Annotated in this window: 62 protein-coding genes (2 of these 62 cut by a window edge); 38 read left to right on the top strand and 24 right to left on the bottom strand. The window is 59.5% G+C overall.

Features of this window, described 5'->3' with window-relative positions; all coding sequences use genetic code 11:
* The 7 genes from ACR1XU_RS09980 to smpB all read left to right on the top strand — a co-directional run.
* Window positions 1-393 carry the 3' portion of a queuosine precursor transporter gene (locus tag ACR1XU_RS09980; RefSeq protein WP_170679990.1) on the top strand. 252 nt of this gene lie to the left of the window's left edge, so the window shows 393 of its 645 coding nt (coding positions 253-645); its start codon lies off the left edge, out of view; its stop codon occupies window positions 391-393.
* Between the two features lie 264 nt (window positions 394-657).
* Window positions 658-1077, top strand: a complete 420-nt coding sequence (arfB, locus tag ACR1XU_RS09975) for an alternative ribosome rescue aminoacyl-tRNA hydrolase ArfB (RefSeq protein ID WP_170807060.1) — start codon at window positions 658-660, stop codon at window positions 1075-1077.
* A 60-nt stretch (window positions 1078-1137) separates the two neighbouring features.
* The gene (locus ACR1XU_RS09970; protein ID WP_170807059.1) at window positions 1138-1884 is read left to right on the top strand and encodes an SDR family oxidoreductase; all 747 of its coding nucleotides are present in this window, start codon (window positions 1138-1140) and stop codon (window positions 1882-1884) included.
* 72 nt (window positions 1885-1956) lie between these two features.
* A complete protein-coding gene (locus ACR1XU_RS09965) occupies window positions 1957-2973 on the top strand; it encodes a P1 family peptidase (protein WP_170612924.1) in 1017 nt (338 codons plus the stop codon).
* Window positions 2974-3086: 113 nt separating this feature from the next.
* Window positions 3087-3500: a c-type cytochrome gene (locus ACR1XU_RS09960; RefSeq protein WP_480906127.1), complete on the top strand. Its 414-nt coding sequence runs from the start codon at window positions 3087-3089 to the stop codon at window positions 3498-3500.
* A gap of 209 nt (window positions 3501-3709) precedes the next feature.
* Window positions 3710-4252 (top strand): isopentenyl-diphosphate Delta-isomerase, encoded by a 543-nt coding sequence (gene idi / locus ACR1XU_RS09955; protein WP_170612928.1) that lies wholly within the window; start codon window positions 3710-3712, stop codon window positions 4250-4252.
* A 47-nt stretch (window positions 4253-4299) separates the two neighbouring features.
* Window positions 4300-4776 carry an SsrA-binding protein SmpB gene (smpB, locus tag ACR1XU_RS09950; RefSeq protein ID WP_170679982.1) on the top strand — a complete coding sequence of 159 codons (477 nt, stop codon included), beginning with the start codon at window positions 4300-4302 and terminating at the stop codon, window positions 4774-4776.
* Window positions 4777-4789: 13 nt separating this feature from the next.
* On the opposite strand, the gene glpK is transcribed toward smpB, so the two are convergent.
* From glpK to panB, 3 genes are all read right to left on the bottom strand, one after another.
* Complete coding sequence (gene glpK / locus ACR1XU_RS09945; RefSeq protein ID WP_480813762.1) at window positions 4790-6268, bottom strand: glycerol kinase GlpK; 1479 nt, start codon at window positions 6266-6268, stop codon at window positions 4790-4792.
* Between the two features lie 67 nt (window positions 6269-6335).
* Window positions 6336-7178 (bottom strand): pantoate--beta-alanine ligase, encoded by an 843-nt coding sequence (panC, locus tag ACR1XU_RS09940; RefSeq protein ID WP_480906124.1) that lies wholly within the window; start codon window positions 7176-7178, stop codon window positions 6336-6338.
* A complete protein-coding gene (gene panB / locus ACR1XU_RS09935) occupies window positions 7175-8014 on the bottom strand; it encodes a 3-methyl-2-oxobutanoate hydroxymethyltransferase (RefSeq protein WP_480906121.1) in 840 nt (279 codons plus the stop codon). The genes panC and panB overlap by 4 nt, the downstream gene beginning before the upstream one ends.
* Window positions 8015-8197: 183 nt before the next feature.
* On the opposite strand from panB, the gene ACR1XU_RS09930 reads away from it, so the two are divergent.
* The 6 genes from ACR1XU_RS09930 (at window position 8198) to ACR1XU_RS09905 (ending at window position 15688) form a co-directional block, all read left to right on the top strand.
* Window positions 8198-9673 carry an ABC transporter substrate-binding protein gene (locus ACR1XU_RS09930; RefSeq protein WP_480906118.1) on the top strand — a complete coding sequence of 492 codons (1476 nt, stop codon included), beginning with the start codon at window positions 8198-8200 and terminating at the stop codon, window positions 9671-9673.
* 132 nt (window positions 9674-9805) lie between these two features.
* Window positions 9806-10804, top strand: coding sequence for a ligand-gated ion channel (locus tag ACR1XU_RS09925; protein ID WP_480906116.1), 999 nt, complete (start codon window positions 9806-9808; stop codon window positions 10802-10804).
* A gap of 40 nt (window positions 10805-10844) precedes the next feature.
* Window positions 10845-11792 (top strand): ABC transporter permease, encoded by a 948-nt coding sequence (locus tag ACR1XU_RS09920; protein WP_170612937.1) that lies wholly within the window; start codon window positions 10845-10847, stop codon window positions 11790-11792.
* Window positions 11789-12604: an ABC transporter permease gene (locus tag ACR1XU_RS09915; RefSeq protein WP_480906114.1), complete on the top strand. Its 816-nt coding sequence runs from the start codon at window positions 11789-11791 to the stop codon at window positions 12602-12604. Before ACR1XU_RS09920 ends, ACR1XU_RS09915 begins: the two co-directional genes overlap by 4 nt.
* Window positions 12601-14199: an ABC transporter ATP-binding protein gene (locus ACR1XU_RS09910; protein WP_480906110.1), complete on the top strand. Its 1599-nt coding sequence runs from the start codon at window positions 12601-12603 to the stop codon at window positions 14197-14199. Before ACR1XU_RS09915 ends, ACR1XU_RS09910 begins: the two co-directional genes overlap by 4 nt.
* Before the next feature lie 34 nt (window positions 14200-14233).
* Complete coding sequence (locus tag ACR1XU_RS09905; RefSeq protein ID WP_480906107.1) at window positions 14234-15688, top strand: aldehyde dehydrogenase family protein; 1455 nt, start codon at window positions 14234-14236, stop codon at window positions 15686-15688.
* Between the two features lies 1 nt (window position 15689).
* On the opposite strand, the gene pncB is transcribed toward ACR1XU_RS09905, so the two are convergent.
* A complete protein-coding gene (gene pncB, locus ACR1XU_RS09900; RefSeq protein WP_321249825.1) occupies window positions 15690-16982 on the bottom strand; it encodes a nicotinate phosphoribosyltransferase in 1293 nt (430 codons plus the stop codon).
* A 164-nt stretch (window positions 16983-17146) separates the two neighbouring features.
* Here pncB and ACR1XU_RS09895 point away from each other — a divergent pair, with 164 nt between their 5' ends.
* A complete protein-coding gene (locus ACR1XU_RS09895; RefSeq protein ID WP_480813768.1) occupies window positions 17147-17704 on the top strand; it encodes a hypothetical protein in 558 nt (185 codons plus the stop codon).
* Here the strand turns inward: ACR1XU_RS09895 and pncA are convergent.
* A complete protein-coding gene (gene pncA, locus ACR1XU_RS09890) occupies window positions 17701-18294 on the bottom strand; it encodes a bifunctional nicotinamidase/pyrazinamidase (protein WP_480813769.1) in 594 nt (197 codons plus the stop codon). The genes ACR1XU_RS09895 and pncA overlap by 4 nt on opposite strands.
* A gap of 96 nt (window positions 18295-18390) precedes the next feature.
* Here pncA and trhO point away from each other — a divergent pair, with 96 nt between their 5' ends.
* Window positions 18391-19296 carry an oxygen-dependent tRNA uridine(34) hydroxylase TrhO gene (trhO, locus tag ACR1XU_RS09885; RefSeq protein ID WP_480813770.1) on the top strand — a complete coding sequence of 302 codons (906 nt, stop codon included), beginning with the start codon at window positions 18391-18393 and terminating at the stop codon, window positions 19294-19296.
* Window positions 19297-19337: 41 nt separating this feature from the next.
* The gene (locus ACR1XU_RS09880; RefSeq protein ID WP_480813771.1) at window positions 19338-19880 is read left to right on the top strand and encodes an ion channel; all 543 of its coding nucleotides are present in this window, start codon (window positions 19338-19340) and stop codon (window positions 19878-19880) included.
* A gap of 25 nt (window positions 19881-19905) precedes the next feature.
* On the opposite strand, the gene ACR1XU_RS09875 is transcribed toward ACR1XU_RS09880, so the two are convergent.
* The 6 genes from ACR1XU_RS09875 to ACR1XU_RS09850 form a co-directional block, all read right to left on the bottom strand.
* Entirely contained in the window at window positions 19906-20235 is a 330-nt protein-coding gene (locus ACR1XU_RS09875; protein ID WP_170612952.1) for a hypothetical protein, read from the bottom strand.
* Between the two features lie 497 nt (window positions 20236-20732).
* Window positions 20733-22871 (bottom strand): hypothetical protein, encoded by a 2139-nt coding sequence (locus ACR1XU_RS09870; RefSeq protein WP_480906100.1) that lies wholly within the window; start codon window positions 22869-22871, stop codon window positions 20733-20735.
* Entirely contained in the window at window positions 22868-23737 is an 870-nt protein-coding gene (gene motA, locus ACR1XU_RS09865; RefSeq protein WP_480906097.1) for a flagellar motor stator protein MotA, read from the bottom strand. The genes ACR1XU_RS09870 and motA overlap by 4 nt, the downstream gene beginning before the upstream one ends.
* Window positions 23738-23783: 46 nt before the next feature.
* A complete protein-coding gene (locus ACR1XU_RS09860; protein ID WP_170679946.1) occupies window positions 23784-24368 on the bottom strand; it encodes a MotE family protein in 585 nt (194 codons plus the stop codon).
* Complete coding sequence (locus ACR1XU_RS09855; protein ID WP_480906094.1) at window positions 24365-24883, bottom strand: hypothetical protein; 519 nt, start codon at window positions 24881-24883, stop codon at window positions 24365-24367. Before ACR1XU_RS09855 ends, ACR1XU_RS09860 begins: the two co-directional genes overlap by 4 nt.
* 9 nt (window positions 24884-24892) lie before the next feature.
* A complete protein-coding gene (locus ACR1XU_RS09850) occupies window positions 24893-25384 on the bottom strand; it encodes a flagellar basal body-associated FliL family protein (protein ID WP_480906091.1) in 492 nt (163 codons plus the stop codon).
* A gap of 119 nt (window positions 25385-25503) precedes the next feature.
* Between ACR1XU_RS09850 and fliF the strand changes: the two genes are divergently transcribed.
* The 4 genes from fliF to fliP are packed head-to-tail and all read left to right on the top strand — an operon-like array spanning window position 25504 to window position 28706.
* Complete coding sequence (gene fliF, locus ACR1XU_RS09845; protein ID WP_480906088.1) at window positions 25504-27099, top strand: flagellar basal-body MS-ring/collar protein FliF; 1596 nt, start codon at window positions 25504-25506, stop codon at window positions 27097-27099.
* Window positions 27099-27695: a FliH/SctL family protein gene (locus ACR1XU_RS09840; protein WP_480813778.1), complete on the top strand. Its 597-nt coding sequence runs from the start codon at window positions 27099-27101 to the stop codon at window positions 27693-27695. The genes fliF and ACR1XU_RS09840 overlap by 1 nt, the downstream gene beginning before the upstream one ends.
* Complete coding sequence (locus tag ACR1XU_RS09835; protein WP_170807038.1) at window positions 27688-27975, top strand: FliM/FliN family flagellar motor C-terminal domain-containing protein; 288 nt, start codon at window positions 27688-27690, stop codon at window positions 27973-27975. Before ACR1XU_RS09840 ends, ACR1XU_RS09835 begins: the two co-directional genes overlap by 8 nt.
* Complete coding sequence (fliP, locus tag ACR1XU_RS09830; RefSeq protein WP_480906083.1) at window positions 27975-28706, top strand: flagellar type III secretion system pore protein FliP; 732 nt, start codon at window positions 27975-27977, stop codon at window positions 28704-28706. The genes ACR1XU_RS09835 and fliP overlap by 1 nt, the downstream gene beginning before the upstream one ends.
* Before the next feature lie 9 nt (window positions 28707-28715).
* Here fliP and ACR1XU_RS09825 read toward each other — a convergent pair whose 3' ends face one another.
* Window positions 28716-30167 (bottom strand): ATP-binding protein, encoded by a 1452-nt coding sequence (locus ACR1XU_RS09825; protein ID WP_170824951.1) that lies wholly within the window; start codon window positions 30165-30167, stop codon window positions 28716-28718.
* Complete coding sequence (locus ACR1XU_RS09820; protein WP_480906079.1) at window positions 30164-30901, bottom strand: response regulator transcription factor; 738 nt, start codon at window positions 30899-30901, stop codon at window positions 30164-30166. The genes ACR1XU_RS09825 and ACR1XU_RS09820 overlap by 4 nt, the downstream gene beginning before the upstream one ends.
* Window positions 30902-31119: 218 nt before the next feature.
* On the opposite strand from ACR1XU_RS09820, the gene ACR1XU_RS09815 reads away from it, so the two are divergent.
* From ACR1XU_RS09815 to ACR1XU_RS09800, 4 genes are read left to right on the top strand one after another with little or no spacing between them, the layout of a single operon-like run.
* A complete protein-coding gene (locus ACR1XU_RS09815; RefSeq protein WP_170619080.1) occupies window positions 31120-32364 on the top strand; it encodes an ABC transporter substrate-binding protein in 1245 nt (414 codons plus the stop codon).
* Between the two features lie 57 nt (window positions 32365-32421).
* Entirely contained in the window at window positions 32422-33294 is an 873-nt protein-coding gene (locus ACR1XU_RS09810) for a carbohydrate ABC transporter permease (protein ID WP_170807033.1), read from the top strand.
* Window positions 33287-34186 carry a carbohydrate ABC transporter permease gene (locus tag ACR1XU_RS09805; protein ID WP_480906076.1) on the top strand — a complete coding sequence of 300 codons (900 nt, stop codon included), beginning with the start codon at window positions 33287-33289 and terminating at the stop codon, window positions 34184-34186. The genes ACR1XU_RS09810 and ACR1XU_RS09805 overlap by 8 nt, the downstream gene beginning before the upstream one ends.
* A 3-nt stretch (window positions 34187-34189) precedes the next feature.
* Complete coding sequence (locus ACR1XU_RS09800; protein WP_321249806.1) at window positions 34190-35287, top strand: sn-glycerol-3-phosphate ABC transporter ATP-binding protein UgpC; 1098 nt, start codon at window positions 34190-34192, stop codon at window positions 35285-35287.
* Window positions 35288-35345: 58 nt separating this feature from the next.
* Here the strand turns inward: ACR1XU_RS09800 and ACR1XU_RS09795 are convergent, their stop codons facing one another.
* Both ACR1XU_RS09795 and ACR1XU_RS09790 read right to left on the bottom strand, forming a co-directional pair.
* Window positions 35346-35954, bottom strand: coding sequence for an MlaC/ttg2D family ABC transporter substrate-binding protein (locus ACR1XU_RS09795; protein WP_170612982.1), 609 nt, complete (start codon window positions 35952-35954; stop codon window positions 35346-35348).
* Window positions 35944-36759: an MlaA family lipoprotein gene (locus ACR1XU_RS09790; protein WP_480906073.1), complete on the bottom strand. Its 816-nt coding sequence runs from the start codon at window positions 36757-36759 to the stop codon at window positions 35944-35946. The genes ACR1XU_RS09795 and ACR1XU_RS09790 overlap by 11 nt, the downstream gene beginning before the upstream one ends.
* 294 nt (window positions 36760-37053) lie before the next feature.
* Here ACR1XU_RS09790 and ACR1XU_RS09785 point away from each other — a divergent pair, with 294 nt between their 5' ends.
* From ACR1XU_RS09785 to ACR1XU_RS09770, 4 genes are read left to right on the top strand one after another with little or no spacing between them, the layout of a single operon-like run.
* On the top strand, window positions 37054-37509 hold the full coding sequence (locus ACR1XU_RS09785) for a RidA family protein (RefSeq protein WP_480906070.1): 456 nt from the start codon (window positions 37054-37056) through the stop codon (window positions 37507-37509).
* On the top strand, window positions 37506-38273 hold the full coding sequence (locus tag ACR1XU_RS09780) for a glycerophosphodiester phosphodiesterase family protein (protein WP_480906067.1): 768 nt from the start codon (window positions 37506-37508) through the stop codon (window positions 38271-38273). Before ACR1XU_RS09785 ends, ACR1XU_RS09780 begins: the two co-directional genes overlap by 4 nt.
* Window positions 38274-38319: 46 nt before the next feature.
* On the top strand, window positions 38320-39507 hold the full coding sequence (locus ACR1XU_RS09775) for a GNAT family N-acetyltransferase (RefSeq protein WP_480906065.1): 1188 nt from the start codon (window positions 38320-38322) through the stop codon (window positions 39505-39507).
* On the top strand, window positions 39504-39797 hold the full coding sequence (locus ACR1XU_RS09770) for a 4a-hydroxytetrahydrobiopterin dehydratase (RefSeq protein WP_170612990.1): 294 nt from the start codon (window positions 39504-39506) through the stop codon (window positions 39795-39797). Before ACR1XU_RS09775 ends, ACR1XU_RS09770 begins: the two co-directional genes overlap by 4 nt.
* Here ACR1XU_RS09770 and ACR1XU_RS09765 read toward each other — a convergent pair.
* From ACR1XU_RS09765 to ACR1XU_RS09750, 4 genes are all read right to left on the bottom strand, one after another.
* A complete protein-coding gene (locus tag ACR1XU_RS09765; protein ID WP_321249802.1) occupies window positions 39794-40105 on the bottom strand; it encodes a hypothetical protein in 312 nt (103 codons plus the stop codon). The genes ACR1XU_RS09770 and ACR1XU_RS09765 overlap by 4 nt on opposite strands.
* Window positions 40106-40158: 53 nt before the next feature.
* Window positions 40159-40506, bottom strand: a complete 348-nt coding sequence (locus ACR1XU_RS09760) for a hypothetical protein (RefSeq protein ID WP_321249801.1) — start codon at window positions 40504-40506, stop codon at window positions 40159-40161.
* A gap of 11 nt (window positions 40507-40517) precedes the next feature.
* Window positions 40518-40763, bottom strand: coding sequence for a glycine zipper 2TM domain-containing protein (locus ACR1XU_RS09755; protein WP_170612996.1), 246 nt, complete (start codon window positions 40761-40763; stop codon window positions 40518-40520).
* Window positions 40764-40866: 103 nt separating this feature from the next.
* Complete coding sequence (locus ACR1XU_RS09750; RefSeq protein WP_480906062.1) at window positions 40867-41352, bottom strand: redoxin family protein; 486 nt, start codon at window positions 41350-41352, stop codon at window positions 40867-40869.
* Window positions 41353-41451: 99 nt separating this feature from the next.
* On the opposite strand from ACR1XU_RS09750, the gene ACR1XU_RS09745 reads away from it, so the two are divergent.
* The 4 genes from ACR1XU_RS09745 (at window position 41452) to ACR1XU_RS09730 (ending at window position 44146) form a co-directional block, all read left to right on the top strand.
* Window positions 41452-42663 carry an NAD(P)/FAD-dependent oxidoreductase gene (locus ACR1XU_RS09745; protein WP_170824946.1) on the top strand — a complete coding sequence of 404 codons (1212 nt, stop codon included), beginning with the start codon at window positions 41452-41454 and terminating at the stop codon, window positions 42661-42663.
* Window positions 42660-43220, top strand: a complete 561-nt coding sequence (gene rsmD / locus ACR1XU_RS09740; protein ID WP_480906058.1) for a 16S rRNA (guanine(966)-N(2))-methyltransferase RsmD — start codon at window positions 42660-42662, stop codon at window positions 43218-43220. The genes ACR1XU_RS09745 and rsmD overlap by 4 nt, the downstream gene beginning before the upstream one ends.
* A gap of 86 nt (window positions 43221-43306) precedes the next feature.
* On the top strand, window positions 43307-43942 hold the full coding sequence (locus tag ACR1XU_RS09735) for an HAD family hydrolase (RefSeq protein WP_480906055.1): 636 nt from the start codon (window positions 43307-43309) through the stop codon (window positions 43940-43942).
* 24 nt (window positions 43943-43966) lie between these two features.
* Entirely contained in the window at window positions 43967-44146 is a 180-nt protein-coding gene (locus tag ACR1XU_RS09730) for a hypothetical protein (protein WP_480906052.1), read from the top strand.
* On the opposite strand, the gene map is transcribed toward ACR1XU_RS09730, so the two are convergent.
* Complete coding sequence (map, locus tag ACR1XU_RS09725; RefSeq protein WP_170613008.1) at window positions 44134-44946, bottom strand: type I methionyl aminopeptidase; 813 nt, start codon at window positions 44944-44946, stop codon at window positions 44134-44136. The two genes, ACR1XU_RS09730 and map, sit on opposite strands and share 13 nt — an antisense overlap.
* 179 nt (window positions 44947-45125) lie before the next feature.
* Between map and ACR1XU_RS09720 the strand changes: the two genes are divergently transcribed.
* Window positions 45126-46775, top strand: a complete 1650-nt coding sequence (locus tag ACR1XU_RS09720; protein WP_480906049.1) for a tetratricopeptide repeat-containing sulfotransferase family protein — start codon at window positions 45126-45128, stop codon at window positions 46773-46775.
* A gap of 150 nt (window positions 46776-46925) precedes the next feature.
* Here ACR1XU_RS09720 and sfsA read toward each other — a convergent pair whose 3' ends face one another.
* Window positions 46926-47627, bottom strand: a complete 702-nt coding sequence (gene sfsA / locus ACR1XU_RS09715; protein WP_480906046.1) for a DNA/RNA nuclease SfsA — start codon at window positions 47625-47627, stop codon at window positions 46926-46928.
* A gap of 49 nt (window positions 47628-47676) precedes the next feature.
* On the opposite strand from sfsA, the gene ACR1XU_RS09710 reads away from it, so the two are divergent.
* From ACR1XU_RS09710 to ACR1XU_RS09695, 4 genes are read left to right on the top strand one after another with little or no spacing between them, the layout of a single operon-like run.
* On the top strand, window positions 47677-48399 hold the full coding sequence (locus ACR1XU_RS09710) for a competence/damage-inducible protein A (protein WP_480906042.1): 723 nt from the start codon (window positions 47677-47679) through the stop codon (window positions 48397-48399).
* Window positions 48396-49106, top strand: coding sequence for a GNAT family N-acetyltransferase (locus ACR1XU_RS09705; protein ID WP_480906039.1), 711 nt, complete (start codon window positions 48396-48398; stop codon window positions 49104-49106). Before ACR1XU_RS09710 ends, ACR1XU_RS09705 begins: the two co-directional genes overlap by 4 nt.
* A 14-nt stretch (window positions 49107-49120) precedes the next feature.
* Entirely contained in the window at window positions 49121-49693 is a 573-nt protein-coding gene (locus ACR1XU_RS09700) for a peroxidase-related enzyme (protein WP_480906036.1), read from the top strand.
* Entirely contained in the window at window positions 49690-50592 is a 903-nt protein-coding gene (locus ACR1XU_RS09695) for an OmpA family protein (protein ID WP_480906033.1), read from the top strand. The genes ACR1XU_RS09700 and ACR1XU_RS09695 overlap by 4 nt, the downstream gene beginning before the upstream one ends.
* Window positions 50593-50675: 83 nt before the next feature.
* On the opposite strand, the gene ACR1XU_RS09690 is transcribed toward ACR1XU_RS09695, so the two are convergent.
* Window positions 50676-51581 (bottom strand): LysR family transcriptional regulator, encoded by a 906-nt coding sequence (locus tag ACR1XU_RS09690; protein WP_170679902.1) that lies wholly within the window; start codon window positions 51579-51581, stop codon window positions 50676-50678.
* Window positions 51582-51810: 229 nt separating this feature from the next.
* On the opposite strand from ACR1XU_RS09690, the gene ACR1XU_RS09685 reads away from it, so the two are divergent.
* The gene (locus tag ACR1XU_RS09685; RefSeq protein ID WP_480906030.1) at window positions 51811-52251 is read left to right on the top strand and encodes a DUF4399 domain-containing protein; all 441 of its coding nucleotides are present in this window, start codon (window positions 51811-51813) and stop codon (window positions 52249-52251) included.
* A gap of 92 nt (window positions 52252-52343) precedes the next feature.
* On the opposite strand, the gene ACR1XU_RS09680 is transcribed toward ACR1XU_RS09685, so the two are convergent.
* Window positions 52344-52970 carry a dioxygenase family protein gene (locus ACR1XU_RS09680; protein WP_480906027.1) on the bottom strand — a complete coding sequence of 209 codons (627 nt, stop codon included), beginning with the start codon at window positions 52968-52970 and terminating at the stop codon, window positions 52344-52346.
* A 122-nt stretch (window positions 52971-53092) separates the two neighbouring features.
* A protein-coding gene (locus tag ACR1XU_RS09675; protein ID WP_480906024.1) for an FAD-dependent oxidoreductase crosses the window boundary here: on the bottom strand, window positions 53093-54281 show its 3' portion. 839 nt of this gene lie beyond the right edge of the window; 1189 of the gene's 2028 nt are visible here — the last part of the coding sequence; its start codon lies off the right edge, out of view; it ends in the stop codon at window positions 53093-53095.

Genomic DNA, 54281 nt, shown 5'->3' with positions numbered 1-54281 from the left:
GGCTTCACCTATGCCGCGGTGCCGCTGCGGATTGCTGTCGCGTCCGGAACCGCCTTCCTGATCGCGCAGCTGACGGACGTTACTGTGTTCAACGCGATGCGCGGCGGCCGCTGGTGGCGCGCGCCGCTGGTCTCGACCCTGGTCGGCTCGGCGCTGGACACCGCGTTGTTCTTCACCATCGCCTTCTCGGCGTCGGTCACGTTCTTCGGCGCCAATGCCGATGCGGCCATCAGCTGGGCATGGGAACCTGTTCCCTTCATGCTGTCCGGTCCAATGGCGCCTTTGTGGGTAACGCTGGCCTTTGCCGACTGGCTGGTGAAACTGTCGCTGGCGATGATCGCACTGATCCCGTTCAAGGTGATCGTTGCGCGACTGACCGCTCAGCCTGTGTAAAAAAAGTGCTTTGAGATTGGCACAACTTGTGTCACGCTTCTTTTCAACCGCAACAGATAGAAAAGGAGGTGATCCAGTGTCGAGAAAGAGATTGGAGAGAGGTGTCGGAACAACCGGGGGGATCGCCTGTTAAGGCAGCCCTTGGCGGAGCGCTCGCTCCGGCTGGTCGTTTGATCTAACCGACCCGACCTCCTGAACTTTCGAAGGGCCGTCCCGCCGGGGCGGCCCTTTTTGTTTCTGCGCGCCACCTGTAAGGTCGCGCGCATGTTGCGCGTTACGGACGATATCATCTTGCAGGACTGGGAAATGACCGAGAGCTTTGTGCGCTCGTCCGGTCCGGGCGGGCAAAACGTCAACAAGGTTTCCACCGCTGTCGAGCTGCGGTTTGAGGCGGCGCGCTCCCCGTCCCTGCCGGATCCGGTCAAATCCCGGCTGAAGCGGCTCGCCGGGCGACGCTGGACCAAAGAGGGCGCGATCATCATCCAGTGCGAAGAGACCCGCTCGCAGGCGCGCAACCGTGAAATCGCGCGCGCCAGACTGGCCGAGCTGATCACCCGCGCATTGGTCAAGCCCAAGCGGCGTATTGCAACCAAGCCCACCTACGGTTCGGTCAAGCGCCGGCTTGCGGCTAAAAAGGCGCGTGGCGACGTCAAAGCGCTGCGGGGCAAGGTGTCCGAAGATTAATCTGGTATCTTGCCGGGGCGTTGATAGTCTGACCCGGAACATCGGCAGAGGGGTAACGCGATGAGGCTTAAGGATAAAACCGCGATCGTGACTGGTGGCGCCTCGGGGTTTGGGGCCGGGATTGCCCAAAAGTTCCTTGACGAGGGCGCGCGCGTGATGATCGCCGATATCAACAAGGATGCGGCAAAACAAATGGCCGCGACCCTCGGCGGGGCAGCCGTGGCCCAGCACGTTGATGTCGCCGACGCGATTTCCGTTCAAACAATGGCAGACGCCGCCATCGCCCAGTTTGGGCAGGTTGATATTCTGGTGAACAACGCAGGCGTGACTCATCTGCCGACACCGCTGGAGGAAGTGAGCGAGGAGGATTTCGACCGCGTCTTCAGCGTTAACATGAAATCGGTCTTTCACACTGCGCGGGCATTTGTACCGGCAATGAAGTCGCGGGGCTCGGGCGCGATCCTGAACGTTGCTTCCACAGCGGGTCTGTCGCCGCGCCCGAACCTCAACTGGTACAACGCCTCAAAGGGTTGGATGATCACCGCAACCAAGACGATGGCCGTCGAACTGGCGCCCTTTGGCGTTCGCGTGAATGCGATCTGCCCGGTGGCCGGAGAAACCCCCTTGCTGAAATCCTTCATGGGCGAAGACACACCCGAGATTCGCGCCAAGTTCCTGTCGACCATTCCACTGGGCCGGTTTTCCACGCCTCAGGACATGGCAAACGCCGCTTGTTTCCTGTGCTCGGACGAGGCCAGCATGATCACCGGAACCGCGCTGGAGGTTGACGGTGGCCGCTGTATCTGACCTGCGCCCTCTTTTGTTGAAAAGCACCCCCACCGGGGGCAGCGCTTTGCTGAGACAAGGGAAACCCTCTCGATGAAACCCGGACCTAAGAACCTGATCACCGATATCCCCGGGCTTTTGGTCGGAAATGCTCAGGATGGCCGGTTGAAATCCGGCACAACCGTTCTAACGGCCAATCAGCCTTTCACCGCGTCCGTGCACGTGATGGGCGGCGCGCCGGGTACGCGCGAAACCGATCTTCTGGCCCCCGACAAAACGGTGACAAAGATAGATGCCATCGCCCTGTCCGGCGGATCGGCTTTTGGACTGGATGCCAGTTCCGGCGTGTCGGATGCGCTTCGGTCGCAAGGCCGGGGGTATCCGGTCGGCCATACCGTGGTCCCGATCGTGCCCGGGGCAATCCTGTTCGATCTGCTCAACGGCGGTGACAAAAGCTGGACCGAGAACCCGTACCGTGCCTTGGGGCGCGCCGCTTTTGACGCGGCCTCAAAGGACTTTGCGCTGGGCACGGCCGGTGCAGGGACCGGAGCCCTGGCCGCTATGCACAAGGGCGGGCTTGGGTCTGCATCGCTTGTTCTGGACACGGGCGTCACCGTCGGGGCTCTGGTCGCAGCCAACCCGCTGGGCAGTATCACCACGCCCGGCGACCGTCATTTCTGGGCTGCGCCTTACGAAATTGGCGACGAATTCGGCGGTTTAGGGCCTGATTTCAGAGCGGGCCTGGGGCTGCCTCAGGTCAGCCTCAAGGCGCAGGCCATGCGCCCGGCCGAGCCGGACAAGACCAACACAACCATCGCTGTCGTGGCGACGGACGCCGCTTTGACCAAACCGCAATGCCAAAGGCTGGCCGTGGCCGCGCATGATGGCATTGCACGCGCCATCCTGCCCGCCCATACGCCGGGCGACGGTGATCTGGTCTTTGGTGTCAGTACCGGGTCAATGCCTTTGGAGAACGAGGCAGTGCTGGGAATGATCGGGCACGCCGCCTCACTATGTCTGGCGCGCGCCATCGCGCGGGCGATTTATCTGGCAACACCAGCGGCTGGCGATCTTTTGCCCTGTTGGTCCGGGTCACATGACATAAGTTAAGGACGGCCACTATGCCGCAGTGGCACAGTGGCCGCGCGCGGCAATCTGCGCGTTGACTCTTTTTTGCGCCGACGATCCATTCGGTGCAGCCAATTCGTATCGGAGCAAAAGCTATGAATCGCATCCTCGCAACCGCAATCGTCGGCCTGATGGCCCTACCCGCATATGCAGAAGGCGACGCCGAGGCCGGCAAAAAGACCTTTAACAAATGCAAATCCTGCCACCAGATCGCCGATCCTGCTGGCGAAGTGATCGTCAAGGGCGGCAAGACCGGCCCGAACCTGTATGGAATCGCGGGTCGGACCGCAGGCACCGTCGAAGGGTTCAAATATGGCGACAGCATCGTGGCTGCAGGTGAAAACGGGCTGGTTTGGGATGAAGCGACCTTTGTCGAGTATTCGCAAGATCCCAAGACCTTTTTGAAATCCTATCTGGATAACACAGCTGCCAAGTCCAAGATGACCTTCAAACTGAAAAGCGGCGGCGAAGACGTCTACGCTTATATCGTCAGCGTTTCGGGCGAATAATCTCCAGCCATCAGACGACCTGTGTGAGTACAAAAGGCCGCAGCCCCTGCGGCCTTTCGTGCGGTTGATAACGGGTACGATCAGCGCCACGTTGGGAATGCGCGGCTAGTCACGCTCTGAACATGTGATGCCGCGACGCCAAGCCGATCCGGCCAAAGGTAATCCGCAACGTCCCGTCACACAGGCGGATTGGCAGCAGGAGACAACAAATGGGTATCATGATCCCGGCATGGGTCGATGGCGAACTGACCCCCGTCGACAAGCTTGAGGCGCATGAAAAGGGCCTGCGGCACAAGGCGGTGTCGGTCTTTGTCGTGCGCGGGACCGAGATTCTGCTGCAGCGCAGGGCGTTGGGAAAGTACCACACGCCGGGCCTGTGGGCGAACACCTGTTGCACGCATCCTGACTGGGGTGAAACCGCATCCAAATGCGCTGTGCGCCGTCTGCGCGAGGAACTTGGGATTACAGGGCTATACCCGGAATACCGTCATCGGCTGGAATACCACGCCGATGTCGGCAATAACATGATCGAACATGAAGTGGTCGACGTGTTTCTGGCCAGGGCTCGTGGTTCTCTGAAAATCGAGCCTAATCCGGAAGAAGTCATGGAGATCCGCTGGATCGACTATCACGATCTTCTGGCCGAGGTGCAGCGCCACCCATCCCGGTTTACGCCGTGGCTGAAGATCTATCTGCACAACCACTCTGACACGATTTTTGGCCCCGATCTGATCATCTCGGCGCCATCCTGACGTCTACGGCTTGCAAGGTCCGCCCAAGCCGCCTAAATCAACGCGTTATGGCCAAACAGAAGACAGACCCGAACTACAAAGTCATCGCCGAAAACCGGCGTGCCCGCTTCGATTACGCGATCGAGGACGATCTCGAGTGCGGCATCGTGCTGGAGGGGTCCGAGGTCAAGTCCCTGCGTGCTGGCGGATCGAACATCGCCGAAAGCTATGCTTCGGTCGATGACGGAGAATTGTGGCTGATAAACAGTTACATCGCGCCCTACGAACAGGCCAAGGTCTTCAAACACGAAGAACGCCGCCGGCGTAAGCTGCTGGTTTCGCGCAAGGAATTGTCGAACCTGTGGAACGCGACCCAGCGCAAGGGCATGACACTGGTGCCGCTGGTTCTGTATTTCAACCACAAGGGCCGCGCGAAGCTGAAGATCGGTATCGCCAAGGGCAAGAAGCTGCACGACAAGCGCGAAACCCAGGCCAAGCGCGATTGGTCACGGCAGAAGCAGCGGTTGATGAAGGATCACAGCTGATCCTTCACTGGTTTCAGAACGCCATTGCGGCGGAAACGGCACGTTTCCACCTGTCATAGGCCGCATCGCGGTCTTCGGCGGACATTTCTGGTACAAACCGGCGATCCAGCGCCCAGGTTTCCGAGAATCCCTGCTGGTCCGGATAGATGCCGGCGCGCATCCCGGCCAGCCAGGCAGCGCCCAGGGCGGTGGTTTCCTGCATCACAGGGCGGTCAACCTCGGCGCCGAGATAATCCGACAGGCCCTGCATCGCCCAATCCGATGCACTCGCCCCGCCATCGACGCGCAGGGTGACATCGGTATCCGCGCCCCAATCACCCTGCATGGCATGCCACAGGTCGCGCGTCTGGTAGGCGATGCTTTCCAGCGTAGCCTTGGCAAACTCGGCGCGGCCTGAATTGCGGGTCAGGCCAAACACCGCGCCGCGGCAATCCGGCTTCCAATAGGGTGCCCCAAGGCCGGTAAAGGCCGGAACCAGCACAACATGCTGGTTGGGATCGGCCTGCTGCGCCAGTTCTCCGCTTTCCGGCGCCGAGTCGATAATCTTGAGCGCGTCGCGCAGCCATTGAACCGCCGCCCCGGCGACAAAGATCGACCCTTCCAGCGCGTAAGTCCGCTGACCGTCCAGCTGGTAAGCGATGGTGGTCAACAGGCGATTGTTGGATTTGACCGGCGTTGGTCCGGTGTTCAGCAGCGCAAAGCAACCCGTGCCATAGGTTGACTTCATCATCCCGGGCTGGAAACAGGCTTGTCCGATGGTGGCGGCCTGCTGGTCCCCGGCCACGCCCAGGATCGGAATATTGCCCCCAAATAGATACGTATTTCCGAAGTCCGACGCACAGTCATGTACCTTCGGCAGCATATTCATCGGCACATCCAGCAGATCGCAGATCTCGGCGCTCCACTCACCCTTGTGAATGTCGAACAGCAGAGTGCGTGCGGCGTTGGTTGCGTCGGTTGCGTGGCTGCGTCCTTCCGTCAGGCGCCAGATCAGGAAGCAGTCGATAGTGCCGAACATCAACTCTCCGGCTTCGGCCCGTTCCCGCGCGCCGGGTACGGTGTCCAGCAGCCATTTTACCTTGGTGCCCGAAAAATAGGGATCAAGCAGCAGACCGGTCTGGGCGGTGACGTCATCTTCACAACCGGCTTGCTTGTAGCGGGCGCAAATCTCGGCGGTCCGGCGGTCCTGCCAGACGATGGCGTTGTGGATCGGTTTGCCGGTGGCGCGGTCCCAGACGACGGTGGTTTCGCGCTGATTGGTGATACCGATGCCAGCGATCTGATCTGCGGTTACGCCGGTGTTGTCCATCACCTCGCGGCAGACACGCAGGACGCTTTCCCAAATTTCCTCGGCATCATGCTCGACCCAGCCCTCCTGCGGGAAGTGCTGGGTAAATTCGTGCTGCGCGGTGCCGACGCGCTGCATATCCGTGTCGAACAAAATGGCCCGCGATGATGTGGTGCCCTGATCAATGGCAAGAATATAGGTCACGCCTGCGCCCTCTCCCGTTTGGTTTTGCAGGACTTTAGCGCAAACAATGACAATCGTGCCAGAGCGTTCAGACAGGAATGTTGTCGATCAGCCGAACACCTTCAAGCCAGGCCGCTGCCAGCAGACGGGCAGGCCGCTCAGCATGGCTCAAGGGTTCCAGTGTCTCGGCGCAGTGCAGTTTCAAATATTCCACCTGCGCAAAGCCAGCAGCCAGCAGGGCAGTGCGCGCCTTCGAAGCCAGCGGATCGAAAGCTACCCCGTCATCCAGCGCGTCCGCCAGTTCCTGCATGACCCTGCTCATCTTCGCGGCAGTCTTCAACCCTTCGGGAGACAGGCGCAGATTGCGCGAGGACATGGCAAGACCCGAGGGTTCACGCACCGTGGGGCAGCCGATCACCTCGATGGGGATATCCAGATCCCGTGCCATCCGACGAACGACCAACAGTTGCTGATAGTCTTTTTCCCCGAAATAGGCTCGATCTGATTGTGTTTGAAGGAACAGTTTTGCGACCACCGTGGCGACTCCGTCAAAGTGACCGGGGCGGAATTCGCCCTCAAGCACATTGGTCAGACCCATGACAGATACATTGGTGGCGAAGCCCTGCGGGTAGATTTCCTCGGGCTCGGGCACATAAATCGCGTCGACACCCAACGGGGCCAGTTTCTGCGCGTCCTCGATTTCGGTGCGCGGATAATTGGCCAGATCCTCGGGGTTGTTGAACTGTTTGGGGTTCACAAAGATCGTGACGATCACCCTGTCGGTGCCCGCCTTCGCGGCCTCGACCAGTGACAGATGCCCTTGGTGCAGCGCTCCCATGGTGGGAACAACCCCGATCACCTCGCCCTTGCGGCGCCAATCGATGGTCAGCGCGCGCAGGTCCGCCAGACGGCGAAGGATTGGAGCGGTCATTTCCTGGGTCCCTTGGACGGCGCCCGGTCGGCAAAGACATGTTCGTCCGCCGGAAAAGTCCGCGCCCGGACTTCGGCGGCGTATTCGGCAATGGCAGCCTCGGCCAGAGGGCCAAGCTCGGCATACCGTTTGACGAATTTCGGTTTGAAAGCGGTGAAAAAGCCCACCATGTCGTCTACCACTAGGATCTGTCCATCGCACCCGGCGGACGCACCGATACCAATCGTCGGGATCGCAATCTCAGCCGTAATGCGGTCGGCCAACCCTTGCGGAACTTTCTCTAACACGACGGAAAATGCGCCGGCTTCGGCGACGGCATGGGCGTCGGCCAGCACGGCGTGGGCCTGATCATCGCGGCCCTGCACCTTGTAGCCGCCCAGCGTGTTGATCGATTGCGGCGTCAGGCCGATATGAGCCATCACCGGGATGCCACGCCTGACCAGAAAGCGGATCGTCTCGGCCATATCAACGCCGCCTTCCAGCTTGACGGCGCCCGCGCCGGTCTCTGCCATCAGGCGGGCCGCGTTCTTGAACGCCTGTGCCGGGTCGTGTTCGTAGCTGGCAAAGGGCATGTCGATGACCATCAAGGCCGTCTCCAACCCGCGCGCGACGGCCTGGCCATGCAGGATCATCATCTCCATCGTCACACCAAGGGTCGATTCCAGCCCGTGCAGCACCATGCCGACGCTGTCGCCCACCAGAACAAAATCGCAATGGGCATCCATCAGCCGCGCCATCGGAGTGGTATATGCGGTCAGGCTGACCAACGGATCACCGCCTTTTCGGGCGCGAATATCCTCGGCATTTGGGGCTTTTTTGCGGGCTGTGGCGCTCATGCTCGTTCCTGCGGGGTCAATGTTGCAGTGCAGCATAGCAGATCGCGCGCTGGCGAAGAAACCCCGGTTGCGCGAACATTTCCTTGAATGACCCGAGGTTTAGAGTGACATTGTTATCAATAAAGCCGGTGACAGCATGAGCCGGTCTGTTTTCAGTGGGGAGTTAATTTCGTGACAATACAGATGTTTCGACCCTTTGTGTCAGCACTGGCCGTCAGTGCCAGCCTGTTTGCCAGCCAGACCCTGGCCAAATCAGATATCACAATAGCGATGGGGCTTGAGCCGCCGCATCTGGACCCGACAAGCGCGGCGGCACAAGCGATAGATTCGGTCGTTTACACCAATATCTTCGAGGGCCTGACCCGTTTCATGGGTGACGGATCCGTTGTCCCGGGTTTGGCGGAAAGCTGGGAGATTTCGGATGATGGCACCGAATACACCTTCACGCTGCGCGACGGGGTGACGTTCCATGACGGCACAACCATGGACGCCGAGGACGTCAAATTTAGCCTGGATCGCGCCCGCGCCGAAGACAGCGCCAATGCGCAGAAGGCGTTGTTCGCCGGAATTCAGGATGTCGAGGTTGTTGACCCGCTGATCGTCAAAGTCACCTTGTCCGAACCCAATGGCAATTTTCTGTTCAACATGGCCTGGGGCGACGCGGTGATCGTTGCGCCCGAAAGCATAGAAAACATCAAGACAAATCCGGTCGGCACCGGCGCTTATACCTTTGGCAATTGGGTTCAGGGCGACAGCATTACGCTGAACCGCAATCCTGATTACTGGGGTGACCAGCCCGCGCTGGAAACGGCCACCTTTAAGTTTATCTCGGACCCGACCGCTGCCTTTGCCGCCATGATGGCCGAGGATGTGGACGTTTTCGACATTTACCCGGCTCCCGAGAATCTGCCTCAGTTCGAGGCCGATCCGCGGTTTCAGGTTCTGGTCGGCTCGACCGAGGGCGAGACGATTCTGTCGACGAACAACAAGCTGACCCCGTTCAATGACATTCGCGTTCGCCAGGCGCTGGCTCATGCTATTGATCGTCAGGCCATCATTGACGGTGCCATGTTCGGATACGGCACGCCAATCGGCACACATTTCGCGCCGCACAACCCGGCTTATGTGGATTTGACCGGAAATTCTGCCTACGACCCTGAAAAGGCGAAGGCGCTGCTGGCCGAGGCGGGTCTGGAAAACGGGTTCGAAACCACGCTGCATCTGCCGCCGCCATCTTATGCCCGCCGCGGTGGTGAAATCATTGCCGCGCAGCTGGCCGAGGTCGGTATAACGGCCGAAATCATCAACGTGGAATGGGCGCAATGGCTTGAGACGGTGTTCAAAGGCAAAGAGTTCGGCCTGACCATCGTAAGCCACACGGAACCGATGGATATCGGTATCTATGCGCGCCCCGACTATTATTTCCAGTATGACAGCACTGATTTTCAGGCTCTGATGGATACCTTGAATTCCACGACCGATCCTGACGAACGCGCACGGCTTCTGGGCGAGGCGCAACGGCTGATTTCGAATGACTACGTCAATGGATATCTGTTCCAGCTGGCAAAGCTGGGCGTGGCCCGGGCCGGAGTGCAAGGGCTGTGGCAGAATGCGCCCACCGCCGCAATTGATCTGACCGGGATCAGCTGGTCAGAATAATATCACGCCGGGGCCGCGTCTGGCGGCCTCGGTGATCCTCAACTCAAAGCGAGCCCGAATGTGAAACTGGTCCGCGTCATATGTCTCCTGGCTGTGATGACATGCCTCTCTTTGATCGGGGGCGGGCCGGCATTGGCGCAGAACACGCTGGGCGGCGGGCTTCACGCGCTGAAGGGGACACCGGAAAACCCGCTGCAGGTCGGGATCGGTATCCGGATCGATCAGATCACAAGCGTGGATCAGAAGGCTGAAAATTATGGGGCCGTCGTCATATTGAGGGCCGAATGGACCGATCCGACGCTGGCCTTTGACCGGGATGACGTCGGACGCGAAATTCAGGTGTTCAACCCTTCGGTGCTGGCCAATCACGCCCGCGAACTGGGGGCGGTTTTGCCTGCGTTTGTGGTTCATAATCAGCAATCCAACAAGTGGGTCCATGAAGCCGCCGCCTCGGTGCGCCATGACGGGCATGTTGTCTATGCCGAGAAATCCTCGCTGACCTTGCAGGCCCCGCATTTCGATTTCCGGAAATACCCCTTCGACACGCAGCAGTTCTATTTCGAAGTCGTCTCGGTTTTTCCGACTGAATACGTGTCCTATTACCCGCTCGAGGCGTATTCAGGCCTCGGCGATCTGCTGGGCGAGGAAGAGTGGATTTTGGACAACGCCCGGGTCGAGCACTCGACCGTGATCGGACTGTCCGGCCGGGATAGTGACCAGATTGCCCTGGCCTTCGAGGGTCACCGGCACCTGACCTACTATGTGATCCGGGTATTCCTGCCGATGCTGGTGCTGATCTCTGTCGGGTGGGCGCTGTTTTTTCTGGATGAATACCGCCGCCGGATCGAGATTGCCGGGGGTAACCTGCTGGTATTCGTGGCCTTCAACTGGGCCATTTCTGCCGATCTGCCCAAGCTGGGTTACCTGACTTTCCTGGACTTCATATTGCAATGCATGTTCCTGATGACCGGGGCACTGATCGTGTTCAATGTCGCGCTGCGCAAACTGAAAGTGTCCGGTCGCGAGGACGTGGCGCGAAAGCTGGACAACTATGCAATCAAGTGGATCTACCCGCTGGGTTACGCAGCCATTGTAGGCTATGCGGTTTTTGCCTTTCTGATGACACCTTAGGTGCTGGACCCGTGCGGTATGCGCCCCTAACGTGGTCCTGATGCTGCGCTATGCCCTCAAACGTCTGATTTCTTTGCTGATCAGCCTCGCCGTCGCCTCGGTCGTCATCTTCGCGGTGATCGAAGTCGCGCCGGGTGATCCGGCCTCTTTCATGCTGGGCGTGAATGCACAGCCCGATACTTTGGCGGCGCTGCGGGCTGAACTTGGGCTGGATGGGACCAAGCTGCAACGGTATCTGAACTGGGTCGGCGGCATGTTGGTGGGGGATTTCGGCACGTCCTACACGTATCGCACACCTGTTTCCCAGATGATCGCGGATCGTCTTTGGGTGTCGCTCCCCCTCGCGCTCTATGCGTTGACGTTGTCTACCCTGATCGCCTTTCCCGCCGGGATCTACGCAGCATCCCGCCGTGGCAAGCCGGGTGATCTGGCGGTGATGGGTGCCACGCAGCTGGGCATCGCGGTGCCGAATTTCTGGTTTGCGATGATGCTGGTGCTGATCTTCGCCATCAATCTGCGCTGGTTCAATGCGGGAGGGTTTGCAGGATGGAAGGATGGCCTTTGGACCGGTCTGCATTCCTTGACCCTGCCTGCAATTGCGCTGGCCTTGCCGCAGGCGGCGATTCTGGCGCGTGTGATGCGGTCGGCCCTTCTGGACATTCTGGGCGAGGATTTCATGCGCACTGCCCGGGCCAAGGGGCTGACCCGCCGCCGGGCGCTGTGGCGGCATGGGGTTAGAAACGCGCTGATCCCGGTATTGACCATCATCGGGCTGCAGTTTTCCTTCCTTCTGGCCGGCTCGATCATCATCGAGCAAGTGTTCTATCTGCCCGGCCTAGGGCGACTGGTGTTTCAGGCCATCTCGGCGCGCGACCTGATCGTAGTGGAATCCGTGGTCATGCTGCTGGTCTTCGCCGTCATCACCGTCAATTTCCTGGTCGACCTGGCCTACGCCGCTGTTGATCCAAGGTTAAGGAGCCGGACATGAGCCGTAACCTGATCCTCGGCACTGCGCTGTCCTCGCTGGTTCTGCTGGCGGCCCTTTTGTCATTTGTCTGGACGCCCTACGACCACGCCACACTGAACATCCCCGGCAAGTTGCAGACTCCGGACTCAATGCACTGGTTCGGAACCGACCATTTCGGGCGCGACATGTTTTCGATGATCATGGTCGGTGCGCGCACGTCGATTGCGGTGGCGCTGGTGGCTGTTGGCATCGGCATGGCGCTGGGCGTGCCCTTGGGACTGGCGGCGGCCGCCCGCAAAGGATCCTGGCTGGACGAGGTGATCATGCGCGGCAACGATCTGGTCTTTGCCTTCCCTTCGCTGGTCATAGCCATCCTGATCACCGCTGTTTTCGGCGCCGGTGCGATCAACGCGATCATCGCCATCGGGATCTTCAACATCCCGGTCTTCGCCCGAATTACCCGCGGCGCAGCCCTGTCGCTGTGGGAGCGGGAGTTTATTCTCGCCGCCCGTGTATCGGGCAAGGGCGCGGCGCGGATATCGGTCGAACATATCCTGCCCAACGTCGCCAATCTGCTGATCGTGCAGGGCACGATCCAGTTCAGCCTTGGCATCCTGGCCGAGGCGGGCCTGTCCTATGTCGGACTGGGTGCGCAACCGCCCACGCCAAGCTGGGGGCGGATGCTGGCCGATGCGCAGACGATGGTCAGTTTTGCCCCGCATTTGGCTCTAATTCCGGGGGCGGCGATCATTGCCACGGTTCTGGGGCTGAACCTGTTGGGCGATGGTCTGCGCGACTTTCTGGATCCACGTATTCGGGTGGCCCGCACATGAGCCTGTTGCAAATCGAAAACCTGTCATTGTCGATTCATGGCGCGCCGATCCTCAGACAAGTCGGCCTGACAATTGATCCCGGACAGATCGTGGCCGTAACCGGTGAAAGCGGATCCGGCAAATCCATGACCGCGCTGGCCGTGATGCAGTTGTTGCCGAACGGAGCGGTGGCCAACGGCACCATTCAGCTGGGCGGACAGGATCTGATGCAGCGGTCCGAGAGCCAAATGTGCGCCCTGCGTGGCGCGGCAATCGGCATGGTGTTCCAGGAACCGATGACTGCGCTCAACCCGGTCATGACGATCGGTGATCAGGTGACGGAAACGATTCTGATCCACAAGGCGATGTCACCCGCCAAAGCCCGCGAGCAAACGCGCGAGGTTCTGACCCGCGTCGGCCTGCCGCCCGACCGGTTTCCGCTATCGCGCTATCCGCACGAACTATCTGGCGGTCAGCGTCAGCGCGTTGTGATCGCAATGGCCATCGCCTTGCGACCTCGGCTTCTGATCGCCGATGAACCGACCACCGCACTGGATGTCACCACGCAGGCACAGATTCTGGACCTTTTGAAGGGGCTGGTTCGCGAATACGGCATGGGATTGCTGATGATCACCCATGACCTGGCGGTTGTCGCCGACATGGCGGACCAGATTATTGTCATGCGCCACGGCGAAGTGGTGGAAAGGGGTGCAACGAACGATCTGCTGCGGAACATGCAGCACCCCTATACCCGTATGTTGTTCGAAGCCTCGGACCATCAGGTCACACTTCCCGATCCCGTTCGACCGGGCCCGCTGCTGGAGGTGACAAATGTCGTTCGTGACTACCGTTTGCCGCGCAGGCGGTTATTCGAAACACCTGCTCGCCACCGCGCGGTGGATGACGTCTGCTTTACCCTCAGCCGGGGTGAGCGCCTTGGTCTGGTCGGAGAGTCCGGTTGCGGAAAATCGACACTAACACGGGCAATTCTAGGGCTTGAAGATGTTCAGGGTGGACAGGTTCTGTTGAACGGGCAGCCTGTTTTTGCGGCCCACAAGCCCAATCTTGCGGTGCGCCGTAACATGCAGGTGGTTTTTCAGGACCCCTTTGGCAGCTTCAACCCACGCCATCGAGTCGGGCGGCTGATCACCGAGCCGTTTCACCTGCTGGACACCCCGCCGACGGGATCAGAGCGGCAGGACAGGATTTCCGAGATGCTGATGGCCGTTGGCCTCAGCCCTGGTGACGCCGGAAAATACATACATGAATTCTCGGGTGGGCAGCGTCAGCGGATCGCCATCGCCCGTGCGCTGATCATTCGGCCGGAACTGATCCTGTTTGACGAGGCGGTCTCGGCGCTGGATGTATCGGTTCGGGCGCAAATCCTTGACCTGCTGGCCGAGCTATGTGCGACCTATGATCTGACCTATCTGTTCATAAGCCACGATCTGAGCGTTGTTCGCACGATCACGGATCGGGTCATGGTGATGCAATCCGGACGAATTGTTGAACAGGGTGAGACTGAAGCCGTCTTCAGCAATCCGCAGCATCCTTATACGCAAAAGCTGATTTCCGCTGCGCCAAAGCTGCCGGATTACAATCGGGGTGCCGCGTGAACTGCCGTGTTAGAGCCTGAATTGGAGACATTGAATGACTGATCAGATCTGGTTTGACCCAACTCGGTGTCTGATAGCAGGCGAGTGGATAATACCGATCAGCGACGGCACCTTGCCCCTGACCAATCCCTCGGACGGAACAGAAATCTGCCGGATTGCGCGCGGCACGAAGCAGGATATCGATGCTGCTGTTGGCGCGGCCCGGTCCGCTTCGAATGGAGCGTGGGGCCGAATGACGGCGCTGGACCGAGGGCGTATTCTGACCCGCTTGGGGCAACTGGTTCTGGAAAAGGTCGAAGACCTTGCCGCTCTCGAGGCGATGGATGTCGGCAAACCACTGACCCAGGCCCGCGCAGATGCGGTTGCACTGGCGCGCTATTGCGAGTTCTACGGTGGCGCAGCGGATAAGGTCATGGGCCAGACGATTCCATATCTGGACGGCTATACCGTCTACACGCTGCGCGAGCCGCACGGGGTTACCGGCCACATCGTGCCCTGGAACTACCCGATGCAGATCATCGGCCGATCTGTTGGCGCTGCGTTGGCGATGGGCAATGCCTGTGTTCTGAAACCCGCAGAAGAGGCATGCCTGACCGCGCTGGCTTTTGCGCATCTGGCGCTTGAAGCCGGCTTGCCGCCCGGCGCGCTGAACGTCGTGCCCGGGCTTGGGGCCGAGGCCGGGGCGGCGCTGTCGGCACATCCGGATGTCGATCACATCTCATTTACCGGATCCGTTGCCACGGGCGCATTGGTGCAGCAGGCGGCGGGGCGCAACGTCGTGCCGGTGACGCTGGAACTGGGCGGAAAGTCTCCTCAACTGGTGTTTGACGATGCCGATCTGGATGCTGCGCTGCCCTTTCTGGTGAACGCAGGTATTCAGAATGCCGGCCAGACCTGCTCCGCCTCGTCTCGCATATTGGTGCAGCGCGGTATTTACGATCAGGTCCGATCGCGCATGGCCCAAGCTTATGAACAGTTGTCCGTCGGACCGGCGATGCAGGATTTGCGGGTTGGCCCACTGATTTCGGACCGGCAAAAGCAGATCGTGACCGGGTTTCTTGAAAAAGGTGCCGATCTGAAAATCGCGGCACAGGGGCGGATCGCTGAAGGTGCGCCGGAAAGCGGCGCTTATGTTCGCCCGACCCTGTTCTCGGACGTGCCGCCGGATCACGTCCTGGCTCGGGACGAGATATTTGGCCCGGTACAGGTTCTGATCCCTTTCGATACCGAGGAACAGGCTCTAAATATAGCCAACTGCACCGATTATGGTCTGGTTGCCAGCATCTGGACCCGCGACGGGGCGCGGCAGATGCGGCTGGCGAAACAACTGCGTTCGGGACAGGTGTTCATCAACAATTACGGTGCAGGTGGCGGGGTCGAATTGCCCTTTGGCGGGGTGGGGAAATCCGGTCACGGACGCGAAAAAGGGTTCGAGGCGCTGTACGGGTTTTCGCAACTAAAAACAGTGGCGGCTTTCCACGGGCGATGATCTAGACGATCACTTCGATCGCCTTTTGCGCGCCAACACCGAATACACGCTTGTAGCGCTCGATCTGATCCGCCGGACCCATAGCCTTTTCGGGATTGTCCGATAGCTTCACTGTCGGGCGGCCATTGGCAGAGACTGCTTTGCACACCAGCGAAAACGGCGCCAGCGCATCATTTGGCACGAGACCCCGGAAATCATTGGTCAACAGCGTCCCCCAACCGAAGGACACGTTGACCCGTTTCGCAAACTGGCCGTGCAATTCCTGAATTTTTGCAACATCCAGCCCATCCGAAAAAATGATACGTTTCTGGCGCGGATCCTCGCCGCGGGATTTCCACCAGTCGATGGCAATTTCGGCACCGGCGGCCGGATCGCCGCTGTCGATACGAATGCCGGTCCATCCGGCCAGCCAGTCGGGCGCGCTGTCCAGAAACCCCTTGGTGCCATAGGTATCGGGCAGAATGATCCGCAGGTTGCCGTCATGTTCCTCGTGCCAGTCGCTCAGCACGTCATAAGGCGCCTGGGCCAGGTCCGCGTCGCTATCGGCCAGTGCGGAATAAACCATGGGCAGTTCATGGGCATTGGTGCCGATGGCCTCGACCTCGCGCCGCATCGCGATCAGGCAGTTCGACGTGCCGGTGAACGAACTGCCCAGCCCTTCGATCATCGCTTGAACGCACCAGTCCTGCCACAGGAAGGAATGACGCCGGCGGGTTCCGAAGTCGGCGATCCCCAAGCCGCCAATACCGCGCAGTTGTTCGATCTTTTCCCAGACCCGTGTCATCGCACGGGCATATAGTACCTGCAGTTCGAACCGGCGCATGTCATTCAGAACCGCGCGCGACCGCAGTTCCATCAACACCGCCAGCGCCGGGATTTCCCACAGCATGACCTCGTGCCATTTGCCCTCAAAGGTCAGCTCGTACTGATCGCCTTTGCGTTCCAGGTGATAGGGCGGCAGGCGCAGGTTTTCGAACCATTCCATGAAATCCGACCGGAACATCTGCCGCTTTCCGTAGAAAGTATTGCCGCGCAGCCATGTGCTTTCGCCGCGGCTGAGGCTGAGCGAGCGGATATGATCCAGTTGCTCGCGCAGTTCGCCTTCATCGATGAGTTTCGCCAGCGGAATGTGATTCGACCGGTTGATCAGCGAGAAAACGACGTCCGTTTGGGGCTTATTTCGAAACACTGACTGGCACATCAGAAGTTTGTAGAAGTCCGTGTCGATCAAAGACCGGACAATCGGGTCGATCTTCCATTTGTGATTGTACACGCGTGTCGCAATATCGACCATGTGGAACTCCTGCGATTTCCATTGTTAGATCAATCGGAACGATGAATGGCAAGAGTCGCCCAATTGGTGACAATGACAAGGTCCAGTCACATTGCGGGCAAATTGTGTGTGCTTTTCACGGGTTAGTGAAAAGAGGGGATGGACATGTGAGTTGAGTTTAGTGAATGGGTCTCGAGTACGACTTTGATATTGTAACGATTGCACAGGACGAAGTGGAGCCAGCTCAGGCGGACACAGAAGCTTCGCAAAATGGGAAGACGCGGGCCCGAGCCTTGTTCCGCGACTTTCAGACGGCAGAAGCCCTGCGCGACACGTCACCGAATATCCGCAAGATGTTTGTGGATGCCGGGTTCGATTTTGAAACCCGGAACAGCAGTTTGCCCAATGGTATCTACCGGGCAGAAGACGAGGATTTGCGAAACCTCGTCATCCAGCGCCTTTTTGCCAATATCAAGGCCACGGGCCTGGCGGGCGAGTATTGTGGTGAATTTGATTTGTGGGCGTTTCTGAACGGCATCAAAACCGCCCGCCCACAAGGGAAACGCCGCCGAAAACCACCAATACAGTTGCTGCCCTACATTCAGCCTGAACCGGACAGCGCACCGCAACCGGTGCCGCCCAAACGGCGGACGCTGCCCTGGCGCGTTGGAATCGCGCTGGGTCTGGCTGTGCTGTTGATTGTCTTGCTCAGATTTCTGGCAGCAGCCGGCGCGACGCCTTAGATCAGGGTGACGCCGGCCTTCTGCATCGCGTTTTCCGCCGCCTTCAAGGATCCGTCCAGATCAATGGCGCGACAGGCCGCCATCCGGACAGTCACGTCAAATCCCAGACGCGCCGCGTCAAGTGCTGAAAACTGAACACAAAAATCAGTGGCCAACCCGACAAGCGTCAGTTTGGTTATGCCTCGGGTGTTCAGATACCCCTCCAGGCCGGTGGGTGTCGTCTGGTCGTTCTCAAAAAAGGCCGAATAGCTGTCGACGGCAGGGCGAAATCCTTTGCGAATGATCAAATCCGCGTCGGTTCTGAGCGCCGCATGAAACGCGCTGCCCTGGCTGCCCTGAATGCAATGATCCGGCCACAAAACCTGGGAGCCATAAGGCATTTCGACCGATTCAAATGGGTTCCGGCCGGGATGCGAACTTGCAAATGATGAATGCCCCTCCGGGTGCCAGTCCTGGGTCAGAATGACCGCGTCGAAATCGTCCATCATGTCATTTATCGGGACAACCACTTCGTCGCCGCCGGGAACAGCCAGCGCGCCGCCGGGGCAGAAATCGTTCTGAACATCGATCACGATCAGGGCATGAGTCATGCTGACCTCCTTTCGTCGATCTATCGGTAGGCGGGCAGATGGGGGGCGTCAATCCGTTCTCTTGCGACTCTGCGCGGGTGGTATTAGATCGCGCGCATGTACACAATCGCCGCTCTCTATCACTTTACCCGATTCGCCGATCACGCCGCACTGCGTGAGCCATTGCTGGAACTGTGTCAGGCGCAGTCCGTCAAAGGAATCCTGCTGCTGGCGCAAGAAGGGATCAATGGCACAATTGCAGGCCCGCGATCCGGGATCGATGCTGTTCTGGCCCATATCCGCGCCCTTCCGGGTTGCGCCGATCTGGAATGGAAAGAGGCTTCGTCGGATCACCCGCCCTTTGGCCGGATGAAAGTGCGCCTGAAGAAAGAGATCGTGACAATGGGGCAGCCGGATGTCGATCCGCAGGCCCGCGTCGGTCACTATGTCGAACCTGAAGACTGGAACGACCTGATCCGCTCGGATGACGTTGTACTGATCGATACGCGAAACGACTATGAGGTGGCGATCGGCACTTTTGAGGGCGCAATAGACCCTAAAACAGCCAGCTTTCGCGATTTTCCGGATTGGTGGGAGGCGAATAAGGACCGTTTCCACACCAAACGTGTCGCCATGTTCTGCACTGGTGGTATCCGATGCGAAAAATCCACCAACTACCTGCTGGGACAGGGGGTCGACGATGTCTATCACCTGAAAGGTGGGATTCTGCGGTATCTCGAAGAGGTTCCGGCCGAAGACAGCACCTGGCAGGGGGAATGTTTTGTGTTCGACAACCGTGTCTCAGTCGGGCACGGGTTGGTCGAAGGGCCGCATAATCTGTGTCATGGCTGCCGGCGCCCGATTCTGCCGGATGACACGAAGCGGCCAGAATACGAGCATGGCGTTTCATGCCATCATTGCATCAATGAGACCTCGGAGGCGGACAAGATGCGCTTTCGCGAACGGCAGAAACAGATTGCACTGGCCCGCGCCCGTGGGGACGCGCATTTGGGCGTGAACTGATCGCCACGCGTTAAGGGTTGTCGATTTCCGCCGGAATGCGGATGATCGCGCATACGCAACTGTCCGGAACACCCATGTCGACCGAACCAAGAACGCTAGAAGAATGGAAATCGACTTTGGCCGCCGCCTTCGGGCTGGTTCTGGTCAGCTTTCTGGCCTGGTACGCTCTTTCCCGCCTCAACGAGACCACGGCAGGGAACACAATTGGCGCGATTGCTTCGGGCGCGCTGGTGCTGTGGCTGATCTCGCAGACCTGGTACTACATGACTCAGGTCACGTCTCCCCGGCGTCAGCTGTTGTTGATGGGAATATCGTTCATTCAGGTGGTGCCGTTTCTGTTCGCTGCGGTTTACGGCGCGTTCGGCTATTATGACCTGTGTGTTGTCGGCGCAAAAGGTCCGGCCGATGTTCTGTATTTCTCATATGTGACTTTCACGACTGTTGGGTTTGGAGATCTGAAGCCCGCCGGTCTGTGCCGCGGCCTGGCAGTGGCCGAAGCGATCACCGGCTACATTCTGCTGGGCCTGTTCGTGGCCGCGGCAGTTGGGCTGTATGGGCGCGAACACAACAGGCATCCGCACTGACCCCTGAATAGCCTTGCAACAGAGTCTATTTGTTGCTGTCAATCCACTGCGACATGCGTTGCTTGTCGCGAAAGCACTCGGAAGGGATAGGCCGGCGTTTGCTGCGTGAAATACGTTCGGCAAAGGCCACCTGCTTGCCAGTCGGGTAATTTGCGAAGGGTGAAGGATCGTTAGGTTTGTGTGCCGAAATCCAGTCCGACATTGATTTTCGGTCCCGCTGCGCCTCAACTGGAATTTCCAGAGCAGACTTTTCCGCAATGGCACGGGCATAGCGCATCTGCCGGTCCGTCACCGGCAGCATGTGATAGTCGTTGCTGGGCGCATCAAACCAGCTTTGGCGGGCAGCGTTGGTCATAGCTCGAAAACCTCCGTTCCACATGAGAACAAATATAGAACATTTTAGGAACTTTTCAAGATTTCCGCTGACCGGCTTCTGATTGAGCCGATATTTGTCCAGCCTGTCCCCTCGCCATGCGAGCAATTTGGCGCGCTTTTTCGCGTCCAATGGAAATGAAGGAACGATTCGGTGTGAATTCAACCCATGTTCGGTCACGTCGCCGATAGTGGCAGGTTGAACGGCGACAATGCGCGCAAATTGTATTGTGCCCGGATCGGCCTGCTTTTGATCAGTCTGCTAAGTGAAATTAGATCGAAGCTTAACGCTTCTCGAAACCTTAGACTCTGTACATCAAGATCAATCGACCGAGAAAGCGCTGCCGAAAAGGTAAGGAGAGATTAAGCCCGGTAAGACCAAAGTTACCTTTCCCACAGCATAACAGTGCTGTTTGTGATCGAACAGCCGATGCGCCTATTCCCTTGAACTACTCATGCAATCGTGGGCAGTGGCTTTCGTTAAGGATCAAGCGCGGCAAGCAACTCGGCAATCTTTTGGCGCGTATCTTCACTATCTTTCAAAAGATATGCCGCATCTGCCAGCGGTTTGGCCGGGTTTCGTGCTGGTTGTTTTGCCAAAGCCCGCGTCGTTGCGGCAATCTTTGCGAACTGCCCGTTTTGATCTGCTGTTTGATCTGTCAGATTGGCCAGCCAGAAATATCTATCGGCTTCATTCAGCGTCCCAAGCTTCTTCGATAGTTCACCGGCTTTTACGAAGTCCCCGACAGTACGGGCCACCTCAATCCGAAGAAGGTCGGCTTGAACGCTATCATCGTCGGCAAGCTCTAGCATGGCTTGATGAGGACGCCCGCCCAGCAAGGCCGCGCGAGCCCTCAGCCTTGCACGCTCCGACCGTTTGATACTGTCTTGCGGACGGCTGGCGAAGAAATGGGCGTTTGACGCAAACCCGAGCGTCGCCAGCCGATCGGAAAGTGCGATGGCAGTTTCGGTGCTCAGATCCGACACGAAGTCATCCGCCAAGCCAAGGGTTCGGCGCAGGAATGTCACGTCATCTGAGCGTTCCGCCACCATCAACATAACCCGGTTCAGCGTTCCCGCCCTGCCTTCACCCGTAGGCAGGCTTTCAGCAAGATCCACCGCCGCATCGAACTGGTCACTCAGGCTCAGCGCCACTGCATGGGCTTGCATCATCATTGGCCCAATTTCGGATCTCCGGAACTCCAGCACATATGCTGCGGCCAGATCGACTTCCTGAGCCGTGACCGCACCCCTTTCCCCCCAGCGTTTTTCTATCAGTTGCGCCAGCGCCAGCGGGGCTTCCAGCACGGCATCCGGTGACGAGATGACTTCGTTCAGTAAAGCCTCTGTTTGCGGGTCATCCCCTTCGGCACTGGCAACCGCAGCTTTCGCGCGACTGACCTCAGGCCAGCTTTCGGGCTCAACTCTGTCTGTTGTCCGCAGGATCCGTCGCGCTGCCTCAAGTTTCTGGCCCTCCACCAGGATATTCGCCAGTGACGGGCCGAAGTGGCGCTGAAGATGGTCCGGCAGGCGCGGGAACGCTTGTTCAATGGCCTTCAGATCAGCATCGGCCCGCAATGTCTGTTCACTTAATACCGACCAGAGCGCGGCGTCACTGGCGCACCTTTGAAGGTTTTCGAACGGGTTCGGTTCAGCGACTGTCTGATCGTCAATGATCCGGGCAATGGCCGCGATCCGGTCCCTATCGGAAGATAGCGAAGTGGTCAGATCCAGCACCTGTAAAGCCTCGATTCCGAAACCGTGGAAAGCGTATAGTCTTGCCAGTTTCATGACAGTTTCCGAATCCACACGATCAAACTCTTCAAAGAGTCCGACTCGCAGATCGGCTATCTGTTCGGAAAAGGAACGCCCATCTGACCAGCGATCAAACCCGATTTCCGCGCGCGTCAGACAGGCCGGGCGCGAAGGCACCGGTGGAATGTCCGGCACCGGAAAGCCCGGCAAGTCCTCCAGCACTGACGAAACCCGGAAGTTCGGCTCCAGGTCCGGCAAATCTTCCAAATCGTGGACCTCAGGCACCCGGCGCAGTCCCTGACCGGCAAGGTTCAGGTCAAGGATGTCGCGATCCGCGCCTTGCACGAACCGCGTAGAAAGCCGTTCTTCTATTCTTTGCAATCCCTGTTCAAGAAGCGGCAGTGCAAATGGCTCTGGCGCCCGGTCAGACGCGGATTGTTCTTGCTCGGGACCTTGCGAGATGTCTGGCACGGACACCAACAATGGGCCAAGTGGTGGCAGGGCATCCACCGGGGCAATATCGATGACGATCATCGTCTCCTGATACAGAAAGGCGGACGCGGCACAGTCGCACCCGAATTCCATGTCCAATTCGGCACCAAACCGAGCCTGAGAAAGCGTGCTCAAACGGGTGCTTGAGAGTCGGGCAAAGACAGACCCTGTTTCGAACCTGACATCGTCAATGGCCACCTTCAGACGCGCACCGTTCTTTTTCTGGGTCAAAGCCCACTCGGTTCCATGAGGAACCTGCGCGACAAGCCGCGTGTGCCCGTCATGTTCGCCGGATCGAACCGTGACGGATTGTGCCGCGGCACAATTGGCGACCACGAACAGAGAAATAGCGAGAAGAGCACCCCGGATCATGCCGCCGCCTGTTTGAGTTCCTTCAGCGCATCCTCCAGTTCGGCAAAGCCGGGGCGGTTGTGCGTTGGCGTGTTTTGTCGTCCGACTTCAATACACATTGCAGCGTTATGGTTGTGCAGGTTGGCAACCAGAACCTCTTTGATCAGTTGGTAGAAATGGTTGTCCTCCTCGACTACGGCTTTCAGTTTCCCTGCGAACGGTCCGACTAGGCCATAGGCAAGAAAGACACCCAGAAACGTGCCGACCAGGGCGCCGCCGATTAGCTTTCCCAGAACTTCGGGTGGCTGGTCGATCGATCCCATCGTCTTGATCACACCCAGAACCGCCGCGACAATTCCCAGCGCCGGCAGCCCGTCCGCCACGGTCTGCAACGCGTGGCTGGAATGCATGGCGTGGTGGAAATTGGCCTCCATCCGTTTTTCCAGCACTTCTTCCACCTGATGCGGATCGTCATAATTCATGGCCGCTGATCGCATCGTGTCACAGATCAGATCCACCGCTTCCCGGTCTGCCTGAATTTTCGGATATGCGGAAAACAGAGTAGAGTTTTCGGGTTCTTCGATATGCTGTTCAACCTCGACCGGGTTGGCTTTGGCCATGCGGATCAGGGAAAACAACAGGCACAGCAGGTCGCGGTAATCCTGCGGTTTCCATTTGGGTCCCTTGAATACCTTTCCCATGTCTTTGGCGGTATGCTTGACCGCGCTCATGTCGTTGCTGATCAGAAATGCCCCAACAGCGGCTCCGCCAATCATCATCATTTCAAAAGGCAATGATTTCATAATGATAGCCATCTTGCCGCCAGCTGCGAGATAGCCGCCGAAAACCATGACGAAAATGACGATGATTCCTACAAGTCCGATCATCTGCGTTCTCCGGCAAAATGTGTTTTGGGTACGACCAATAGTTTCATCATTCTTCGGGGGCCGAAGCGTTGCGACCTGCCATCACGACGCTCACCGTGTAGGCGACCTCGGGCGGGAGCCCGGCAAGAATGCCGGCCGCAGCATCGGAAGGCATTCGGGCCAGAAAACCTGCAGAGAACACCGGGTCCATGGTTTCGAATAATGCGGCGGCGTCTTTCGGCTTCATGCTTTGGTACATGTCCGTAAGCTTGCTCAGATCGCTTTCGGCGGCCGTGTCGGCGATGGCCAAAGTGGCTCGCAGGTCCTGTTCCGCCTGCTGCAGGGCAATCAGGCGGGATTCGATGGCCTGATCTGCTATTTCCAAGGCCTTTTCCCTATTCAGAAGGGTGTTTTCACGTTGTACCAGCTGTTCTTCCCGTCGAAGCAGCTCGGTCAGCAGAACCTGAACATCCGGTGCCTTTTGAGAAGCAGGTTGCAGCAGTGGCTGAGACGGGTCGGCAGCCTTTGCAAGGGCGGGGCCGGCTTCCAGACCCAATCGGATCACAGCGGACCCGACCATCAGCAAGGAAATCACAGTCAATACTCCGCCACGAGACCGACCCCGCCTGCTTGGCGTTTTTCGTTGTTTCATGGCGTAGCCTCGCCTGATTTGCGGGCATGCCTGAAAAACATCAGACCTTCCGGGCTACCCTTAGGCTGAGGTGCGACCACGATATCCTCGTGTTTCTCCGTATCCGTTTGCTTTGTGGGACCCTGTGGTGCTGGGTTCTCCGGAACCACTGCCGGTTCAATCGCGGAGTTTTCTTGCTCGCGGTCTCCGGGCTCAGGGTTTTCCGGACCCGGGCTAACGTTGTCATCGTCCAGGCCAATGTCATGCATCGAGGCCATCATCAGCTCGAGCCGCCCGGCAACGGACTCGGCACGCTGGGTCAGCTCTTTTAAAGCAACTCCGGACTGATCGGAGGCAGACCGGGCCGACTCAAGCGATCTTTTTAGCGCGTCCGCCTGCGAGGACAGAACCGCCACGGCACCACCGACACCCTGCTCCAGATCAGTGAATTTCCTGAGCCGCCGTGACAGCACAAAACAATACAGACCGGCGCCAAGCGCGCCTGCAACAAGCAAAATATCCGCAATCAGCTCCAATTTCGCCTCCTAATTCAGTACAAATTCCATCACCAGAACATCGCGGACGCGCCCTTTGCCCACGACAATTTCGATACGCCGCAGCAGGTGTCCACGAATGCGGATCAAGGCCAGCGAATCCTCCAAATCCGCGACTTCGATCGCGCGGAGATAACCATTGAGAACGTCCATGATGCGGGGCTTCATCTTTTCGACGTCACCGATGTAGGGTGAATTCACTTCAAGCTGGGCATGAAACCTCAGATGACGTGAATCGCCGACATCCACCGAAATGATCGCGGGTGGCAGGTCGACAAAGCCAATCTTGGGCACTGCTTCGGCAGAGATTTCAGCCGTTTCTTCATCGGATTCGGTACCGTTGCCAGCCAGCGGCAACAGGCCAGACGTTGCCAGAAAATAACCGCCGGCCGCACCCAGAACGGCCAAAACCGCCCCGACGATCAGGCCCGTTTTCCTCGGTTTTACCGGGGCTTCGCTTTCTTCAGCCGTTGCGTCAGCCATGGCGTCCTCATCCATCCGTTCGGCCACCGTCATAACCCCGCAGGGACTAACCGATTGTTAAGGGCAATCGTCCAAACAGAGGTTGCGCCGGGCAGAATGTCGGCGAGTCGGAGGTGAGAGTGCAGCAGATCGGAACTGTCTGGGCAAATTTGGACAGGCGTAGGCAAATTGTCGTCGCCGGTGCGGTGGTGCTGGTTTTTCTTGGGGTTCTTGCCATGTCCCGGCTGGTGACGGCACCGTCGATGACGTTGCTATATGCCGGGCTCGAAAGCGGGGCCGCTGGCGATATTGTCCGGGCCCTGGATCAGCGCGGGGTTGCATACGAGATTCGCGGCGGTTCGATTTATGTCCCCGGAACGCAGCGGGATGAACTGCGCATGACGCTCGCCAGCGAGGGGTTGCCTGCAAACGGCAATCGCGGGTACGAACTGCTCGACTCGCTTAGCGGGTTCGGCACCACGTCGCAGATGTTCGATGCCGCCTACTGGCGCGCCAAGGAAGGTGAGCTTGCCCGGACCATCGTCGGCAGCGCCTATGTCAGTCAGGCCCGTGTTCATATCGCCAACAGTTCTTCCAACCCGTTCCAGCGCAGCGCCGCGCCAACAGCATCGGTGTATCTGGTGCCTTCGGGTGGTCAGATTACGGCAGATCAGGCCCGAGCCATTCGCTTTCTGGTGTCGTCGGCGGTCAGTGGCCTGGCCCCGGAAAACGTGACGGTAATCGATTCAAACGGAGCAGTGATCGGCGCGCAGGAAAGCCAGGCTGCTGCAGACACGGCTTATGACAAGGCCCGAACACTGCGCGAGCGGGTTTTGCGCCTGGTCGAGGCCCGCGTTGGTGCGGGAAACGCAGTGGTCGAAGTCAGTGTCGATACGGTGACAAGAACTGAATCGATCCGCGAACGCCGCATCGACCCTGAAACGCGCGTGGCGATCAGCACGGATGTAGAAGAACGTTCAGACAGTGCGCGCAACCAGTCCTCGGATGTGACCGTCGCGTCGAACCTTCCGGATGGCGACGCGGCGGGCGGTGACGAATCTAACTCCACTGCGACCCAGACCCGGGAACGGGTGAATTACGAAGTGTCCGAGACCGAACTGGAAGTGCATAACGCCCCTGGTGCGGTCAAAAGACTGACAGTGGCAGTTCTCGTCAACGGTTCCAGGGAAGTAACGGATGAAGGGGCGGAAAGCTTTGTGCCACTGCCGCAGACCGAGCTGGACGCGCTTCGCGAGCTGGTCGCGTCTGCCGTTGGTTTCGACGCTGCGCGGGGCGACGTGATTACACTCAAATCGATGGATATGCCTTTGATAGAGCCTCAAGGAGTGCTGGTTTCCGGTTCCTTCTGGCCGAAACTCCATCTGGACGCCATGTCTCTGATTCAGATGGCGGTGCTGGCGATTGTCTCTCTGATCCTGGGGTTGTTTGTAATCCGCCCGATTCTGACAAAGCCGGTTGCGGCCACCGCGCTTTTGCCTGCGGACCGTAGGCCCGAGTCTGAGGACGCTCCGTTTCTTGTTGGTGAAATCGCGACGGCGGATGGGGTAGAGTTTGCGCAAATACCCAGTCAGGCGAAGCAGGCAGAGGTTCCCGCGCTGGGGTCGCCTGCCGGCGCTGACCCGGTTGACCGCTTGCGCGCAATGATCGGTGAAAAGCAGGAAGAAACAGTCGAAATTCTGCGCAGCTGGCTTGAAGAAGGTGAGGAGGCTGTGTGATGTCCATCGCCCATCTCCTTGAAGACTTCTCGGCACAGGCCAGTGGTGTTCAGGTTCATCTGCTGGACGAGGAGGCGCTGGAAGAGCATCGCCTTGCCGCATTTGAACACGGCTACAAGGCAGGTTGGGAGGATGCCCTGACCGCACAGGAACAAAGCCTTGATCGGACGTCCGCTGCGCTGGCCGCCTCGCTTGAAGACATGTCCTTCACCTATCACGAGGCGCTGAACCGGATGTCGCTGTCGCTTGAGCCGATGTTCGAGGGGCTCGTCCGTCTTGTTCTGCCGGAAACGCTGGAGCGGGGCTTTGGGACCCGTCTGGTGGAGCAGTTGTGCGAATTGGCTGGCGAGCAGATCGGTCAGCCCATGCAAATACTGGTTCCTGTGGGGCAGGGGAATGGTGTCGGCGCTCTTGTGCCGCCGGGTCTGAGCCCACCACCAAAAGTGATCGAGGATTCATCGTTGGAACCGGGGAAGGCGCGGCTGCAGGTTGGCATGTCGCAGCAGGAGGTGGATTGCAACGCCTTGCTGGCGTCGATTTCCAACGCATTCGACGCTTATCTGTTCGAGGCAAAAAAGGCACTGTCAAATGAGTGAGAATCAGACCCTAAATAAGGGAAAATCAAATCCGTTTGAAACCGTCCCGATCGAAGTGACGGTCTCGGTCGGTCGGGCGCGGCCATTGATCCGCGACCTGCTGGCGTTGGGCGAAAACGCGGTACTGACCCTGGACAAGCGTATCGAGGATCCCGTTGACCTGTATGTCGGCGACCAGCTGGTTGCGCGGGGGCTTCTGGAAGAATTGGAGGGCGATCAGGCCGGTCAACTGGCCGTGCGCCTGACCGAGATATCGGACCTTCAGCGCGGGATCGGCTGATGCGTCCGCTGGTCTGGCTTGCCTTGGCGCTGGCGCTGCTGACCCCGTCTTTGGCGGCGGCGCAGGATGTGACCTTGTCGCTGGGCGACGGTGGGTCGATCTCGGCGCGCACAGTGCAGCTGATCCTGTTGATTACCGTGCTGAGTCTGGCACCCGGACTGGCCATCATGATCACCTGCTTTCCGTTTCTGATTACGGTTCTGGCCATATTGCGGCAGGGCATCGGCCTGCAGCAGTCACCGCCGAACATGTTGATCGTCAGCTTAGCCCTGTTCCTGACCTATTTCATCATGGAGCCGGTTTTCACCGAGGCCTGGGAAACCGGAATACGCCCGATGGTTGAAGAGACAATGGATGTGGAACCGGCGCTGGAACGTGCGCTGGTTCCATTTCGCGCCTTCATGGCCACTCGGCTTGATCCGGATACGTTTCACGCCATGGCGGCCCTGCGTCCGGGCGGCGACACGATTGCGCTGTCGCCGGACGCGCCGGTATCGGTTCTGATGCCGTCTTTCATGCTGTCGGAAATTGCGCGGGCCTTTCAGATCGGATTTCTGGTTTTCCTGCCGTTTCTGATCATTGATCTTGTGGTCGCAGCGGTTCTCATGTCGATGGGCATGATGATGGTTCCCCCGGCTACCGTGTCACTGCCGTTTAAACTGGCCTTTTTTGTCATCGCTGACGGGTGGTCCCTGATCGCAAGCGCGTTGGTGCGCAGTTACACGATCTGACAAGAACCACTACTGCCGCGTGATGTGCAGACGGGCACGCAATCCCTGTTCTCCGGCCTCGAAGCTAAGTGTCCCACCATGCTGTTCGGCGATGGTTGCGGCGATCGTCAGACCCAGACCATAGCCGTCAGAGGATCCGATATTCGAACCGCGCCGGAACGGTGCCATCAGTGCCTCGATATCCGCGGCGGTCAGGTCGGCGCCTTTGTCCTCGACCGTGATGGTGGCCGTCTGGGCATCTGTCGCAAGCTCGACCTCGGCCTGCCGCCCGTATTTCAGCGCATTGTCGATCAGGTTGGTCAATGCGCGTTTCAGCGAAATTGGCCGCCCGATAACCAGAATGCGCCGCGTTTCGGGCATGGAGCCATGGCCGCGGCGCGACATGAAAACCGACCGACCGCCTTCGACCAGAACCGGGGCTGCCTGTTTCAGGGTAACGGGCCGGTCCATGTCCTGGTAATCGGCCACCACAGATTCAACCAGCGCCGTCAGTGAGATCTGACGTGGTTCCTCGACACTGAGTTCGGACCGTGTCAATGTCAGGACGCTTTCGATCATTCCTGTCATCTGGTCCACGTCAGCCTCGAGTTTCTCGCGCAGGTCTCGGTCGGGGATCAGGGCGGCGCGCAACCGAACGCGCGTAGCCGGTGTGCCCAGATCGTGACTGACGCCAGACAAGACAATGGCGCGCTTTTCCAGCTGCGCCCGTTCCGCATCAAGATGGTCGTTCACGGCCTCGACGATTTCGCGCAGTTCGCCTGGGCCCTCGGTATCGTAGCTGTCCGGCCCGCCGCGCCGCTTTCGGTCGCGCAGTGCGTGTGAGAACCGGGTGAATGTGTCGCTGACATTCCCGACCGAGGTAAGAAGGATCGCCAACGCAACAACGGCCACCAGAATTGCAGGCAGTCGCAGATCAGTTGGTGCGGCACCGCAGCCCCAGACGTCGGTTCCGTCCACCATCTGCCACGCACTGCGCCCAAAGCGGGCGATCAGAACCGGTTCGCTGCAATAGGTCGCCAGCAGCCGGGTCAGGCTGCCCATCTTTTCCGGCCCAGTCTGATCACTGCCCGAGAGAATGTCCGAAACGGGGTAAACCAGGCGGTCCGACATGACGGCCAGGGTCAGTTCGCGCCCGCTCAGCGGGGCGGAACTGTCGGTGAAGATCGACAGGTTTGTGACAAAACTGCGATCCGACATGCCGGGCAGTTGTTCGAACCGGCCGACTTCGGCCAGAGCGGCGCTTGGCACGGGCAATCGGGTTATCGTGATGCCGGAGGGCGGGGTTTTGCCGACACGCAGGTCCTCATAGACCGCGAAGCCCGCAACTTGCGCCCGCGTCAGGAAACCCTCCCACGCCTGCGCAGACGCAAACCACAGTCCGGCTGAAACCAAACCGGCGGAAAACGCGGCGATTGTCCAGATCCAGCCCAGGCTGCGCAGACGCAACGCAGGCCTGTTCATGCGTCCTCTTCCACCGAAACATCTGTGGCAAAGACATATCCCAGCCCCCGTTCGGTTCGCAGCATTTGCGGCTCTTTGGGATTGGCCTCGATCTTCGAACGCAGACGTCCCACCAGCATATCGATGGCGCGGCCCTGTGCCTCGCTCTTGTCGCCATCACCGGTGACGTCCAAAGCTGCGGCGATCTCGACCCGGGTCAGCGGGATATGCGGATTGGCCAGCAACACCTTGAGCAATGCGCTTTCGCGCTGAGAAAGGGGCACCAGATAGCCCTCGGGCGAAAAAACCTCGTCCCGTTTGCCGTCATATACCCAGCCTGCAAAGCGAAAGGTCCGGGTGCGGCGCCGATAGGCCAGAGACGGCGTGCGCCGAGTCCGCTGCATCACGGCCCGCACCCGCGCCAGCAGCAGATGCGGGTTGAAAGGCTTGGCGATATAGTCGTCCGCGCCCACCTCGTACCCGGCCATGCGCTGATGATCGGCAGACAAGGCGGACACGAATATGATCGGGACATCCTGTTCGCGCCGCAATCGGGCGCAGATGTCCACGCCGTTCTCATCTCCCAGCATGACATCGAGCAAAATAAGATCGATGCGCCCCGAGGACATATGCGTGCGGATTTCCCTGTCCGAGCTGGCGGGGAGTGCAATGAACCCGTTCTGTTGCAGAAACTGGGTCATCATCGACCGCATTTCGGGGTCGTCATCCACCACCAACAAGCGCGAAATGGTCACGCTTCTCCTCCCTGTCACGGTTTCAGTCCGGCTCGCCAATTGTAACGAACGGCAACAGATTCAAGTCCAACGTAACAGGCTGTAACAAATGGTGGGAAAAATTCCACCATTGCCGGGATTTACCCCGGAAAATCATTGCCAGACGGCCGTCCGCTATCCGTAGTATCGCGCATCGCCGCCGGTCCGGTGGCTAAAAAAGTATCTGGGAGGATCCCTTTATGAAACGTTTTGCATTGTCCGCAGTTTCGACTCTGGCTGTGGTCGCAGGCACCTCGGTTACGGCCGAGCCGCAGGCCGAAGTTCTGCACTGGTGGACATCTGGCGGCGAGGCCAAATCGGTCGCCGTTCTGCAGGAAGAATTTGCCTCGAATGGCGGTACCTGGACTGACATGCCCGTTGCCGGCGGCGGTGGTGATGCGGCAATGACCGCGCTGCGGGCCCGTGTTCTGGCCGGTAATGCTCCGACCGCAGTTCAGTTGAAAGGCCCGGCCATTCAGGAATGGTACGAAGAAGGCGTTCTGGCTGACATCTCGAACGTGGCCGAGGCCGAAGGCTGGGCGGATGTCCTGCCCGCGTCGATCGCCGGTCACATGATGTGCGAAGGCACGTGGTGCGCCGCTCCGGTAAACGTCCACCGCATCGACTGGATCTGGGCGAACGCCGATGTGCTGGCTGCCAACGGCATCGAAATGCCCACCTCGTGGGAAGAGTTCAACGCCGCAGCCGAGAAACTGCTGGCCGCCGGTGTGATCCCTCTGGCCCATGGTGGGCAGGCGTGGCAGGACGCGACCGTGTTCGAAGCGGTTGCTTTGGGTCTGGGTGGACCCGAGTTCTACCAGAAGGCTTTTGTTGATCTGGACCCTGAAACGCTGACCTCGGACACCATGGTTCAGGTCTTTGACCAGATGCGCACCCTGCGCGGGTTCGTGGATGAAAACTTCTCGGGCCGTGACTGGAACCTGGCCACCGCCATGGTGATGAATGGCGAAGCGGCGTTCCAGATCATGGGTGACTGGGCCAAGGGCGAATTCCTGGCGGCTGGCAAAAAGCCCGGCGAGGACTTCCTGTGCGCCTCGACCCCCGGCGACGGCTACCTGTACAACGTCGACAGCTTTGCCATGTTTGACGTGGAAGGTGACGACAAGCGCGCCGGCCAGGAACTGCTGGCCAAGCTGATCGTTGCGCCGAACTTCCAGGAAGTGTTCAACCTGAACAAAGGCTCGATCCCGGCCCGTACGGATGTTGCACTGGATGCGTTCGACATCTGCGCGCAAATTTCGGCCGAAGACATGGGCTCGACCTCGGCAGGCGGTTCGCTTCTGCCTTCTTACGCGCATGGTATGGCTCTGCGAGGTGCGCAGGCTGGTGCGATCACCGACGTTGTGACCGCGCATTTCAACTCGGATATGTCCTCGGCTGACGCGGTTCAGCAACTGGCGGACGCGGTGGCAAACAGCTACTGATCCAATACGCTCTGCCCCCTATACTGAGGGGCAGAGCATCTTTCCCCGGAGGAAAAAATGTCCGAATGGCTGGAAAACCACCTGCCCAAGGTGGTGCTGGCACCGTCGTTCATCGCCGTATTGATCTTTGTCTACGGCTTTATCGGATGGACCGCATGGGTGTCGCTGACCCGATCGAAGCTTCTGCCGAAATACGAGATCAAGGGCTTCATCCAATATGAACGCCTGTTTGACTCACCCCGCTGGGACACGGCAATCAACAACCTGTATATCTTTGGCGCGCTGTTCATCGTGATCGCGATGGTGCTGGGCCTGTTGCTGGCCATCCTGCTGGATCAGAAGATACGCGTCGAAGGAGCGATCCGTACGATCTACCTTTACCCGATGGCGCTGTCGATGATCGTCACCGGCACCGCGTGGAAGTGGATCCTCAACCCGGGCCTGGGTATCGAGGCGATGGTGCAGGGCTGGGGCTTTCCGAACTTCGAATTCGACTGGCTGGTGAACCCGGATTACGCCATCTACACCATCGTCATTGCTGCGATCTGGCAGAGCTCGGGCTTTGTCATGGCGCTGTTCCTGGCCGGTTTGCGTTCGGTGGATGGTGAAATCATCAAGGCCGCGCAGGTCGATGGTATTCCGACATGGCGTATCTATACGGCGATTATCATACCCTCGATGGCCCCGATCTTCCTGTCCGCCTTCATCGTGCTGGCGCACCTTGCGATCAAGAGCTTTGACCTTGTTATAGCCCTGACGGGTGGCGGTCCGGGCTACGCGACCGATCTGCCAGCCACTTACATGTACGCCATGGCGTTTTCGCGCGGCGATATCGGTCAGGCGGCTTCGTCGGCAATGATCATGATGCTGGTCGTCTTTGCCATCGTGGTTCCCTATCTTTATTCAGAGCTGAGGGCGAAAAATGACTGATCTGTCGATGCCCCAAACCCAAACCCGCACCCAAAGTGCCACCGGCAAGATTGCCCTGCGTTGGCTGCTTTATGTCCTGCTGGGCCTGTTCGCGCTGTATTACTTGATGCCGCTGTTCGTGATGTTGACCACATCGTTGAAAAGCCTCGAAGAAATCCGCACAGGCAGCCTGATCTCGCTGCCGCGCGAGGTCAGCTTTGAGGCCTGGAAAACCGCGTGGTCCGGTGCCTGCACCGGTATCCAGTGCGAGGGCCTGCGGCCCTATTTCTGGAACTCGGTCCTGATCGCGGTGCCTGCCGTGGCCATCTCGACACTGCTGGGTGCGCTGAATGGCTATGTCGTGGCGCAATGGCGGTTCAAGGGCGCGAACATCATCTTCTCGCTGATGCTGTTTGGCTGCTTCATCCCCTTCCAGGTTGTCCTGCTGCCGATGGCGCGCCTGTTGGGCATAATGGGCATTGCCGGGACCATTCCGGGCCTGATCTTTGTGCACGTGATCTACGGGCTGGGCTTCACCACGCTCTTCTTCCGCAACTACTATGTCACCATTCCGTCCGAACTGACCAAAGCGGCTCGGGTCGATGGGGCCGGGTTCCTGCGGATTTTCTGGTCGATCTTCCTGCCGCTGTCACTGCCCATCATCGTGGTGACAGTGATCTGGCAGTTCACCCAAATCTGGAACGACTTCCTGTTTGGCGTGTCGTTCAGCCAGGCGGGAACGCAGCCCGTGACCGTGGCGCTCAACAACATCGTAAACTCCACCACCGGCGTCAAAGAGTACAACGTCGACATGGCTGCCGCGATCATCGCGGGGCTGCCGACGCTGCTCGTCTATGTCGTTGCCGGTAAGTATTTCATCCGCGGCCTGACCGCCGGTTCCGTGAAGGGATAACCCATGGCTCCCATCCTCGATATCAACAACCTGTATAAGAATTACGGTGCGACCGAGATTCTGAAGGACATCAACATCTCGATCGAACCGGGCGATTTCCTGGTGCTGGTCGGCCCCTCGGGCTGCGGCAAGTCCACCCTGTTGAACTGCATTGCAGGTCTGGAGCCGATCTCGGGCGGCACCCTTTCCATCGGTGGCAACGACATGACCCATGTCAGCCCCAAGGATCGCGACATCGCGATGGTGTTCCAATCATACGCTCTGTATCCGACCATGACTGTCGCCAAAAACATCACCTTTGGTATGAAGGTGCGAGGCGTCGACCAGGCCACGCAGGACGCGAAACTGAAAGAGGTCGCGTCACTGCTGCAAATCGAGCAGTTGCTGAACCGTCGTCCCAGCCAGTTGTCTGGTGGCCAACGTCAGCGTGTGGCGATGGGGCGGGCGCTGGTGCGCGATCCCAAGCTGTTTCTCTTTGATGAACCCCTGTCCAACCTTGACGCCAAGCTGCGGGTCGAGATGCGGACCGAGATCAAGAAGTTGCACCAGACGCTGGATGCCTCAATCGTCTATGTGACCCATGATCAGATCGAGGCGATGACGCTGGCCACCAAGATCGTCGTTCTGAAAGGCGGCATCGTGCAGCAGATCGGCAGCCCGGCCGAGATCTACAACAATCCGGCCAACCTGTTTGTCGCTGACTTCATGGGCTCGCCCGCGATGAACCTGATCCCGGCCAAAGCATCGAACACTGGGTCAGGCACCCAGATCGCTATCTCGCGCGGAGCGGGCGAGACACTGGTGTTGAACGATGCCCGCGACTTGTCCCTGCCAAAGGATGTGATCCTTGGCCTGCGCCCCGAGGATATCGCCGAAGCAGGCTTTCGTGCCGGAGCGGGCGTACAGGAGGCTGCGTGCATGGTCGATATGGTCGAACCTGCAGGCGCGGACACTTATGTGGTCTCGGAACTGGGCGGCAAACAGGTCACGGCGCGCCTGCATGCGGAAACCAGCGCACAGGCTGGTCAGATGCTGAACCTGGCCTTCGACATGAGCAAAGTGTCTTATTTCGCCGAAGAGACCGGCGAACGCCTCAACTGAAATGAAAAAGCGCCGCGCGAGGGTTTCGCGCGGCGCTTTTTTGATCTCTCGAATGGGATCAGCTGAGCCGGTTCATGTCTTTGATCAGCCTGTTCAGGTCGCCGCCACGCGCATCCAGCATCGCTCCAACTTCGGTCCGTTCGGTCAGCAGCATGTTAACCCCTTCGATGAACATATTGAAGAACCGGTCACGTCCGGATTTGTCCGAGACCAGAAAGGTTACATCGAACGGCGCGGATCCTTTTAGCTTGACCGAGGTTCTGACCTCGTAGCCAGCCTTGATTTTCCGCGCGTCGCGAACAGTTACTTCGCCACCAATGAATTCGCGGAACCGGCGACCGTATTTGGTGGAAATGTAGCCCTGAAACGCCTTGGTGAACTGTTTCAGCTGCGTTGGGCTGGCCGCGCGGCCGTCGGCGCCCAGCACATAACGCGCCATGATCGGCACATCGGCATATTGCACGAAGATCTTTTCAAAATCGCGCAACATGGCATTTTCGGATTTGCCCGAGGCGATCACGCGATTGATGTCGTCAACAACGCTGACAACCAAAGCCTTGGCACTGGCTTCGGTCTGGGCAAGCGCTGGCAGGGGGACTAGGGCAAGCGCAAGGCCTGCCAATCCGGTGGCAACAAAATCGCGTCTGTTCAGAGGGTTATTCGGCATAGGGGTCCTCGTAGGGGTCTAGATAGGGGTCCCTGACAGGGTCGGTTCCGGTTTCGGCATAGGGGTCAGTATAAAGACCCAGATAGGCGTCCTCATCGTCTCTGGCCAGTTCAAAGCGGCGATTTTGCAGGTAGATCGTGCGCGCCTGGGCATAGCTGTCGGCGCTTTCATACAGGATCGAGTCGACCGTGTCTGCAAACCGTCCCCGGTCACCCATCCGGCGCACAACTTCGGCATAGACGCCGATGTTGTCCACCGGGCGGACCGGGCTGAAATTGATCGGGTTCGAGAACAGGTTGACGATCACACCGACCGAGTCCCGCGCGGTCGACGGACCATAGAAAGGCAGTTCGACATAGGCGCCTTCACCGACCCCCCAGACATGCAGGGTTTCACCGAAATCCGTGTCCACTGGCGGCAGGTTCAATTCGCTTGCCGGGTCGGACAGGCCCACACCGCCCACTGTCGTATTGATCAGAAACCGCAGCAGCGCATTGCCGGACTGTTTGATATTGCCCTGCAAAAGATAGTCCAGGGCCTGACCGGGCATGGTCAGGTTCTCGGCGAAATGGTTGAAGCTTGTGACCATCGGGTCGGGCACGATCTTCACGTAGCCTTTCGAGGCGGGACGAAACAGAAACCGGTCAACGCCAAGGTTGAATTTGTGGATGCCCCGGTTGGCATTTTCATACGGATCAAAGATTTCTCCGCGTACGGCTTCGTCCTGCGGTTGGGATGCGCAGGCGCTCAGGACAGCAAACACAGACAGCAGGATCAGAGGTTTCAGGCTGAATTTACTCGACACGGTCTTCGTTACTCCAATACATCCGTTGCGGGTACACCGGATACTTAATCAATGTGGCCTTTTTCAGCGCTTCAAGGCCCAATTCGCCGTCACATATGTGTTTCGCAATCACTTTGAAACACATAGCGTTTAACCCGCCGAAAGGAAGTAGGTAAAGTGACTCAAGTTCAACAGTTCAGAATAAGAAAAGTTTCGCCAAAGCCGTTCAGCGATGAAAAATGACGGTTTCCAGCTTTCCCAACCGCGTGTTCGCGGTTAGCGTCCGCCCAAGTCAAACAAGGTGAGGATCATCACATGAGCATTGCAGCGAAACTGGAAAGCCTGGGCGTTGCCCTTCCCGACGCACCCGCACCGGCCGCGAACTACGTGCCCTTCGTACGTGTTGGCAACATCGTCTATGTCTCGGGTCAGATTTCCAAGGCCGACGATCTGATCACCGGCAAACTGGGCGACGACATGGATGTCGAGGCAGGCGCAGCTGCAGCCAGGGTGTGCGCCATTAACCTGCTGGCCCAAGTCAAGGCGGCTTGTGGCGGCGATATCGAGAATCTCGTGCGCGTTATCAAGCTGACCGGCTTTGTGAACTCGACCGCTGATTTCACGGCCCAGCCGCAGGTCATCAACGGCGCGTCCGATTTTCTGGTCGAGGCGCTGGGCGAAGCCGGTCGCCACTCGCGCTCGGCTGTCAGTGCGGCATCCCTGCCGCTGGGTGTCGCGGTCGAGATCGAAGGCATTTTCGAAGTCCAATGACGCCATCTCTGCCAGCAGAGTTCCTGCGAGCCCCGATTGCACATCGGGCGTTGCACGACATTGCGGATCACCGCCCGGAAAACAGCCGGGCGGCCATTTGCGCGGCTGTCGCGGCCGGGTACGGCATCGAGGTTGATCTGCAACTGACGGCCGATGACCGGGCCATGGTATTTCACGACTATGACATGACCCGGCTGACAGGGCGGCCTGGCCCGATACGTCAGACCACCTGCGCGCAGGCACAGGCAACGTCTCTGCTGCATGGCGATGACGGCATTCCCACGCTGGACGAGGTGCTGGAGCTGATTAGGGGCAAGGTACCACTGCTGATCGAGCTCAAGGATCAGGACGGTGCCATGGGCACTGATATCGGGCCGTTGGAACACGACACCGTGCGGGCACTGCGCGGGTATGAAGGCCCCGTGGCGCTGATGTCCTTCAACCCCAACAGCGTTGCGGAACTGGCGCGGCTTGCGCCGCATCTGCCACGTGGTCTGGTCACGTGTTCCTACGATCCAAAGGTGGAGCTTCTGCCGCAAAAGGTTTGCGACCACTTGCGCGAAATCCCGGATTTCGACCGGGTCGGTGCCGCTTTCATCAGTCACGAGGCGGAGGACCTTTCCCGCCCCCGCGTGGCTGAACTCAAGGCGCGTGGCGTGCCGATCCTGTGCTGGACCGTTCGCTCGCCCGGGCAGGAGGCCGAGGCGCGCAAGGTTGCCGAAAACGTGACCTTCGAGGGGTATCTGGCGGCACATCCGGGTTGATCCCGCCCCGGGCCGTCACAGATAAAGAACAGACGCGGGAGGGGATATGGATCAGGCGCAGATTGAGGTTCGGGTTCTTGGGTCGCTCTCGCAGATACCTGCAGTCGAGTGGGACAGTTGCGCTTGTCCCGAGACTGATGATGGTGGTCGTCCGCTGGACCCGTTCACCACGCACCGGTTCCTGCTCGCACTCGAGGAAAGCGGCTCGGTCGGGCGCGGTACCGGCTGGCAGCCGCAATATCTGACGGCTTATCTGGACGGGATGCTGATTGCTGCCGCCCCGATGTATGCCAAATCGCACAGCCAGGGCGAGTATATCTTCGACCACAGCTGGGCCCATGCCTATGAGAATGCCGGCGGGCGCTACTATCCGAAGCTGCAAATTGCGGTACCTTTTACCCCGGCAACCGGGCGTCGTCTTCTGGTGCGGCCCGGCTATGAAGGTATCGGCACGTCGGCGCTGGTTCAGGGCGCGGTGCAGCTGGCAGCCGACAACCGGGTCTCGTCAATTCACATAACCTTTTGTACCGATGATGAGGCGCGTGCAGGTGAGCAGATGGGACTGATGCACCGAACCTCGCAGCAGTTTCACTGGCTCAATGACAACTACACCGATTTCGATGCGTTTCTGAGGGCGCTGTCGTCCCGCAAGCGCAAGAACATCCGCAAAGAACGCGCACAGGCAAACGGCTTCGGCGGAGACATTCGCACACTGACAGGCGCGGATCTGCATCCCGACCACTGGGACGCTTTCTGGCGCTTTTACCAGGATACCGGGTCGCGCAAGTGGGGCGCGCCCTATCTGACGCGCCAGTTCTTTGATATTGCACAGGAAACCATGGCAGATGACATGGCGTTGGTGTTGGCTGAACGCGATGGGTATCCGGTTGCCGGGGCGCTGAACTTCATTGGGCGTGAAACGCTGTTCGGACGCTATTGGGGCTGTGTCGAGCATCACCCCTGTCTGCATTTCGAGTTGTGCTATTATAGAGCGATCGACTTCGCTATCGCTCATGGCCTCAAACGGGTCGAGGCGGGCGCGCAGGGCGAGCACAAGCTGGCCCGCGGCTATCTGCCCACGCGTACGCACAGTCTGCACTGGATCGGCGATCCGGGATTTGCGGACGCTGTGCAGAATTATCTGGACGCCGAAGCCCGCGCGGTGGGAGAAGAGATTGAGATTCTGACGGACTATGGCCCGTTCAGAAAATCGAACCCGGAGGAACAGCAATGACCGAACTACTGTCGACCGAGACACGCGGCCCGCTACTGGATCCGTTGTTCAGGAACGGCTGGACGATGGTCGATGACCGGGATGCAATCACAAAAACCTTTATCTTCGAGGATTTTGTCCACGCTTTTGGCTGGATGACGCAGGTGGCGATCTTTGCGGAAAAGTGGAACCACCACCCCGAATGGTCGAATATCTACCGCACCGTCGAAGTGGTCCTGTCCACCCATGACGTAGGCGGCCTTTCCGCGCTGGATGCCAAGCTGGCGCGCAAGATGGACAGTCTGCTCTAGCCCCGGTCACTGCCCGAGCCCACACCGCCCGCCAATGACGCGGCTACGCCCATCTGTTCGAATTCAGCCGGAGTAACCGTGCCATCGCTGACATTGATGCCGCCGGGAATCCGGGTTGTCTTGTTGCCGATCGACCGGACGCTGCGCGCCGCCGGGTTAATATCGAGACATCGTGTCTGATAACAGGTCAGACCATTGGTGTTGATCTGGATACGCGCCTGCCCGTCGGGGCCTGTCACCACCGGGGCCTGCGGGACGTCACAGGCCGCCATCACGCTCAGAACGCCAAGGCCAATCCATTTGTTCATCAAGGGCTCCCGTCCCATCAGATCAGCCCCGGTTGTTCCGGGGCCGGTCCGTTTCAGTCCAGCTGGCCATTGCCGTCCTGGTCGGCGGCCAGAAAATCTTCGTTCATCTGTGCGTCATATTCGGCACGAGAAACCTGGCTATCGTTGTTGCGGTCCACTTTCCGGAACATGTCGAGACTTAGAAAGGGTTTCGCCTCGGCCTGACCCAGGGTGCCATTCTTGTCCTCATCCATTGCCTGAAAGGCATAGTCGGAAAAGGCGTTGAACTCGTCCCGCGACAGGAAGCCATCGTTGTTTCCGTCGATGGCGTTCAGCTCGCCCTCATGCAATTCGGCGACGCTTTCCGCGGAAACGGCACCGGCCATCATCATGGCCATGATCACTATAATACCACGTTTCATCCTGCCTCTCCTCAGCACGCGTAACGTTGACCGGACACGCCACCGGCTGCCGCACCGGCTGCCGTCAGGATCGTTTGGCCCGATCCGCCGCCAAACTGATTGCCGATGGCCCCGCCAATCAGCGCACCACCCAAGGTCCCGCTGAGGCACGCAATCTCATGCTGCCGTGCGGCTTGCTGCTGCGGTGTGGGGGCCGGTCCACAGGCCGCCAACAAGCCTGCGCCACCTAAAATCAAAGGAAAAATCTTTAGCATCATAAACAAACTCCCCGGTTATATGCGCCAAGTATTCGCACTTCGGGGCGTTGCATCAAGTTAAATGCAACTTAACCGGCCCCGGCTTGCCCCGGGGCCAGCAATTTCAGATGACGTCCAGCAGACCTTCGCCGGCCGAAATTTCACATGCGCCCGGGCTTTCTTCGAGGTTCAGTGCAACGACCCGGCCATCTTCGACCAGCATCGCATAACGCTTCGACCGCGCGATCAGACCGACGGGCGGGGCGTCGAAATCCATTCCGATGGCTTTCGTGAACTCGGATGCCGCATCGGCCAGCATGGTCAGGCCCGCATCCGAGGCGCCCGTCGCCTCGCCCCATGCTTTCATCACGAACGGATCGTTGACCGAGATGCAGATGATCTCGTCGACGCCTTTGGCGCTGAACTGATCCTTGGTGCGCATGAAGCTGGGCACATGCGCCGAATGGCAGGTCGGCGTGAATGCGCCCGGTACGGCAAAAATCACCACCTTGCGCCCTTTGGTCTTGTCCGACACCCGAACCTCTTCCGGGCCTTCCGCACCGATCTGGGTCAGCGTGGCCTCGGGCAGCATATCACCTGTTGAAATCATTTTAGCGCTCCTGTCATTTGGATTTGCAGAGTCGGTCCCTGCCGCAATATAGGTGAGCGGATCAAGTTAACCACGGGAATTCGACAGGGTGGGAGGAACATGAGCCATATTGTCGTGATTGGTGCCGGTCAGGCCGGGTCTTCGCTAGTTGCCAGACTGCGCAAGGACGGGTTTGAGGGGGACATTACCCTGATCGGGGCCGAGCCGCATCTGCCCTACCAGCGCCCGCCATTGTCCAAAGCCTACCTGTTGGGTGAGATGGAGCTGGAACGCCTGTTCCTGCGACCCGAAAGCTTCTATGCCGAGAACAATATCACCCTGCGTCTCGGCCAGCGTGTCACCGCCATCGACCCAAAGGCAAAAACCGTGACTCTGGGCGATGAGGTCATTCCCTACGACGAGCTGGCACTGACCACCGGATCGGACCCGCGCCGCCTGCCCGCATCCATAGGCGGGGATCTGGACGGCGTGCACGTGGTGCGTGATCTGGCCCATATCGACGAGATGGAGCCCCGTGTGACAGACGGCGCACGCGCGTTGATCGTGGGCGGCGGTTACATTGGCCTCGAGGCTGCGGCGGTCTGCGCCAAGCGCGGAGTCAAGGTGACGCTGGTCGAGATGGCCGACCGCATCCTGCAACGGGTCGCTGCCCGCGAGACCAGCGACTATTTCCGCGCCCTGCACAGTGAATATGGCGCCGACATCCGCGAAGGCGTCGGGCTGGACCGTCTGGTTGGCGACAACGGCAAGGTCACCGGCGCGGTACTGACCGACGGCACCGAGCTTGCGGTTGATTTCGTGGTGGTCGGCGTTGGTATCGCCCCGTCGACCCAATTGGCTGAAATGGCAGGCCTGGAACTGGACAACGGCATCAAGACCGACGCCCATGGCCGCACTTCTGACCCGTCGATCTGGGCGGCGGGCGACTGCGCGTCCTTCCCGCACAAGGGCGATCGTATCCGCCTTGAAAGCGTGCCAAACGCCATCGATCAGGCCGAGATCGTGGCCCAGAACATGCTGGGGGCTGCAAAGGACTATGTTGCAACGCCGTGGTTCTGGTCAGACCAGTACGACGTGAAACTGCAAATCGCGGGGCTGAACACCGGTTATGACCGCGTTGTGACCCGAAAGGGCGAGGGTCAGACGGTGTCGTTCTGGTATTACAGCGGGGATCGGTTGATTGCCGTTGATGCGATGAACGACCCGCGCGCCTACATGGTCGGCAAGCGCCTGATCGAAATGGGCAAGACGGCGGATCCGGCGACTGTGGCCGACCCCGACGCGGACCTGAAACCGCTGCTCAAGGCGTGAGGATCATCGCCGGAGACTTCCGGGGCCGCGCTCTGGCCCCGGTCGGCAAGGGGGACGCAGGCGCGCATCTGCGCCCCACCACGGACCGGGTCCGTGAAAGCCTGTTCAACGTTCTGGCCCACAAGATCGAATTTGACGGCCTGCGGGTGCTGGACCTGTTCGCGGGCACAGGCGCATTGGGGCTCGAGGCGCTGTCACGCGGAGCATCTCATGTGACCTTTGTCGATGACGGGCGCGTGGCGCAGGGGCTGATCCGACGCAATATCGACCTGACCCGCAGTGCCGACCGCACCAACCTGATCCGCCGCGATGCGACCCGGTTGGGGGAAAACCCCGGCGCACCCTGTGATCTGATCTTTCTGGATCCGCCCTACGGCAAGGCGCTGGGCCAGAAGGCAATCGCCGCTGCCCTGACCGGCGGCTGGATCAGCGACCACGCGGTTCTGGTCTGGGAAGAAAACTCTGCCATGGTTGTACCTGAGGGGTTCAGCCTGCTGGATACACGGAAATACGGCGACACCCATATCTCATTGATGCAGCGTGGCGTTTCGGATTGAAACGACCTGCGCGGTGTGACGCCGGGCACAGGTTTGCAGGCTGGTCGATCCTCGGCCAGCTCAACCGAAAACAGGCGGAGGACCGTATGCACGATCTGGTCATTTTCGATTGCGACGGAGTTCTGGTTGATAGTGAGGTCATCTCGAACCGGGTCTTGATGGAAAATCTGGCGCGATACGGGCTGAGCCTGTCACTGCCGGAGTGTATGTCTCTGTTCGTGGGTGGAACCATGACAGGTGTCCGGGACAAAGCGCGGGCCTTGGGTGCGGACCTGTCCGACGACTGGACCGATCAGGTTTATGCGGAAACATACGAAAAGCTGCGAGCGGGCGTGCCGTTGGTGGCAGGTGTGCAAAGCCTGCTGACGCTTTTGGATCAGAAGGACATTCCGTTCTGTGTCGCGTCCAATGGAAGCCCGGACAAGATGCGGATCACATTGGGCCAGAATGGGCTGTGGGACCGGTTCAGCGATGTGATGTATTCCGCCCATGTGCTGGGAACCGGCAAACCCGAGCCGGATATGTTTCTGGCCGCCGCTGAACGTTTCGGTTCGATGTCCCCGGTGGTGATCGAAGACAGTGTGAATGGCGTCACTGCCGCCATTCGTGCCGGAATGCGGTGCCTGGGGTTTGCCGCCCATGACGACGGGGCATCTCTGGCGCAACTGGGGGCCGAGGTGTTTCACGACATGGCCGACGCCCCGCGGCTTTTGGGAATCTGAGCCGGGCGTGCTACCATCCCTGGTATGGACCGCGCCTTACCGTCTCAGTTCTGGACGATCACATCCGATACCGACACAACGACCGGCCCGCCGCCAAAACCGCGTCGCGCGCCTGTGTTTATCCACGACGCAATCACCCCATGGGGTGACGAGACGATGCTGCTGAAACTGCTGCGCGAGCAGGCTGCCGATCAGGAAGAATAGGTCGGGTGGAACTTTCCGCCCGGTGACAGGGTAAAGATCTCGACCCCGTCCGAAGTCACCCCTACCGAATGCTCGAATTGCGCCGAAAGAGACTTGTCGCGGGTCACGGCGGTCCAGTCATCGGCCAGGGTCTTGGTCTCGGGACGGCCCAGGTTCACCATCGGCTCGATGGTAAAGAACATGCCTTCTTCCAGTTTGGCTCCGGTACCCGGGCGACCGTAATGCAGCACGTTCGGCGGCGCATGGAAGACCCGGCCCAGACCGTGGCCGCAGAAATCGCGGACAACGCTCATCCGATGGGCCTCGACATAGGTCTGAATGGCATGGCCGATATCGCCGAACGTATTGCCGGGCTTGACCATTTCGATGCCCTTGAACAATGCGTCATGGGTTACCTGGATCAGCCGTTCCGCCTTGCGCGGCAGTTTACCCGCAACATACATGCGCGACGTGTCGCCGAACCAGCCATCAACAATGACGGTGACGTCGACATTGAGGATATCGCCGTCTTTCAGCTTTTTGTCGCCGGGGATGCCGTGGCAGACCACGTGGTTCACGCTGATGCAGCTTGCGTGCTGATAGCCCTTGTAACCGATAGTAGCCGAAGTCGCGCCCGCATCTTCGACCATCTGCGTGATGAGACCGTCAATCGCGCCCGTGGTCTGGCCCGGAAAAACATGGTCGGCAATGTCGTCGAGAATCCGCGCCGCCAGCGCCCCTGCCGCATGCATCCCGGCAAAGTCACCCTGTTCATAAATGCGGATGCCGTCCTTGGTCAGACGGCCACGATGCTCTTTCATCGACGCTAAGCTCCAAATGTGTCGCGCAGCATTCCTTTTACGCTGCTTGCGCAGAAAGTACCAGAGGGTGCAGGGTAGCACCTGCAGTCGGAGGGTTGCCTCATCTCTGGTAGACCCTGCGGGTAGAATGAAATAGCACATGGCAAAAGCCGCCGGGTTTGCGCAAATGACAGAAAGGCATGGCAATGCAAAAAGCTGATCAGCTGAGGGCCGAAATCGCCAGCATCAGCGATCTGCTCAGGAAAGGCCGGGCCGATCGGGCTTTCAAACGGGCAACCAAGGCCGCCAAGAAATGGCCGAACGTGTCGGCATTACCAAGGCTTGCCGGTCTGTGTGCGATCCAGCAGGGCAAGTTCCCTCTGGCCCAGACTTATTTCGAACGGGCATGGCGGCTGGAACCCGAAAACGCGGATTTGATCCAGAATTACGGCATGAGCCTTGTTCAGGGTGGCGACGCTGGCAAGGCGCTGGCGTTCATTGACAAAATCGGCGCGCGCGCGCCCCTGACGCCACCCCAGCAGTTCATTCGCGCGATGGCGTTTCTGCGAGAGCAGAAGGAACAAAAGGCGTTGGAAGCCGTTGATCTGGTGCTAAAGCGCCAGCCCGGCAATCTCGAGGCGCAGTGCCTGAAAGCCGATATTCTGGACGAATTGCGCCGCTGGGACGATGCGGTCGGGCTCCTGACGGCGCTTGTCAGACAGCATCCCAAATTTCAGTACGGGCAATTGCGCCTGTCCAAGGCTCTGGCCGGGGTCGGTCGGCTGGACGAAGCCCTGAAACACGCACGTCTCGCGCTTGCCTTGGCGCCCGGTCATCCGGAAACACTGGAGTTCATTTGCAAGTTGCCGGGCCTGAAGCAGGACGATCTGCCTGCCTTGCGGGCTCAGGTCTCAAAATTCCTCGGCGAGGGGCCGATCGCCAACCGTGAAAGTGCCTCGCTGATTCACTTCGCTGCCGCAAGCCTTGCGCGTCTGGACAAGGACCTGGCGCAGGAGATGCATCATCTGGACGAGGCGCACGAACTGCGGCGCGACGGTTTGGAAAGTCTGGAGGAGAGCCGCGAGAAGGAATGCCGCGACCGTCTTGCTGCGCCTTTGCCGAAGGAATCTTCGGACCCGCGAACCGACATTCCCCGACCGATCTTCGTTGTCGGCCTTGCCAGATCGGGCACAACTCTGGTCGAGCGTATCCTGTCGGCACATTCACAGGTACAGGGGCTGGGAGAGCTTGCCACTGTTCAGTTCTGGGTGATGAAAGAGGAAAGCCTGAATTCACAGGCGCAACCACTGGCGGATTACTATGTCGAGCGCCTGCCCGAGCTGAACCGGGACGCCGCGGCCTTTGTGGACAAGATGCCGGGCAACTACGCCTATCTCGGCGCGATTGCACAGGCCTTTCCCAATGCGCTGATCCTGAACGTCCAGCGCGATCCAAGGGACGTCGCCCTGTCGATGTGGCGCGAGAATTTCGGCGCGCAGGGGATGTATTTCACGCATGACTTCAAATGGATGGCGGCCGAGGCCAACCGTTACCGCCGCTACATGCAGCACTGGCACAAGGAACTGCCGGGCCGTATTCACGACATCCGGTACGAGTATCTGGTCAACAATCTGCAGGACGCGGCAGCCGAGCTTGCCCAAGTTTGCGACCTGTCGTTCGAAGAAAGCATGCTGACGCCGCAATCCTCATCGGACGCGGTCAAAACCGCCAGCAGCCTTCAGGTCCGCCGGCCCGTCAGCACGTCGTCGGTCGGGCGTTGGCGCGAGGTGGAGGATCACTTGGCGCCATTTGTGAAGCGACTGGATGCGGAGCTTTGGCCGGAAGTGTAAGAAGAGGCTCAAGACGCCGTGAAGTAAGAGGCCCAAATTCAAGGAGACCCATGAACTCCACCTTGTCAGGAAACGCAGGTAACCCGTCGGTATCTGTGTGGTGATCCAAATCTGGGTTGAAACGAAACGCCTGCGCCGTGCAAGGCGTCTTTAGGTGGGAATGGGTCTCGGGTTTACCCAAACACCTTCCGGCGAAATCCGCGTTCCGTAAACCAGCCGCTCGACGCCCTGCGCCTGCGCGGCCTCGAAGGCGGCCGCATAGGCGGGGTCGATATCGTCGGCCAGCGCAAACTGGTCGCAATCGGTGCGCTGCACCAGATAAAGCATAATGGCGCGGTGTCCTTGTGTGGCCATCGCCGCCAGCTCGCCCAGATGTTTGGTGCCGCGCGCGGTGACGCTGTCTGGGAACTCGGCCAGACCGGGCTGGCGGGACAGGGTGACGCTTTTGACCTCGACATAGGCGTCCGGCAGGCCAGGCCCGGTCAGAAGGAAATCGATGCGGCTGTTCTGGCCGTATTTCACCTCGGCTCGGATGGTTTCATATGCCGCCAGTTCCGGGATTTGACCGGCGTTCAGTGCTGCGCGCAGGGCTTTATTCGGAACCGATGTATCGACCCCGGTGAAATGTCCGTTTTCGTGATCTACCAGCCGCCAGCCGTATTTCAGCTTTTTCTTCGGATCGTCATTGGGCTCCAGCCAGACTTGCTCACCCGGTTCGGCCAGCCCCATCATTGAGCCGGGGTTGGCGCAATGGGCTGTAACCTCGCGCCCGTCCTCAAGCGTGCAGTCGGCCAAGAAGCGTTTGTATCGGCGGATCAGGCGGGCGGGGACAAGAGGGGTTTCAAATCGCATGTCTCACGGCCTATACCTGCCCAAACGGTCGATCAAGAGGGGAGCGCACATGGCCAATCCAACCGCCGCAATGCTGGTGATCGGGGATGAAATCCTGTCCGGCCGCACCCGCGATGCCAATATGCACTATCTTGCTCAGGAGCTGACCAAGCACGGCATCGACCTGAAAGAGGTCCGCATCGTTTCAGATGAGGCACCGGCCATCGAGGCGGCGGTCAGGGCGCTGTCCGATGCGCACGATCATGTCTTCACCAGCGGTGGCATCGGCCCGACCCATGACGATATCACCGCCGATTGCATCGCCCGCGCGTTTGACACCCCAATTGACATTCGCGCCGACGCGCGCGCCCTGCTCGAGGCGCATTACGACAAGTCGGGGCTGGACCTGAACGCTGCCCGTCTGCGCATGGCGCGCATTCCGGACGGTGCCGTACTGATCGAAAACCCGGTCTCGACGGCGCCAGGCTTCACCATCGAAAACGTGCATGTGATGGCTGGGGTGCCCTCCGTCTTTCAGGCCATGGTGGCCAGTGTTCTGCCCACGCTGACCGGCGGCAGCCCGTTGTTGTCGCAGACCCTGCGCATTGACCGCGGTGAAGGGGATATCGCGCAAACCCTGGCGTCGCTGGCCGAGGAGTTTTCCGATCTGACCATCGGTTGCTACCCGTTCCAGATCAACGGGGTCTTTGGTGCCAATGTCGTTGTGCGCGGCACCGATGGTGCCCGCATCGACGCCGCAACCACCCGCCTGGCGAAAGAGCTTCAGCTTTGAGCGTCAACTGGGAAGCCGTGGTGGATGGCACATGGCCAGCCGCCGCGTACGAAACAATCGGGCCGTTCCGGCTGCGGCAAGGGCAGGGTGGCGGCTCTCGGGTGTCCGCCGCCAGTGCGACTTCTTCCGCGACCGAAGCCGATATTGATGCGGCCGAGAAAGCCATGGTGGAACTGGGGCAGAAACGCCTCTTCTGTCTGCGTCCGGGGGACGACGCGCTGGATGCCCAGCTTGCCGGACGCGGCTACACGGTGCTTGATCCGGTCAACATCTACGCCTGCCCGGTCGGGCATTTGACGGACGTGCCGGTGCCGCGCGTGACTGTTTTTACCATCTGGAAACCGCTTGCGATCATGTGCGAGATTTGGGCGACGGCCGGTATCGGGCCGCAGCGTCTGGCCGTCATGGATCGGGCGGATGGCCCGAAGACCGGCCTGCTTCTGCGGCGCAAGGACCAACCGGCGGGGGTTGGATTTGTGGCGGTACATGAAGGGGTTGCCATGATGCATGCGTTGGAAATCCTGCCCGCACATCGCCGACAGGGTCTGGGACAATGGGCCATGCGCGCCGCGGCCTTTTGGGCGCTGGACAACGGCGCCCATATCTTTAGCGTGATCTGCACCAAGGCAAATACCGGCGCCAATCGTCTCTATCACTCCCTTGGGATGGAGATCGCCGGAGAGTATCACTACCGCCAGCTGGCCTGAGGAGAAAGACAGCCGTGCCCGATCAAGACATGCCCACAGCGCTGAACCTGCCCATGGTCGACCCGCTGCCGCCCGAGACACAGAAGTATTTCGACATCTGTGTCGAAAAGCTGGGCATGGTGCCAAACGTGCTGAAGGCCAATGCGTTTGATATCGACAAGCTGAACGCGTTCACCGCGATGTATAACGATCTGATGCTGGCCGACAGCGGGCTGACCAAGCTGGAACGCGAGATGATTGCGGTTGTGGTCTCGTCCATCAACAAGTGTTTCTATTGCCTTGTGGCCCATGGCGCAGCCGTCCGGCATTTGTCCGGCAACCCGCAGCTGGGCGAGATGCTGGTGATGAACTACCGCGTGGCGCCGTTGGACGACAAGCAGCGTACGATGCTGGATTTCGCCGCCAGAATGACGACAGCCAGCGCTGAGATCGAGGAAACCGACCGCCAGCGGCTGCGTGACGTTGGTTTCTCGGATCGTGATATCTGGGACATCGCCAACGTGACCGGCTTTTTCAACATGTCGAACCGGGTGGCCAGCGCCACGGGTATGGTCCCGAACGACGATTATCACGCCCAGTTCAGATGATCCGCTGCGTTGCCCTTTGCCTGTTGATGCTGGCCGCTCCGGCAGCGGCGCAGGACCTGACGATGCCAACCGGTGCCCGTCAGATCAGCGACCGTACCAGCCCGCTGGACAGTTACGCGCTGCCGACCGGTCCGTTCGCCGATGGCGCAGTCCCGACACGCGAGGTCGAGGGGCGGGTCGAACGCTTTACCTGGAAGCTTCAGGCCGGATCCAGCACGACGTTGCAGATTCTGGCCCCGCTCAGGGATCAGCTTGTCGCGCAGGGCTTTGATATTGGGTTCGAATGTGAGGCCCGCGCCTGTGGCGGTTTCGATTTCCGCTTTGGCATCGAAGTGGTTCCGACACCCGACATGTATGTCGCCATTCAGGATTATCGTTTTCTGTCCGCCTCGCGCGATCAGGAAGTGCTGAGCCTGCTGGTCAGCCGCAATCCGCCCGACGGGTACGTGCAGATGATCCGTGTTACACCAGTGGCGGAAACCGCGCCGCCCCCGGTTGTGGTCGAGGAAACGGTCGAAACCGAAGGTGGCCTGCTGGCGGACTTGCAGCAGAATGGGCACGTCATTCTGGACGACCTGCATTTCAGCACCGGTGAAGTTGATTTGGGCGAGGGTCCGTTTGCCTCGCTGGCGCTGCTGGCTGGATTTCTGGGTGACAATCCCGACCTGCGCCTGGCGCTTGTGGGCAACACCGATGACACCGGCGACCTGCAAGCCAATATCTCGGTCAGCAAAAAACGCGCCCAGTCGGTCCGTACCCGCCTGATCGAGGCACATGGCGTCGCGCCGGACCGGATCGAGGCGGAAGGGGTTGGATATCTGGCACCGATCACCTCGAATGCAACGCCGGAAGGCCGTGATCTTAATCGCCGGGTCGAGGCGGTTTTGCTGATCAATTAGGTGTCAAACAGACCTGCCTAGGCTGCGACAAAAAAAGACCCGCACAACAGGCGTGCGGGCCGTTCAGTTTCCACGGGGAGAATTTACCAGTCCATCGGACCCTTGTCGCTGAATGAATCAGCCAGAAAATCAATGAATGCCCTTACCTTGGGCTGCGTGAAGCGGCCGGGCGGGTAGACGGCATAGACGCCCTGTACTTCATCCGGCAGGGACGGCATCGCGTCCTGTACCGCTCCGGACTTCATCGCGTCGGCATAAAGATAGCTGGGCAGATAGGCGATACCCAACCCTGAGATGGCGGCGTTCAGCAGGGATTGCCCGTCATTGACGCTCAGCCATCCGGCGGTGCGAACCTGCCGCTTTTCGCCCGAAGGTGCAGTCAGTTTCCAGACATTGCCTGATGACTGGCTGGAATAATGCAGCAACTTGTGTTCGTTCAGATCGTCAATCTTCTGCGGGCGTCCGTATTTCTCGATATAGCTGGGGGCCGCAACCATCCGTTTGACGGTTTCGGTCAGCTTGCGCGCGCGCAGCGTGCTGTCTTCCAGCTCTCCGATTCGCACTGCGACGTCGAACCCCTCTGAGATCAGCTCCACGTACCGGTTGTTCAGCACCATGTTCACGGTGATGTCGGGATAGGCCGACAAAAAGCCGGACAACACAGGCGACAGGTGATTCACACCAAAATCCGTGGCCACGCTGATCCGCAGCAGACCGGACGGGGCGGACTGCATCGATGTCACCAGCGCGTCCGCTTCGCCTGCGTCATTCAGCACGCGGCGGGCACGATCATAATATGCCAGCCCGATCTCGGTGGGCGAAACGCGGCGCGTTGTCCGGTTCAGCAGTCTAGCACCCAATCGTGCCTCAAGGCTCGATACATGCTTGGAGACAGCCGATTTGGAGATGCCCATCTTTTTGGCCGCATCTGTAAAGCCGCCCTGATCCACTACATTGGAAAAGGCTTCCATTTCGGTCAATCGGTCCATTCGCGTACCCCAGGTCTTGGTTCTTTGCCTAACCATGGCCCTGAACTTGGGCGGAAACGGGGCAGACATGGGATAATATCTGGGATTTGATTCGGATCGTTTGCACATGGGAAACGCTGAAACAGTGGTTTCCATGCGCGCTACAGGACGTGCATTGTCAGCAAATCAGGGGACAATTGCCCAATCGTGCTATGTTGAGAATGGCAAATTTGTGTCCAGGGAGGGAATCATGAAAACATTTATTGGTGTTGCCGCGCTTTGCCTGTCCGCTTCGCTTGCGCTGGCCCAGGGTGAGACGCCGTCAAACCCCGACGCCCGGGTCTATTTTGTCAATCTCGCGGATGGTGACGCCGTCCAGTCGCCGGTCACGGTGGTGTTTGGCCTCAGCGGCATGGGGGTTGCCCCTGCGGGGACGGAAAAGGAAAACACCGGGCATCACCACCTGCTGATCGACCGCCCACCATTGGGTGAGGGCGAGGACGGAGCGGATGAGCTGTCCTATGGCCTGCCCGCAGACGACAACCACCTGCATTTCGGTGGCGGCCAGACCCAGGTAACGCTGGACCTTGAGCCGGGCGAACACACGCTGCAACTGGTTTTGGGCGATGCGGGCCACGTACCGCATGCGACGCCGATTGTGTCCGAGGTGATTACGATTACGGTGGAGTAACGGCCTTACCCCGAACTTTGCGGTAATCACCGTTATCCACGGCGGGCAAATTTTTGGCGCGCAGAGCCATGCAATGCTGACAACGTTGCCTGTCAGACAACTATGTTGACTGTCGTTTCTATCCCGCCCGAGACCTCGACATATATCATCGAAACGTTGCGGGCGTCGGCCGGGGACATACGCCGATAGAGCGAATCCCGCTTATTGCCGGGGTTTCCCGCCTCGTAGAACTGCGTGGTCAGAACCTCGCGGTCTCTTTCTAAAACTTTGACATGGATATGCGGCGTCCGGCCCGGATAGCTGCCTGGCTTGATTGTCCGGAAACTATAGCGACCCTGCGCGTCCGTGATGTCGTGTCCGAAGCCCTGAAACCCCCGGTCGTATTGCACATTCCGCCTGTCGCCGGGGTGAATGTATTTTCCATTCACGTCGCATTGCCAAATCTCGATCCGGTATCCTGCCCGGGGACGCCCGGCCTTGTCTGAGATCCGTCCTTTTAGGGTGATCACCTCACCTCCGGCTTCCCGAACCAGACCGACGACTTTGACCAGATCGTTATCCGCATCGGCGACGCGCATCGGTTCCGTAGGGTAGAACGGACCCTCTGCCGCATTCGGCGTCAGTTGCGCGGCAGCGGTGCGCCCTGCAGCCCAGATCGCCCCGAAAAAAGTGACCGCGCCGGTGAGAAACCCGCGCCGATTGTCTTCGCCCGTTGCCATGGCCTTCTCCACAGTTGCACCCGGTCAGGTCTGCGCCCCGGCAGACGGGCGCAGCACCTAAGATATAGACCGAAACCTGTGTGCGGCCAATTTCCACAAAGGCCGAACGAAGGGTCGTCTCCTTAGAACGCCGCAGCCAGCCGCGTGCCCTGATTGATTGCCCGTTTGGCGTCCAGTTCGGCGGCCACATCCGCGCCGCCGATGACATGTGGCGTAATCCCGCGTTCGATCAGCGCATCCGCCAGACTGCGCTCGGACACCTGACCGGAACACAGAACGATCGTGTCCGCCGCAATCACCGTCGGGTCGGCGCGTTCTTCGCCAAAGCTGACATGCAGGCCTTCATCATCGATACGCTCATAGTTCACGCCGCCCACGAAATTGACGTCCTTCATTTTCAGTGTCGTGCGATGAATCCAGCCGGTGGTTTTGCCCAAACCTTTGCCATGCGCCTGTTTTTTGCGCTGCAGCAGCGTGACCTGACGTTTTGGCGCTTCGGGTTGCGGCCCTTCCGGCGCAAGGCCCGAGCGGTGCTTGGCCGGGTCAGTAACACCCCATTCCTTCATCCAAGCGGGCAGGTCAGTGGTCGGGCTGTGGCCCTCTTCGACCAGATACTCAGACACGTCGAACCCGATGCCGCCCGCGCCGATCACGGCCACGGACTTCCCGACCTTGGCCTTGTTGCGCAATACGTCGACATAGCTGAGGACATTGTCCCGATCCTGCCCCGGAATCTGCGGATCGCGCGGGGTGACGCCGGTGGCAATCACCACTTCGTCATATCCGGTCAGGTCCTCTGCCCTCACCTCGCGGTTCAGTTCCAGCTTCACGCCAAGATCGCTCATCATGGTGCGGTACCAATCGACGAGGCCCCAGAATTCTTCTTTCCCCGGAACCTGCTTGGCCATGTTCAGCTGGCCGCCGATTTCGGCGGCGCGGTCGAACAGCGTCACGTCGTGACCACGCTGGGCGGCGGTCATCGCGGTGGACAGTCCGGCAGGCCCTGCGCCAACAATGGCAACGGTTTTTGGCGACTCGGCCTGGGAAATCACCAGCTCAGTTTCATTGCAGGCACGCGGGTTGACCAGGCAGGTGGTCAGCTTGCCGCTGAATGTATGATCCAGACAGGCCTGATTGCAGGCGATACAGGGCGCGATCTTTGCGCCGTCGCCAGCGATGGCCTTGTTCACGAAATCCGCATCCGCCAGCATTGGCCGTGCCAAGGATACCATGTCGGCGCAACCGGTCGACAGAACTTCTTCGGCCACGTCGGGTGTGTTGATCCGGTTCGAGGTGATCACCGGGATCGAC

It is taken from the genome of Ruegeria sp. D1(2025) (assembly GCF_056536425.1).
The sequence above is the reverse complement of the archived record's forward strand: the minus strand, read 5'-3'. Positions and strand labels throughout refer to the sequence as shown.

What these genes read in the sequence shown, in the direction of transcription:
- arfB (WP_170807060.1), top strand. Translation starts at nt 658, where the DNA reads ATGTTGCGCGTTACGGACGATATCATCTTGCAGGACTGGGAAATGACC.
- ACR1XU_RS09970 (WP_170807059.1), top strand. Translation starts at nt 1,138, where the DNA reads ATGAGGCTTAAGGATAAAACCGCGATCGTGACTGGTGGCGCCTCGGGG.
- ACR1XU_RS09965 (WP_170612924.1), top strand. Translation starts at nt 1,957, where the DNA reads ATGAAACCCGGACCTAAGAACCTGATCACCGATATCCCCGGGCTTTTG.
- ACR1XU_RS09960 (WP_480906127.1), top strand. Translation starts at nt 3,087, where the DNA reads ATGAATCGCATCCTCGCAACCGCAATCGTCGGCCTGATGGCCCTACCC.
- idi (WP_170612928.1), top strand. Translation starts at nt 3,710, where the DNA reads ATGGGTATCATGATCCCGGCATGGGTCGATGGCGAACTGACCCCCGTC.
- smpB (WP_170679982.1), top strand. Translation starts at nt 4,300, where the DNA reads ATGGCCAAACAGAAGACAGACCCGAACTACAAAGTCATCGCCGAAAAC.
- panC (WP_480906124.1), bottom strand. Translation starts at nt 7,178, where the DNA reads ATGACCGCTCCAATCCTTCGCCGTCTGGCGGACCTGCGCGCGCTGACC.
- panB (WP_480906121.1), bottom strand. Translation starts at nt 8,014, where the DNA reads ATGAGCGCCACAGCCCGCAAAAAAGCCCCAAATGCCGAGGATATTCGC.
- ACR1XU_RS09930 (WP_480906118.1), top strand. Translation starts at nt 8,198, where the DNA reads ATGTTTCGACCCTTTGTGTCAGCACTGGCCGTCAGTGCCAGCCTGTTT.
- ACR1XU_RS09920 (WP_170612937.1), top strand. Translation starts at nt 10,845, where the DNA reads ATGCTGCGCTATGCCCTCAAACGTCTGATTTCTTTGCTGATCAGCCTC.
- ACR1XU_RS09915 (WP_480906114.1), top strand. Translation starts at nt 11,789, where the DNA reads ATGAGCCGTAACCTGATCCTCGGCACTGCGCTGTCCTCGCTGGTTCTG.
- ACR1XU_RS09910 (WP_480906110.1), top strand. Translation starts at nt 12,601, where the DNA reads ATGAGCCTGTTGCAAATCGAAAACCTGTCATTGTCGATTCATGGCGCG.
- ACR1XU_RS09905 (WP_480906107.1), top strand. Translation starts at nt 14,234, where the DNA reads ATGACTGATCAGATCTGGTTTGACCCAACTCGGTGTCTGATAGCAGGC.
- pncB (WP_321249825.1), bottom strand. Translation starts at nt 16,982, where the DNA reads ATGGTCGATATTGCGACACGCGTGTACAATCACAAATGGAAGATCGAC.
- ACR1XU_RS09895 (WP_480813768.1), top strand. Translation starts at nt 17,147, where the DNA reads ATGGGTCTCGAGTACGACTTTGATATTGTAACGATTGCACAGGACGAA.
- pncA (WP_480813769.1), bottom strand. Translation starts at nt 18,294, where the DNA reads ATGACTCATGCCCTGATCGTGATCGATGTTCAGAACGATTTCTGCCCC.
- trhO (WP_480813770.1), top strand. Translation starts at nt 18,391, where the DNA reads ATGTACACAATCGCCGCTCTCTATCACTTTACCCGATTCGCCGATCAC.
- ACR1XU_RS09880 (WP_480813771.1), top strand. Translation starts at nt 19,338, where the DNA reads ATGATCGCGCATACGCAACTGTCCGGAACACCCATGTCGACCGAACCA.
- ACR1XU_RS09875 (WP_170612952.1), bottom strand. Translation starts at nt 20,235, where the DNA reads ATGACCAACGCTGCCCGCCAAAGCTGGTTTGATGCGCCCAGCAACGAC.
- ACR1XU_RS09870 (WP_480906100.1), bottom strand. Translation starts at nt 22,871, where the DNA reads ATGATCCGGGGTGCTCTTCTCGCTATTTCTCTGTTCGTGGTCGCCAAT.
- motA (WP_480906097.1), bottom strand. Translation starts at nt 23,737, where the DNA reads ATGATCGGACTTGTAGGAATCATCGTCATTTTCGTCATGGTTTTCGGC.
- ACR1XU_RS09860 (WP_170679946.1), bottom strand. Translation starts at nt 24,368, where the DNA reads ATGAAACAACGAAAAACGCCAAGCAGGCGGGGTCGGTCTCGTGGCGGA.
- ACR1XU_RS09850 (WP_480906091.1), bottom strand. Translation starts at nt 25,384, where the DNA reads ATGGCTGACGCAACGGCTGAAGAAAGCGAAGCCCCGGTAAAACCGAGG.
- ACR1XU_RS09840 (WP_480813778.1), top strand. Translation starts at nt 27,099, where the DNA reads ATGTCCATCGCCCATCTCCTTGAAGACTTCTCGGCACAGGCCAGTGGT.
- ACR1XU_RS09835 (WP_170807038.1), top strand. Translation starts at nt 27,688, where the DNA reads ATGAGTGAGAATCAGACCCTAAATAAGGGAAAATCAAATCCGTTTGAA.
- fliP (WP_480906083.1), top strand. Translation starts at nt 27,975, where the DNA reads ATGCGTCCGCTGGTCTGGCTTGCCTTGGCGCTGGCGCTGCTGACCCCG.
- ACR1XU_RS09825 (WP_170824951.1), bottom strand. Translation starts at nt 30,167, where the DNA reads ATGAACAGGCCTGCGTTGCGTCTGCGCAGCCTGGGCTGGATCTGGACA.
- ACR1XU_RS09815 (WP_170619080.1), top strand. Translation starts at nt 31,120, where the DNA reads ATGAAACGTTTTGCATTGTCCGCAGTTTCGACTCTGGCTGTGGTCGCA.
- ACR1XU_RS09810 (WP_170807033.1), top strand. Translation starts at nt 32,422, where the DNA reads ATGTCCGAATGGCTGGAAAACCACCTGCCCAAGGTGGTGCTGGCACCG.
- ACR1XU_RS09805 (WP_480906076.1), top strand. Translation starts at nt 33,287, where the DNA reads ATGACTGATCTGTCGATGCCCCAAACCCAAACCCGCACCCAAAGTGCC.
- ACR1XU_RS09800 (WP_321249806.1), top strand. Translation starts at nt 34,190, where the DNA reads ATGGCTCCCATCCTCGATATCAACAACCTGTATAAGAATTACGGTGCG.
- ACR1XU_RS09795 (WP_170612982.1), bottom strand. Translation starts at nt 35,954, where the DNA reads ATGCCGAATAACCCTCTGAACAGACGCGATTTTGTTGCCACCGGATTG.
- ACR1XU_RS09785 (WP_480906070.1), top strand. Translation starts at nt 37,054, where the DNA reads ATGAGCATTGCAGCGAAACTGGAAAGCCTGGGCGTTGCCCTTCCCGAC.
- ACR1XU_RS09780 (WP_480906067.1), top strand. Translation starts at nt 37,506, where the DNA reads ATGACGCCATCTCTGCCAGCAGAGTTCCTGCGAGCCCCGATTGCACAT.
- ACR1XU_RS09775 (WP_480906065.1), top strand. Translation starts at nt 38,320, where the DNA reads ATGGATCAGGCGCAGATTGAGGTTCGGGTTCTTGGGTCGCTCTCGCAG.
- ACR1XU_RS09770 (WP_170612990.1), top strand. Translation starts at nt 39,504, where the DNA reads ATGACCGAACTACTGTCGACCGAGACACGCGGCCCGCTACTGGATCCG.
- ACR1XU_RS09765 (WP_321249802.1), bottom strand. Translation starts at nt 40,105, where the DNA reads ATGAACAAATGGATTGGCCTTGGCGTTCTGAGCGTGATGGCGGCCTGT.
- ACR1XU_RS09760 (WP_321249801.1), bottom strand. Translation starts at nt 40,506, where the DNA reads ATGAAACGTGGTATTATAGTGATCATGGCCATGATGATGGCCGGTGCC.
- ACR1XU_RS09755 (WP_170612996.1), bottom strand. Translation starts at nt 40,763, where the DNA reads ATGATGCTAAAGATTTTTCCTTTGATTTTAGGTGGCGCAGGCTTGTTG.
- ACR1XU_RS09750 (WP_480906062.1), bottom strand. Translation starts at nt 41,352, where the DNA reads ATGATTTCAACAGGTGATATGCTGCCCGAGGCCACGCTGACCCAGATC.
- ACR1XU_RS09745 (WP_170824946.1), top strand. Translation starts at nt 41,452, where the DNA reads ATGAGCCATATTGTCGTGATTGGTGCCGGTCAGGCCGGGTCTTCGCTA.
- ACR1XU_RS09735 (WP_480906055.1), top strand. Translation starts at nt 43,307, where the DNA reads ATGCACGATCTGGTCATTTTCGATTGCGACGGAGTTCTGGTTGATAGT.
- ACR1XU_RS09730 (WP_480906052.1), top strand. Translation starts at nt 43,967, where the DNA reads ATGGACCGCGCCTTACCGTCTCAGTTCTGGACGATCACATCCGATACC.
- map (WP_170613008.1), bottom strand. Translation starts at nt 44,946, where the DNA reads ATGAAAGAGCATCGTGGCCGTCTGACCAAGGACGGCATCCGCATTTAT.
- ACR1XU_RS09720 (WP_480906049.1), top strand. Translation starts at nt 45,126, where the DNA reads ATGGCAATGCAAAAAGCTGATCAGCTGAGGGCCGAAATCGCCAGCATC.
- sfsA (WP_480906046.1), bottom strand. Translation starts at nt 47,627, where the DNA reads ATGCGATTTGAAACCCCTCTTGTCCCCGCCCGCCTGATCCGCCGATAC.
- ACR1XU_RS09710 (WP_480906042.1), top strand. Translation starts at nt 47,677, where the DNA reads ATGGCCAATCCAACCGCCGCAATGCTGGTGATCGGGGATGAAATCCTG.
- ACR1XU_RS09695 (WP_480906033.1), top strand. Translation starts at nt 49,690, where the DNA reads ATGATCCGCTGCGTTGCCCTTTGCCTGTTGATGCTGGCCGCTCCGGCA.
- ACR1XU_RS09690 (WP_170679902.1), bottom strand. Translation starts at nt 51,581, where the DNA reads ATGGACCGATTGACCGAAATGGAAGCCTTTTCCAATGTAGTGGATCAG.
- ACR1XU_RS09685 (WP_480906030.1), top strand. Translation starts at nt 51,811, where the DNA reads ATGAAAACATTTATTGGTGTTGCCGCGCTTTGCCTGTCCGCTTCGCTT.
- ACR1XU_RS09680 (WP_480906027.1), bottom strand. Translation starts at nt 52,970, where the DNA reads ATGGCAACGGGCGAAGACAATCGGCGCGGGTTTCTCACCGGCGCGGTC.